Below are 53,339 nucleotides of genomic sequence, written 5' to 3'. Positions count from 1 at the left end.
AGCTTTCTAGGCTTTCGCCTTTCTGGAGTCAAGCGCTTTTTGCAACTTTTTTTCAGAGCGTTTGCTCCGAGACTCCGAAAACCCTTTCGCGTGCAGCGGAGGAGCTTTCTAGGCTTTCGCCTTTTCGGAGTCAAGCGCTTTCTGCACTTTTTTTTCGAAGCATCCGCTCCGAAGACTCCCAAACTCCCCCACTTTTGCGGCGGACGAGCTGTTTAGGCTTCCGTCCGTCCGGAGTCAAGCGCTTTCTGCATCTTTTTTCTCGGAGCTTTCGCTCCAAGGACTCCGTTTCGCTCCGCATCAGCGGCGAGGGGTGTGTCTATGCAATCCGCTCCCGCCGGTCAAGCGGTTTTTGCCGAAGTCTCAAACTTTGACCTTAGAATTTTGAAATAATTGGAACTAATTTTAGCCCGCGCTCAGATCATTTCAGCCTTGGACAGCACCGTGATCAGCCTGCGGAGCAGGTCCGGCGCATAGGCGCCCCGATCCTCCTTGATCCTGCTCAACGCCTGGAAGGCCGTGAGGGACTCGCTTTCCGGTCCGCCGCGCACAAGGTTGTCGTAGGCGTTGCAAAGACCGATGACCCGCGGGTAGAACGGCAGATCCGTTCCCCGGCCACCGGACGGAAAGCCCTTTCCGTCCTCCCGCTCATGATGGAAGAGGATGCACTGGAGGGTCTCCTGTTCCAGCGGCAGACGCGAGCAGATGCTCACGCCCACCGAGGGGTGCGAGCGCCAAAGGCTCAGGGCTTCGGGGTCCAGGGTCTCGGGATCGGCATGGCGAAGCCGTTCGGAAAGGCGCGACTTCCCGATGTCGTGCAGCACGGCGCCCGCGCAGCAGGCCGTCAGCAGCGACGGCGGCAGTCCTTCATAGGTATCCAGAACCGTTGCGGCAAGGACCATGACGCCCAGCCCGTGCTTGTGCGATTCGAACCCGTTGCGCAGAAACCGGGCCATTTCCCGAAGCACGGCAGGGTCGGAGAAGAACTTCAGGGTATTGCGGAGCAGGGAGCGCACCCGGCTGAACCGGGTCAGCAACTGTTCATCCGGGGTATTCAGGTCGAACATCTCCCGGATCATGGTTTCGGACGCGCCGCACCAGGCTTCGGCGCGCTCCTGGACGGGGATGTAGTCGTCCCCCACGAGCGTGGACAAATGGGCGCGCACGTATTCCTCGTACCCGGCCTTGTCTCCGCCCTCCACCCAGATCTTCTTGACGCCCATGTCCATGAGCCGGGAACGGTGCGCGGCGGTGAATTCGTCGCCGCGCGCGGCATAGAGGACCATGCGGCCCTGCTGCTTGAGGTAGATGGAGAACCCCCCAAAGGTGCTGGGGACGATCAGGTGCGGAGACACCTCGAAATAACTCTGCTTTTGACAGGGTTGGGCGGCGTTTGCAGAATTGGCCATGCTGTTCTCTTTCTTGCTGCGGGCGGACGGAGAACGCGCATATATTATGATGCACTATTCGGCGGCTCGGCTGTCTCGGTGAGACCCGTGGCTTTCCGTCCCCACCTCGCGGCGGGTTTGGCTTTATCGATACATCAGTCTAGTCCATGCGGGCAACCCGCGTCAACGCGCTCCGGGTCTATGGGTGCCCGCCCCATGAATAGACCAGGGGGATGACCCAGGCCACCCAGACGGACATCAACACCGCCCCCGCGAGATTGAGGACCAGACCCAGGCCGAGCATGCGCCGCAGGCTTACTCCCCGCATCTCCCCGAAGGCCAGGGCGTTGCACGGCGTGGCCACCGGAGTCATGAACGCGCAGGTGGAAGCCAGGGAGACCGCGAGCATCAGGGCCAGCGGCGAGATGCCGTGCGCCTGGGCCACGGCGTAGGCCACGGGAAAGAACGCGGCGGAAACCACGGTGTTGCTGAGCAGCTCCGTGAGCAGGATCACGGCCAGCACCATGCAGAAAATGACCGCGAAGCGGGGTGCGGCTTGGCTGTCCAGCCCCTTCAGCCAGGCCACGGAAGCCGTATCCAGGTGGAACGCCTTGACCGCCAGGGCCAGCAGGCCGAGCAGGCCGAGAAAGAGCAGGCCGCGCCGGGGCAAGCCGCTGAAGACCTCGCGCAGGCGCAGCAGGGGCGCGCTGGTGCCCTGGCACGGGGTTCCCGCCCGGAAAAAGGCGAGAAACACGAACCAGCAAAAAAATCCGGCGGCCACGGCCGGTTCCAACCGATGCCAGGAGGGCCAGACTTCCGAGGCCACGGAACTGGCCGTCCAGAAGCAGAGAAACAGCACGAAAAGTGCGCCGCCCGAACGCTGCCAGGGGGTCAGCTCCCTTGGTTCGGGAATGTCGCCCGGCGTAAGCCGCACCCCGCGCGGAAGCGCGAAGAGCGCCAGAAGCGTCCAGCCCGCCAACAAAAAAAGCGCCACCAGCGGCAGGGACCAAAAGAACCAGTTGGCGAAGCCGATCTGCTCCCTGCCGGGCACGTTGAAGAAATCCACGGCGCCGATGAAGAGCAGGTTCGCCGGGGAGCCAACCAGCGAGCCCATGCCGCCGATGTTCGCGCCGTAGATGGCGGCCAGGGCCAGGGGGGTGGCCATGTGCGCGCCGGTCTTTTCGCGCAGCTCGCGCTCCAGCTCGGTCAGCGCGGGCAAAAGCGTGAGCATGGTCACGGCGTTGGGGATGAAGAAGGACAGCAGCGCCGCCGCGAGCATGAGCAGCAGCAACAGACCGGGCAGGCCGCCCCGGCCCCTGGGGCCGCCGGCCAGCCAAAGCACCCGGCGAACGAACGCAGTGGTCAGCCCGGTCACGGCCAGAAGCCGGTACGCGAGATAGGCGTTGGCGAAGAGCAGGATCAGGGGCAGTCGGCCCCAGAGGTAGGCGGCCATGTCGGCGAATCGTTCCACGGGGCACTCTCCTGGCCGGGAAGAATTTCATGCCCCGGTGCGCGTGTCAACGCGCCCTCGTTCAATGCAGGGAGCTATGATTCGGAAGGAACCCCGCGCAGCCCGTCCAGCAACCGGCGCAACTCGTCCATGTTCACGGGCTTGGACAGATAGTGGTCCATGCCCTGGGCGAGGAAGCTCTCGCGGTCGCCGTGCATGGCGTGCGCCGTGAGCGCGACCACGGGAGGCAGGCTTGCGTTTTCGGGCAGCGCCTCCCTGGCGAGGCGCACGGCTTCCAGCCCGCTCATGTCCGGCATCTGGATATCCAGCAGGGCGCAATGGTATCCGCCGCGCAGCAATTCCTCGACGGCGCTTCGGCCGCAATCCACCGCGATGCATTCGTGCCCCAGCCGTTCCAGCATCCCCTGCACCGCGATGCGCCCGACGCGGTCGTCCTCGGCCAGAAGCAGACGCATGCGTTCGGGCGGGACAGGAGCGGCAGCCACGCCCGGGCGGGAGGGAAAAGCCCGCGCTTCAGGCCGAACCGCCGCGCCGGCAACGCCGAAGGGCAGCGAAAAGAAAATCTCCGTGCCGCCCCCCTCCTCGCTGTCCATGACCAGGCCGCCGCCCATGAGCTTCACGAGCCGCCGGACGATGGACAGGCCGAGTCCCGCGCCGCTGTAACGCCGCGTATAGGAGCCGTCCACCTGCGTGAACGTCTCGAAAACGTCGCCGATGCGGTTTTCCGGAATGCCGATGCCCGTGTCCCGGACGCTGAAAAGCAGCCGGACCTTGCCGTCCGGGCGGGCGTGGGGAAGCGGGCAGGCCGTCACGCAGACCTCTCCTGTTTCCGTGAATTTCAAGGCGTTGCCCACGAGATTGAAAAGCACCTGGCGCAGACGGCCCTCGTCGCCATGGAGCGCGAGCGGCGTGGCCGGGTCCAGCTCGCAGGTCAGGCTCAGCCCGCGCGAGGCGGCCTGATGCTCAAAAACAGCCAGCACCGAGTCGATGGTCTTGTCCAGCATGAATTCGCGCGGGTGCAACCGGACCACGCCCGCCTCGATCTGCGAAAGGTCGAGGATGTCGTTGATCAGGGCCACGAGTCCGCGCCCGCAGTCCAGGGCCGTGCCGATCATCTCGGCGCTATCCGGGTCCAGCTCGCCGCCTTGCAGGAGCTGGAGCATGCCGAGCATGCCGTTCAGGGGCGTGCGGATCTCATGGCTGACGTTGGCCAGGAATTCGCTCTTGGCCTTGTTCGCGGCTTCGGCGGCCTCCTTGGCCGCCACAAGCTGGCGCTCCATCTGCTTGCGCTCGGCAATGTTGCGTGCGAGGCCCACCAGGCCGAGATTCCGACCCTGGGCATCGCGCAGCCCCTTGGAGATGACCTCGACCCAGACCGTGGAGCCGTCCTTGCGGCACATCTCCAGCTCAATGCGGTTGACCAGGTTATGGTCTCCGGCGGCCTCGGCCAGCCGCCGCCGCTCGCGGGCCTCGGCGACCCTGCCCTGGGACTCCGGCGTCAGGGTTTGATCCAGGCTCTGGGCCAGCACCTCGTCCGGCTCCATGCCCAGCAGCGCGCGCACGCTGGGGCTGACGTAATTGAAGCGAAACTCCGCGTCCGTGCGGAAGATGACGTCTTCCACGTTCTCGGCCAGCAGGCGGTACTTGTGCTCGCTTTCGGCCAGCTCGCGCTCGGCCCGCTTTTGCTCGGTGAGGTCGCGCACGGCCGTGACCCGCGCGGGCCGCCCCTTGTAGCGAAACATCCGTCCCTGGAACTGGGCGGGAAAATGCGTGCCGTCCTTGCGCACGCCCACGGCCTCGTAAGGCTCCTCGTACCCGGAGAGCATGTTCCGAAGCACGATGTGCCGGGTGTCCTCGGAAATCACCTCCGTTCCGAAAATCCCGATGATCTCCTCGTAGGAATACCCGAACATCTCGCTCGCGGCCTCGTTGGTCTCCACGCAGATGCCGTTTTCCGAGATGAAGATGGCCTCGAAGGTTGCCGACGCCAAAGCGTGGTGCTTTTCCTCGCTTTCGCGCAGACGGCTTTCGCTCTCCTCGAGAGCCCGCAGCGAATCGACGTAGGCGGTGATGTCGTGAATGACCCCCAGAACCAGGGGAGCGCCGCTGATGGGATCGCGCCAGAAGGACTTGACCGTGCGCATGCGGTGGGTCACGCCCTTGATGGTCAAGTCCTCCTCCGTGGCGAGGCTTTTCCCGGTGCTCAGGACGTAATTGTCGGCCTCATGAAAAACCGCTGCTTCGTGTTCGGGAAACAGGTCCACATCGGAGTGGTCGAAAAGCTCGGCGGGGCGCATGCCGAGCAGGTCGGCGAAGGCCTGGTTGAAATACACCCAGCGGTGCTGCGCGTCCTTGATGAAGATGGGGTCGGCGAGACTGTCCAGCAGACCGTCGAAGGCAATGGTCCGGGACTGCGCGCCCCTTTCCAGTTCGGCGATGCGCATCCTGGCCGCCCGCAGTTCGCCAAGCAGCTCCTCGCGGGACTTGTCTCTCTCTCCCGACATGTTCCCCTCCCGGCCGTCCCTCGCGGCCCGCCGCCTTTCCCGGATTCACGCATGAAAACAAGGCGACCCGGCAAGATACCACAGCGCGAGCGAAAAACAAAGTTCCACCCTTGCCCCTCAAGGATTTTAGCGCTTGCCGGCTGCCCTTTCCGCAGGGGGCGGACCTCTCCGCCGCCAGCGCGGACCGGTCCGATTTTCCACAGGATTCCAGTCCGGGCGCGCGCTTTCCGGGAAGCTGTTTTCATCGCCCCGCTCTTGGGCTATGACAATCGAATCATGTCCGAGTTCATCCATCTGCACGTCCATACCGAATACAGCCTCCTCGACGGCGCCATCCGCCTCAAGGATCTCTTCCAGCGCGCCAAGGATCTGGGCATGCCCGCCGTGGCCATCACGGACCACGGCAACATGTTCGGAGCCGTGACCTTCTACTCCGAAGCCAAGGCCATGGGCCTCAAGCCCATCATCGGCTGCGAGGTCTACGTCGCCCCGGGCAGCCACACGGTCAAAAACCAGGAAAACAGCGGCTCCTACCATCTCCTGCTGCTGGCCAAGAACCTGCGCGGCTACAAGAACCTCATCAAGCTCGTGTCCACGGCCTGGATGGAGGGCTTCTACTACAAGCCGCGCGTGGACAAAGACCTGCTGCGCGCCCATTCCGAAGGGCTCATCGCCACCTCGGCCTGCCTGGGCGGCGAGGTCTGCCAGGCCCTGCTCAAGCAGGGGCAGGAAGCGGGCGAGGCCGTGGCCCGCGAATATGCGGAAATCTTTCCCGGCGATTTCTATCTGGAGCTTCAGGACAACGGCATCAAGGAGCAGAACAAGGCCAACCGGATGCTCATCAAGGCGGCCAAGAGCACGGGACTGCCCCTGGTGGCCACCAACGACTGCCACTACCTGACCCGCGAGGACGCCGAAGCCCACGACACCCTGCTCTGCATCCAGACCCAGGCCACCATCCATGACGAAAAACGCATGCGCATGGAAACGGACCAGCTCTACTTCAAGACGCCGGAAGAGATGGAGGCCAGCTTCAAGGAAGTGCCGGAGGCCATCGCCAACACCCAGCGCATCGCCGAGAAGTGCAACCTGGAAATCGAGCTGGGCAACTACTCCTTCCCGACCTACGAGCTGCCCGAAGGCGTCTCCATCGACGAGGAATTCGAGCGCATGGCCCGCGAGGGCCTCAAGCGGCGCATCCGCAACGCGGCCTACGACATCGACGAGCCGCGCTATTGGGAACGGCTGGAATACGAACTCGGCGTCATCAAGGAGATGGGCTTCCCGGCCTATTTCCTCATCGTCCAGGACTTCATCAACTGGGCCAAGGACAACCGGATTCCCGTGGGGCCGGGCCGAGGCTCGGCCGCGGGCTCCATCGTGGCCTGGGCCTTGCGCATCACCAACCTGGACCCGATCCCCTACGATCTGCTCTTCGAACGCTTCCTGAACGTGGAACGCGTCTCCATGCCGGATATCGACGTGGACTTCTGCGAGCGCCGCCGCCTGGAGGTGGTCAAATACTGCTCGGAGAAATACGGCCACGACCACGTGGCCCAGATCACCACCTTCGGAACCATGAAGGCCAAGGCCGCCATCCGCGACGTGGCCCGCGCCATGGGCATGACCTTCGCCGAGGGCGACCGCATCGCCAAGCTCATCCCGGACGAGCTGAAGATGACCATCGGCAAGGCCCTGAAGATGGAGCCGGAGCTGCAAAAGCTCGTGGACTCCGAGCCGCAGATCGCCAAGCTCGTGGACATTTCCCGCCGCCTGGAGGGCCTCTGCCGCCACGCCAGCACCCACGCGGCCGGCGTGGTCATCTCCGAAAAGCCCATGACCGAGTACCTCCCGCTCTACAAGGGCAAGAAGGAGGAGCTCGTCACCCAGTACGACATGAAGCGGGTCGAGAAGGTCGGCCTGATCAAGTTCGACTTCCTGGGCCTGCGGACCATGACCGTGGTGGAGGACTGCCTGGACATCATCCGGGAGCAGGGCAAGGACGCGCCCGACCTGGACACCATGTCCCTGGACGACCCGGCCACCTACGACATCTTCTGCCGGGGCGACACGGACGGCATCTTCCAGGTGGAATCCTCGGGCATGCGCAAGTATCTGCGAATGCTGAAGCCTTCCTGCTTCGAGGACATCATCGCCATGCTCGCGCTCTATCGCCCCGGCCCGCTCAACTCCGGCATGGTCGACGAGTTCATCAAGCGCAAGCACGGCGAGATCGAGGTCAGCTACCCGCATCCCTCCCTGGAGGAGACGCTCAAGCCGACCTACGGCGTCATGGTCTACCAGGAGCAGGTCATGGCCACGGCCATGGTCATCGCCAAGTATTCCCTGGGCGAGGGCGACCTGCTGCGCCGGGCCATGGGCAAGAAGATCGAAGCGGAGATGGCCAAGCAGCGCAAGCGCTTCCTGGAAGGCGCGCGCGAAAACCAGATCGCGGACAAGACCGCCAACGAGATCTTCGACCTCATGGAGAAGTTCGCGGCCTACGGCTTCAACAAGTCCCACTCCGCGGCCTACGCGCTGATCTCCTACTACACCGCCTACCTCAAGGCCCACTTCCCCGTGGAGTTCATGGCCGCGCTGATCAGCACGGAACTCTCCAACGCGGACAAGGTATACGCCTACATCAACGCCTGCCGCGACCTGGACATCGAGGTGCTCCCGCCGGACATCCAGATCAGCCGCCGCCGCTTCTCCGTGCAGAACGGCAAGATCGTCTTCGGCCTGGGCGGCGTGAAGAACGTGGGCGACGAAGCCGTGAACGAGATCGTGCGCGAGCGCGAGGAGAACGGACCGTTCAAGGATTTCGCCGACTTCTGCACCCGCGTGAACCTCAAGCGCGTTTCCAAGCGGGTCATCGAATATCTCATCAAGTCCGGAGCCATGGACTGCCTGGGCTGCTCCCGCGCCGGGCTGTATTCCGCCATGGACCGGGCCGTGTCCATGGGCCAGAAAAAGGCCAAGGACAAGGCGTCGGGCATGCTCAACATGCTGGACATGCTCGGCGGCGGCGGGGACAAGGAAGACACCCCGGTCTGCTTCCAGCTGGACGAGGTCAACGCCGAGGAATGGGACGACGCGGAAAAGCAGCGCTTCGAGAAGGAGGCCCTGGGCTTCTTCCTGACCAGCCACCCCCTGCTGCCCTACCGGCCCGAACTGCTGCGCATGCGGCTCTCCACCCTGGAGGACTGCTGCGACCTGCCGGACGGCGCCTCGGTCAGGACAGCCTTGATCGTCCCCGCCCGCAAGGAGTACATCACCAAGAAGGGCGACAAGATGGCCTTCTGCACCGTGGAGGATCTCACGGGGCAGGGCGAGCTGACCATGCTGCCCAACGTCTACGCCGAGGCCAAGGCGCTGCTGGAAATGGACCAGCCGCTCTACGTCGAGGCCAAGGTGGACAAGCGGGGCGCGCCCGGCGACGAGGAAGGCCCCAAGCAGGCCAAGCTGCTGGCGGAAAAGGTCCGGCTGCTGGCCGAGGTCACGGCCCAGAGCGACGCCGCCGTGGTCATCGACGTGCAGGAGCATGCCTGCGCCGACCAGAGCCTGGACGAGCTGAAGAACATCCTCGGCGCGCACAAAGGCCCGGCCCCGGTGCTGCTGCGCATGTATCTGGAAGAATGCCTCTGCACCATGGAGCTGGGCAACGGCTGGCGCGTGCGGCCCGACGCCCGCTTCTGGAAGCGGATCGACGAATGGCGCGAGGACGTGGCCTGAGGCCAAGGGAAAACCGATGGAACAAATGCTTTTTCTTCAATATCTGCTGTTCGGGCTGGGCGCTTTGGCGATCCTGGCCCTGGCCGTGCCGCTGCTGATCTGGCGCAACACCTCGGAAACGGCCAGACTGCTGGCCGATCTGCTGGAAGAGCAGGAGCAGACCAACGCCCTGCTCACCCGCCTCCTGCGCGGCATGAACGCCCTGGAGCAGCACGAGCTGGCCGCTCCCGGCCCGGACGACGACTACGGTCCGGACGAGGAATACTGCCCAGATCCGGAAGACGCGGCCTACGAGCCCTGCGCCCCGGAGGGCGAAAGCCTGACGGACGCCGGGCCGGATGACGAATCCGAAACCAAGGACGGCCCGGAGGGAAAGGGCCGCTTCTGGCTCGAATAAATCGTCAAGACCGCTCATCACCAAGACCGTGCCGCCCCGGCGGCCCCTCAGGAGTCCACATGCCCACCCCCCTCTGGCGGCTGACCGTCAAGCTCGACTTTTCCGCGGCGCACCAGCTCCGCAACTACGGCGGCAAATGCGAACGCATGCACGGGCACAACTTCGCCGTGGAAGTGGTGGTCGAAGGATCGAAACTCGACGAGAAGGTGGAGTACCTCGTGGATTTCAAGGTGCTCAAGAACCTGACCCGCGAGATTCTCGAAGAGCTGGACCACCGCCATCTCAACGAATTGCCGTTCTTCCGGGAGCGCAACCCCTCCAGCGAGAACATCGCGCGGCACGTCTATGGGGAACTGGCCCCGAAGCTGCCGGGCAACGTCCGCCTCGCGGAGGTATCCGTGGCGGAGAAAGACGCCCAGAAAGCAACCTACATGGAGATCTGAACATGACCCGAAACAATGAATCCGGCGGCCTGCGCCTGCCCGGACTGGACATGGAAGCCGAAATCCGGGGCATGCTCGAGGTCATCGAGTCCGACCAGCCCACGGCCCTGGACCGCGAGCTGGAGCGCCTCTCGTCCGAAGAGCGGGAAGGCTACATCGACGCCCAGTGGAACGCCCTCCTGGACGAGGAGTAGAAGCGCCGTGCGCCTTCTGATCCAGCGGGTCTTGCGGGCCTCGGTGCACGTGGTCGAGGCCGGACGCGAACGGCTCGCAGGGGAGATCGGCCCCGGCCTGCTCGTGTTCGCGGGCTTCGGCGCGCAGGACGCCGAAGGCATGCCCGGCTCCCCGGCCTGGAACAAGCTGCTCGACCGCCTGCTCGGCCTGCGCGTCTTCAGCGACGAGGCCGGAAAGATGAACCGCAGCGTGGCGGACGCGGGCGGCGGCCTGCTGGTCGTGTCCCAGTTCACGCTCTACGCGGACTGCCGCAAGGGCATGCGTCCCTCGTTCGCGGGCTTTTCCGCGCCCCCGGCCCTGGCCGAAGCGCTCTACGACCGCCTCGTGGCCGAGCTGCGCGCACGCCACTCCGGCCCCGTGGCCACGGGCCGCTTCGGCGCGGAAATGAACGTGTCCCTGGTCAACCACGGCCCGGTCACGATCCTGCTGGACAGCGACGACTTCGCCCCGCCCCGCCCCTGACGCCGACAAGGCCCGGAACGCGGCCATGCCGACGCTCCGGGCCATTTTTTGCCGCCCGCCCCGCCTCCGGGGCGGAATCCCGCCTACTGAAGCAGGGTCTTTCCCTCTCCGGTCCCCTCGGCCAAGGCCCGCTCGCGCCGCTGCTGCGCCGTGCGGCCGTACGCGCCCTCGCGCAGTCCGAGGAAAAACCGCCGCGCGTTCTGCCCCAGGGAGGGGATGCGGTAGCCGCCCTCCTGCACCACCAGGGTGGGCAGGCCCAGAGAGCCGATCATCTTTCCGTTTTCCTCGAAATCCTGTGCGGTCAGGCTCCAGGTGCCCGTGGGGTCGCCCTTGGCCGGGTCCAGGCCCAGCGCCACCACCAGGAACGTGGGCCGGAAGTGGGCCACGCGGGAAAGCGCCCGGTGCAGGGCCTTGCGGTACTCCTCGCCGTTGACCAGCTCCGGCAGCGGGATGTTCATGTTCGCGCCCCGGCCCGGCCCGGCGCCGTGCTCCGAGCCGAACCCGCTGAAATAGGGATAGGCGAAGCTCGGATGCCCGTGGATGGAAACCGTGAGCACGTCCCCGCGTTCATAGAAGATGTCCTGGGTGCCGTTGCCGTGGTGGTAGTCCACGTCGAGCACGGCCACCCGGCCCAGGGTGGAGAGCCGGTTGGCGGCCACGGCCGCGTTGTTGAAATAGCAGAACCCGCCGAAGGAGCGCCGCTCCGCGTGGTGTCCCGGAGGACGCACCAGGGCGTAGGCCAGCCGGTCCCCGTCGAGAATGCGCTCGGCAGCGGTCAGGGCGCAGTCCACGGCGCGCCGGGCCGCGAGATAGGCGTTGCCGTTCAGGGGCGTGAAGGTGTCGATGCAGTAATATCCGGCCCGCACGGGCAGCTCCTTGGGAGGCCGGGCCGCGTTGCGGATGGGGAAGACGTAGGGGTAGATGGACTTGCCTTCGGGCAGGCCGGCCACGGCCCGCTTGAAATAGCTGACCATGGCGGGATCGTGCACGGCCAGCAGCTCGCGCTCCGGGTGCTTCTTCACCGGGACCACGCCGAACAGCCCGGTCTTCTCCAGCTCGGCGGCGATGCGCCGGACCCGCGCCGGGGATTCCACATACCCCCGCTCGTGCACGTGATGGATGTCGTGCTTGTCGTTCACGGTCAGGGCGATGAGCGGCGCGTTCGCATAGGCGGGCTTGGGCTCGGCCGGGGCCTTCCGCAGCGGGCGCAGCCGCACGGGGTCGTCCCGGAAGGACTCCACGACCATATCCACATAGCCCTCCGGGCAGCGCTTGCCGTACTTGCGCTCCAGGATGGCCCGGATGATCTCCTGCGCTCGCGCGCGCTCCAGGGGGCGGCCCGTGCCGAGGTCGTCGAAGACCATGCACGGCGGGCAGTCGTCGTCATCGGGCTTCAGCGGCGTCTCGTAGGCCGTGTTCACGATGGTCCGCGCGCCGAAGCGTTCGTAGAAGCGCATCCGCGCCCTGTTGGCGGCCATGTGTTCCTTGTCGTCCTTCTGTCCGGGGCAGAGCTTGGGATCGTCCGGCGCGCATTCGAAAAAGATGCCCGAACAGTGCAGGAAGCGGGCTTCCTCGCGCAGGCGGGCGTAGAGGGCCGCGCCCACCCCGCCCCCGGTCACGCCCGGAGCCGCGGAAATGTAGTCCAGATAGCTGAAGGCCAGATCGGGCACGTGCAGCATCAGGGCGAAGCCCATGACCTGCCCGCGCTTCTCGGCGACGTGGAGAATGGTCCGGAAACGGTGCTTGAGCGGATTGCGCAGCTTGGCGGGGATGTCGCGATACTCGGACTCCCGCGCGCCCGGAAACTGCTCGCGCAGTATTTCCTGCACCCGCCGGATGACCTCGCGGTCGCGGGGAAGAAGATCGTCGAAAATGCGCCGAATGCGAAACACGGGCTGCTCCTGGATTGACGGGCGGCGGGGAATCCTTCGCCCTGACGAGCCACAGCTTAGCACAGCCGCGCCGCCAGTAAAGCGTCTTCCCGCGCATTTCGCGCGCCTGGACTTTGCGATCCGCTGCGGCTAGTGTTCCGGCGGCGGCACCTCCGCCCAGGAGCGAACATGACCCAACCGCAAGATCCCCAGCGCAGCTGGCCGCGCTTTCAGACCAGAAAGCCGCGCATATTGCTGCTCACCAGCCAGTTTTTCCTGCTCGGAGAGATCCGGGCCGCGTGCGAGCGCCTCGGCGTGGAACACGTGCTCCTCGACCTCCAGGCCAAGGAGATGGGCCTCGACGACTTCGTGCGCACCATCCTCGGCGCGCTGACCACGTTCCGGCCCGACTTCGTGCTCACGGTCAACCACCTCGGCGTGGACCGCGAGGGCGTGCTGCTCCAGATTCTCGAAGCCCTGGACCTGCCTCTGGCCTCCTGGTTCGTGGACAACCCGCACCTGATCCTGCCCGCCTACCCGCGCACCCACGCGGACAAGACCCTGCTCTTCACCTGGGACGCGGACAACATCGAGCCGCTGCGGGACATGGGCTACCCCAACGCCGAATGGCTGCCCCTGGGCACGGACGTGCACCGCTTCGCCCCCGGCGCGAGCGGCAGGCCCGACTGGGACGCGGACGTCTCCTTCGTGGGCAACTCCATGGTCGCCAAGGTGCTCGGCCGCTACAAGGCCGCCGCGCCCGGCGACGAACTGGCCGCCAAGATCCGGGAAATCGCGGACGCCTTCGGCCCCGCGGACGAGCCTTCGGCCGCGCGGTTCATGCTCGGCCGCTTCCCGGAACTGCGAGACGCCTTTTTGGAGCTGGAAAGCCCGGCCAGGATGCTGGCCTTCGAAACCCTGCTGACCTGGCAGTCCACCCTGGACTATCGGCTGGACTGCGTGAAGCGGCTCCTGCCCTTCCGCCCCATGATCGTGGGCGACAAGGGCTGGAAGGATCTGCTCGCGGAAGAGGAAAACTGGCGGCTGCACCCCGAAGTCTCGTATTACGACGAGCTGCCCGGCCTCTACCCGCGCTCCAAGGTCAACTTCAACTGCACCAGCCTCCAGATGAAGGGCGCGGTGAACCAGCGCGTCTTCGACGTGCCCGCCTGCGGCGCGTTCTTGATCACGGACCGCCGCCGCCAGATGGACCGTCTCTTCGAGCCGGGCAGCGAGGTCGTGACCTATGCCGACCCGGAACAGATTCCGGAGCTGGTGGAGCGCTACCTCGCGGACCCGGCCGCCCGCAAGGCCGTGGCCGAGGCCGCGCAAAAGCGCGTGCTCGCCGAACACACCTACGACCACCGCCTCGAAGCGCTGATGCGCACCATGCGCCTGACCTTCGAGCCCGCCGCGCAAAGCTGACCCGCACGCGGGCAAGGGGCCGCGCAACCGGACAAACCAAGCGCGCCGCCCCTTGCCTCCGGGCGAACCAGCGCGTAACAGAGCGCACATGCCCCAGGATCCGATCCTCATCCTCCAGATGCAGCGCATGGGGGACTTGATTCTCTCCTTTCCGCTGATGCTCTGGCTCCAGCGGCTGCATCCGGGCCGTCCGGTCTGGGTCGCGGCGGAGCGGCTCTTCTACGAGCCCCTGCTCCCGCTCAGCCCCAGCGTGACCTACTTCCCCTGGGAAGGCGCGGACGTGCTCAAGAAGCACCGTTACAGGCTGGTGGTCAACCTCTCCTTCCGCGAGCGCGCCGCCCGGCTCGCCGGAGAACTGGACGCGGACCAGAAGCTCGGCCCGGTCCAGGAGAACGGAGCACGCCGGGTCCACGGCGACTGGCAGCTCTACCGTTCCGCCCTGGTGCGCAACAACCGCCACAACCGCCTGCACTGGGCCGACCTGAACGCCCTGGACTGCGTGCCCCTGGCGCGCATCCGGGCCACCCGCTTCGACCCGCCCCGGCCCCCGGCCGCGGAAAAGCCCCAGATCGGCCTGTTCCTCGGCGCGAGCGACGCGGCAAAGCGCCCCGCGCCCGCGTTCTGGGCCGGGCTGCTGCACGAGCTGGTGCGGCGCGATCTGCGGCCCGTGCTGTTCGGCGGGCCGGGAGAAAAGGAACTCGGCGCGGAAACCCGCCGCCTCTTCGGTCGGCCCGTGGCGGACTTCTGCGGCCGGATGAAGCTCGACGAGCTGGCCCGCGGGCTGAACGCCAGCTCCCTGCTGATCACCCCGGACACCGGCCCCATGCACCTCGCGGCCTGGACGGGCTGCCGGACCCTGAACCTCTCCATGGGCAACGTCAGCCCCTTCGAGACCGGGCCGTACCAGCCCGGACATCTGGTGCTGCGCGCGGGCCTGCCCTGCTCCGAGGGCTGCTGGGAATGCTCCCGCGAGGGCCTAGACTGCCACGACGCCTTCACCCCCGAAGCCGTGGCCTTCATCGCGGGCAAGGCCGTGCGCGGGAAGACTCCCGTGGCCGCGCCCCAGGGGCTGGACCTCTACGCCACGGACCGCGACGACCGGGGGCTTTTCGCCCTGCGCCGCCTCGGCTCCGGTCCGAACCGCGACGATCTGCTCGGCGCGTTCTGGAAGCACTTCTTCGGCTGGCGGCTCGGCCTCTGGAGCGATGCTCCCGCCCGGGAAGCGCTGGCCGCCCTGGCCGCAGCCTTTCCCGAAGAATGCGCCGGGCTGGCAGCGGCCCTGCCCAAGGCCGTGAACGTCTTTCGCGCCGGACTGGCCGGGCGCGGCGCGGGCTCGCTCTGGGAAAGCGGCCCCACTGCCCTCGCGCCCCTTTCCGGGCTGGCCGACCTCGCCCTGCAGAACGCGGACTACGCCCCGGACGCCTGGGCCGGACAGGTGGCCCGGCTGGAAGCCCTGGGCTCGCTGCTCGCGGACTGCTGAACTTCCGGCACGCTTCCTAAGCGCGCCTCTCCCCTCCCGGCTCTCCGATCCCGCCCCCCTGGTCCCCAGGGGAAGTTTTTGTCCCGACCCGGAAAAAAGCTCCTGCCCGCCCGAAAGATCAAGAAACCTAAACCTCCATAATAAAACATAATCCAGTTTGGCACGGCTCTTGATTGTCCCAGCGGCAAAGGAGTCAGCCATGCAAGATGTTCCTCTGATCCAGCAAGCCGCGAGCAGCACCTACGCCACCAACAGGACCGCCCTGTTTGGCGGGGCTTCCACCAGCTCCGATTTCGGATCGGACATATTTCAGACCTTCATGGACCACCAGTCCGCCCTGACCGGAAGCGGCGGCAGCTTTGCCGGCTCCCCGAACCTGGACACGGTCTTCCGCGACGCCCCCAAGGCCGAGGCCCCCCGCCGCACCGAGACCAAGCCCGAGCGCACCGAGACCAAGGAACCCGAACTGAACGACATGAAGGACGTGCCGGTCAGCTCCGAGAGTTTCCAGGCCATGAAGCCTCAGCTCGAAAAGTACGGCCTCTCCAAGGAAGAGATCAAAGAGATCGAAGACCGGGTCGAGAGCAAGGAAGGCCTGACCTGGGGCCAGTTCGTGAGCACTCTTTCCGAAAAGATGAGCGATCTGCGCCGGAGCGTGGAGCTCGACGCGGGCCAGCGCCAGAAGATGATGACCATGCTCCAGAAGCTCGGATTCAGCGCGACCGAATCCAAGGGCATGGTCGCGGAACTTTCCCACGGCAACGTGGACAACGTGCTCCAGGCCATCGGCCGCCAGCTGGAAAGCCTGCCCAAGGACAAGCTCGCCAGCCTGGACAAGGACGAGCTGAAGGCGTTCATGGCCGAGCTGCAGAAGCTCAAGGGCAACCAGGACGGCAAGGAACTGAGCCTCGTGCGCGAAGTGGGCAAGGCCATGCAGGAAGCGCTGGACCAGGCGCGCCAGAAGGCCATGCAGCTCGCCCAGGACAAGAGCGCGGACGGCAAGGCCGACACCCTGGCGGACGCCGCCCGCAACGCCGCCCGGCAGGACGCCTCCAAGGCCGCGGGCCTGAACCAGAACATGACCTCGGACGAGGCCGCCCGCAAGGCCGCCCGAAGCGAGTCCGAACTGAACCGGAACCTCGACCTGGAAGCCCGCCTCAAGACCGGCGCGGAAAAGCTCGCGGACAGCGTCAGCCAGGGTTCGCGGTTCAACGAGGGCAAGGGCGCGGACCAGTTCACCAAGCAGAACGGCAACGGCGAGTCCGGCGCGTGGAACGATTTCATGACCAAGCTGCGCGTGGACCGCTCCGAACTCGGCGGCTCCCTGCGCACGGACAACCAGAGCATCCAGAACGCCATGAGCGACGCCCTGGGCCAGGCGCGCGGCGAAAGCTCCCAGACCGCAAAGGGGCAGAGCGCCACCGCGCCCAAGATGCTCAACCAGGTCCAGGACGCCGTGCTCAAGGGGCTGTCCAACGGCGCCAAGCGCCTGACCATCCAGCTCAATCCGCAGGAACTGGGCACGCTCTCCGTGGCCCTCACGGTCAAGAACAAGGATGTTCAGGCCACGATCCGCACGGACAACGCCGAGACCGCCAAGCTCCTCAGCGGACACCTGGACGCGCTCCGGCAGAGCCTGGAGGCCCAGGGCCTCAAGGTCACCAAGATGGAAGTGCAGACCCAGCTTCCCGGCCAGGACGGCCAGCAGTGGCTGGGCGAGCAGGGCCACAATCAGGCCCAGGACGAACAGGTCCGCCAGCAGGTCCGCCAGCGCATGAACGCCCTGCGCGGGAACTCGCAGGGCATCGGGCTGGATCTGGCCTCGGACGTTCGGCAGGCAATTCTTTCCGGCAACGGGCTGCACATCGTCGCCTAGGCGCGAAAGACAGTCAGGGAGCGAGTCATGGGATACTACGGAGTCAGCAACATCGTGGGCGGGTACGAACAGTACAAGGCCGAGGCCGAGGCCCCTACGCACAAGTCGCAGATGGACAAGGACGACTTCCTCATGCTGCTCGTGGCCCAGCTCAACCACCAGGATCCCCTCGACCCCATGAAGGACACGGACATGACCGGCCAGCTGGCCGAGTATTCCAGCCTGGAACAGCTGACCAACATGAACACCACCCTGGACACCATGCTGGAGCAGTCCCGGTCCGACCAGATGACCACCGCGGTCAGCTTCATCGGCAAGTCCGTCACGGCCAACGGCTACAACGTGACCAAGTCCGACACGCAGGTCAGCACCATTTCCTACAACCTCGGCGAGGCCGTATCCTCGCTCAAGGTCAACATCTACGATTCCGAAGGCGACATCGTGCGCAGCGACCTGCTCGGCAGCCAGGAACCCGGCGTCTTCGAATACGCCTGGGACGGCCGCGACGACAACGGCAACCTCGTGGCCAACGGCACCTACTCCGTGGGCATGCTCGGGGAGGACGTGGACGGCCAGCAGGTCATGGTCCAGACCCAGGTTTCGGGCATCGTCACCGGCGTCGTTTCCGAAGACAGCGGCTACTACCTCCGCCTCGCGGACGGCCGCTACGTGAATTTCAACTTCGTCACCGAGGTCGTCTCCGAAACGCAGATCGACTCCGGCAGCGACACCGGCACCGGCAGCGAGACCGGGACCGGCAGCGATACCACCGGCACGGACACCGGAGACACCTCCGGAGATACGAATACCACGGACGCCGCAGCCTAATGGGAAGCACGGCCCGGCGTCTTCACTGATGAGGAAGTCAAGGAGTCAAGGAGGTCTATCATGAGTCTGCAATCATCGCTCTACTCCGGCATCACCGGCCTTTCGGCCCACGGTGAACGCATGAGCGTCATCGGCAACAACCTGGCCAACGTGAGCACCACGGGGTACAAGGGCGCTCGCATGCACTTCGAGGATCTGATGAGCCAGGATTTCTCGACCGCCAACGGCATCGGACAGGTGGGCCGGGGCGTGCGCGTGGCCGCCATCTTCACGGACTACGGCCAGGGCGCGTTCGAGACGACCAACGAGTCCACGGACATGGCCATCGGCGGCGAAGGCTTCTTCATGGTCTCGCCCAAGGACCAGGAATCGCAGTACTACACCCGCGCCGGCACCTTCCGTTTCGACAAGAACGGATATCTCGTGGACCCGCACGGCTACGTTCTCCAGGGATGGCAGATCGAAAAGTCGCAGCCTTCCGTGGCCACCACGGGCAGCCTCTCGGACCTGAACGACACCAAGGTCAAGGGCGCCATCACCGACATCCGGCTTGAAAATTTCCAGTCGCCCCCGGAAGCGACCAACCAGGTCAGCATCATCACCAACCTGGACCCGTCCGACGCCAGCCGCTCGAACTCCACCACCAACCCGTACTTCGCGCTCTTCTCGGCCTGGGACGGGCAGGACGTGGACAACGACGGCCGCTACCTCGCGGACACCGCCTACTCGTACTCCACGAGCATGAAGGTCTACGACGACATCGGCACCGCGCACACCATGACCACCTACTTCGACCAGGTCACCCTCTCCAACTCGGGCGGCTACTCGGTGTGGGAATACATGGTCACGGTGCCGCCGTCCGAGGACGGACGCTATTTCGACACCACCTCCGGCTTGCAGCGCATGTCCGAGACGTCCAACGGCGGCGTGCTCATGGTCGGCACGCTGACCTTCCGCGCGGGCCAGCTCGTTGGCCAGTCGGCCTACACCTACGAAGGGGCCGCGGACGGCAACGTGGGGGCGCTTTCCAACTGGGGCCTGGCCCGCTTCTCGACGCGCGGCTACCCGCTCTGCACGGCCAACTTCCTGGGCGCGTCCAACGCCTCGCAGTCGAACTCGGCGGACGCACAGCCCATCGAAATCAACTTCGGTCTGCGCAACACCGCCAGCATCACCTCCTCCAACACGGGCGCTGGCTGGTCCGTGGCGGGCGGCGGAGCCCTGCCGAGCAACGCGGGCATGGTCGGCACGAACATCACCGACGTGCAGGCCACCCTGGCCAACGCGGAAATTCCGTCCATCAGCGCCCTGGCCACCCAGAGCTTCGACACGGGCGGCTCCAGCACCCTGTACCAGTCCCAGGACGGCTATCCCGCAGGCATCCTGCAGAACGTCTCGGTCAGCCGCGACGGCGTGCTCACAGGCCGCTACTCCAACGGACAGGTCATCGAGCTGTACAAGATCGCGCTGGGCACCTTCACCAACCAGTGGGGTCTGCGGCGCGAGGGAGGCAACCTCTTCAGCGAGACCCAGGATTCGGGCCAGGCCCTGACGGGCTTCGCCGGGGCGAACGGCAAGGGCACCATCGACGGCAACTCCCTGGAGATGTCCAACGTGGACATGGCCACCGAGTTCGTGCGCATGATCACGGCCCAGCGCGGATTCCAGGCCAACACCAAGGTCATCACCACGGCCGACTCCATGCTCGGCGAAGTCATCGCCATGAAGCGGTAGGCCGTGAACAAGGCCGACGCGACGAAATGAAGTGACGAAATGAAGTGACGAAGCCGCCCAGGCGGTTCGACGATAGACTCCTGACTCATCATCCCCGGTCGCCGGTTCTTCCTCCCGGCGACGGCACACAGGCGGCGCGCCCCCTCCCAGGGCGCGCCGCACCTGTTTGGCCTGCGGCTCGCCTGCCGTGCTCTTCCAGCTCTTCCCGCTGTTTCTGCTGTTTCCGTTGCTCCCGACTCTCCCTCCGCTTCCGTTCTTCCGGCTGTCCCGGCGCTTCCTGTTCCCGGTGTTCCTGTCGTCCCTTCCATCTTCGCCGCCCACGCCGCCCACGCCGCCCACGCCGCCCACGCCGCCCACGCCGCCCACGCCGCCCACGCCGTCATTCCCGCTCCCGGCAGGCGCTGTCCCTCCTCCGATCAGGCCCGGAACCTTTTTCCCCGCCCCTGCCAAGGGGCCGACGCCTGCGGAAGAAAATGCTTGTCCCAGGCGGTTTACCCGATCTCTCTAGACTATATTTAGAACATTAACCAATCGTAATGAAAGGTTAATTTATCTTTGGCACACGCAATGCTTAATGCACTGCGAAAGGGATAACCGCCAAGCGGAAAAGAAGGAACTTTTCGTTTGAACAAGGAGGTTTTGTCATGTCTCTCGTGATCAACCACAACCTGATGGCCATGAACGCCGCGAGGAACCTGGGCGAGCATTATGGCGAGCTCGCGGTTTCCACCCGCCGCCTCTCGTCCGGCCTTCGGGTAGGCAACGCCGCGGACGACGCCGCCGGCCTCGCCATCCGCGAACTCATGCGCTCGGACATCGCGTCCCTGCACCAGGGCGTGCGCAACGCCAACGACGCCATTTCCATGATCCAGACCGCGGACGGCGCGCTCCAGGTCATCGACGAAAAGCTGATCCGCATGAAGGAACTCGCGGTCCAGGCGTCCACGGGTACCTACAACTCGGACCAGCGCATGCTTATCGAGTCGGAGTACCAGGCCATGGCTTCGGAAATCACCCGAATCGCCAACGCCACGGACTTCAACGGCATCCATATGCTCAACGGCTCCCTGGCGGGGCTTGATCCGACCACCCAGCAGTCCATCGCCCACAACGGCAACGGCCTGACTCCCACCGGTCCGATCAAGATCCACTTCGGCACCGGCAACGACTCGGCCGAAGACTACTACTACATTTCAGTCAACAACTCGACGGCTTCGGCCCTCGGCTTGGCCAACTCCCACATCTCGACCCAGCGCCAGGCCCAGCTCGCACTGGCCGCCCTGCAGAACGCGATCATCTCCAAGGACAAGATCCGCGCGAACCTCGGCGCCATGCAGAACCGCCTGGAAAACACCATCACCAACCTGACCATCCAGGCGGAAAACATGTCCTCGGCCGAATCCCGCATCTCGGACGTGGACGTGGCCACCGAGATGACCGAGTTCGTGCGCCAGCAGATCCTGTCGCAGTCCGCCGTGGCCATGCTCGCCCAGGCGAACTCCCTGCCCAGGATGGCCATGCAGCTCATCAGCGGCTAATAGAACAACAGCGCGGACGGACGGTTCGGCCCTTCAGGACGAAAGGCCGTCACTCCCCCCGGAAGCCCGCGACACGCCTCTCCCCAACGTGAACGGGGCCGATCCCATCAAGGATCGGCCCCGTTCACGCGTTCACGTCCCGTGCCCGCGACGGCTATTCCTCCGCCTCCAGCGTCCGGATGGCCGTGGCCGCGGCCACCTGCTCGGCTCTCTTGACGCTGCCGCCCTGGCCGAAGAACACGCGCCCGTCCGAAAGCGCCACCTCCACCCGAAAAACCTTGGCGTGCTCCGGTCCGTCCGTGGATTCCAGACGGTAGACCGGCAGGGTCTTGAAGCGCTGCTGGGTGATTTCCTGGAGACGGCTCTTGTGGTCCTTGGCCGCGCGCACTTCCGGCGTGTCCGGCCAGCTCTCCCCGAAAAGCCGAAGAATCAGCGTCTTGGCGGCCAGGAAACCGCCGTCCAGGAAAACCGCGCCGAAAACGGCCTCCAGCGCGTCGGCCAGGAGCGAGTCGCGCTGCCTGCCGCCCTGGGCCTCCTCGCCCTTGCCGAGCAGCAGGTACTGGTCCAGGCGCAGGGAGCGGGCCGCGTCGGCCAGGCTTTTCTCCTTGACCAGGCCGGAGCGGATCCGGGTCATCTGCCCCTCGGTGGCCTCCGGGAAACGCCGGTAGACCTCCTCGCTGACGCACAGCTCCAGCACGGCGTCGCCGAGGAACTCCAGCCGCTCGTTGTCCTCGCTGGCGTCTTCTCGCTCATTGGCGTAAGAACTATGGATCAGCGCGCTGCGCAAGAGCTTGACTTGCGAAAAGTGATAGTCAATACAATCCTGAACGCCCGACAAATGTTCATCCATGAAGCTGGTCCCCATGCTGCCGATCAAAAACGCCGACGCTTTGTTTGCCCCCCGGTCCGTCATCGTGGCCGGGGCGTCCGCCAATCCTGAGAAGGCGGGCCACAAGGTTCTGGCGAACCTTCTGCGCTCCGGATACAAGGGGCGCATCATCCCCGTCAATCCTTCGGGCGGAGAAATCCTTGGGCTTGAGGCGCTTCCGGCTTCGGAAGTACCGGAAGGCGTCGATCTGGCCGTGCTTTGCGTCCCCCGCGAAAAAACCCCGGACGTGCTCGCCGAGCTGGCCGCCCGCAAAATCCGCGCGGCCGTGGTCATGGCTTCCGGGTTCAAGGAAACGGGCCGGGAAGGCTATTACCTGGAAGAACAGCTCGCGTCCATCGCCCGCCGCCACGACATCGCGCTGGTCGGCCCGAACTCCCTGGGACTGGCCAATCCCGTGGACGGCCTCTACGCGCTGCCCACCCCGAACCTGCCCGGCCCCGGCAACGTGGCCTTTTTTTCCCAGTCCGGCTCGCTCTGCTTCGGCCTGCTCGACTGGGCCGAGGGCATGGACATCGGCTTCTCCAAATTCGTGCCCCTGGGCAACAAGGCCGTGTTCAACGAAGTCCACGCCCTGGAATATTTCCTCCACGACCCGGACACCGCCGTGGTGCTCGGCCACCTCGAAAGCCTGGACTTCGGCCAGGAATTCATGCGCGCCGCCGAGGCGCTGACAGCGGAAAAACCCGTGATCATGCTCAAGGCGGGCGTGTCCCCGGCGGGCGCGCGGGCGGTTTCCAGCCACACCGGAGCCGTCGCGGGCAAACGCGAAGCCTACGAGGCCGCGTTCATCCAGTCCGGCATCATCAGCACCCGCGACGTGCGCTCCCTGTTCACCCTGTCCGAAGCCTTCTCCACCCAGCCCCTGCCAAAGGGGCCGAACCTCGTGGTGGTCACCAACTCCGGCGGGCCCGGCATCCTCACGGCGGACGCCTGCGAGCATTCGCGGCTCAACCTCGTGCGCCCCTCCCAGGCCGCCCTGGAAAAGCTGCGCGAAGCCCTGCCGCCCTATGCCTCGCTCTACAACCCCATCGACATCATCGGCGACGCGGGCGCGGACCGCTACCGCCAGACCCTGGCCGCCGTGCTCGAAGACCCGGCGACGCACGCGGTCCTGGTCCTGCTCACGCCCACGGCCTCGGCCGAGATCGTGCCCACGGCCCAGGCGATCGCGGACGTTGCCAAGGACTGCGGCAAGCCCGTGTTCGCCTGCTTCATGGGCGAAGAGCGCATCGCCCCCGGCCGCGAACTGCTGCGGAAGGCGGGCTTTCCCTGCTACGGCTTCCCGGAGCAGGCGGTCTACGCCCTGGACGCCATGTACGGCCACTGGCTCTGGCGCAACAGGGCCTACCCCGTGGACGTCTGCTTCCGGCGCGACAAGGCGCGCGCCGAACGGCTCATCGACCAGTGCCGGGAAACCGGCATCACCGAGCTGAGCGGATTCAAGGCCCAGGAATTCGGCGCGGCCTACGAGCTGCCCTTCCCGGAAACCAAGCTTTCCCGCACCTCGGACCACGCGGTCAAGCACGCCAAGAAGATCGGCTACCCCGTGGCCATGAAGATCGCCTCCCCGCACATTCCGGACAAGGCCGACGTGGACGGCGTGATCCTCGGCATCGAAACCCCGCGCGAGGTGCGCCGCGCCTTTCTGGAACTGACGGCCCGCGCGGCCCGGCGCAGGCCCGACGCCTACATCGTGGGCTGCCAGGTGCAGTCCATGGCCCCCAAGGGCTCGCGCGACGTGCGCGTGGGCTTTGTGCGCGACTCCCAGTTCGGCGCGCTGATCACCTTCTCCATGGGCGGGGTCCACAGCGAAGTGCTGGGCGACGTGGCCTTCCGGCTCGCGCCCCTGTCCCTGGGCGACACCCAGAACATCGTCAAGGAGATCAAAGCCTTTCCCCTGCTGCGCGGGGTGCGCGGCCAGGAGAGCGTGGACATCGGAGCCATCGAGGACATCCTGCTCACGGTCTCGCAAATGGCTGTCGATTTTCCGGAAATCGAAGAGGCCGACATCGGCCCGATTCTCGTGTACAACAAAGGCGCGCTTGTCGTGGACATGCGGCTGACCCTCTCGGCGGCCCGCAAGAACGGCAGATGACCTTTCAAGAAGGACGGAGGAGCTTATGCCTGGACTGTATATCGGCGCCACATCCGGCTACTCGGGCAAAAACATGGTCGTCATCGGCCTGGGCCTGAAATTCAAGGAAATGGGCCTGAACATCGGCTACATGAAGCCTGTGGGCGCCCTGCCCCTGGAAAGGGACGGCAAGCTCGGCGACGAGGACGCCTATTTCGTGCAGGACGTGCTCGGCCTCTCCGGCGACCCCGAACAGGTCACTCCCGTGGTCGTGACCCACGACTTCAAGGTCCAGGCCTTCACGGGCAAGTGCGAACCCTTCATCCCCAGGATCAAGGAAGCCTACGAGGCCATCTCCGCCGGGCGCGACGTGACCCTCGTGGCCGGGTCCGGGTCCATGTATTCCGGCAAATACTGCGACGTGGACGGCTCCACCCTCTGCAAGGAGCTGGGCCTCAAGTGCGTGGTCATCGACCGCTTCCAGAAAGACCTCAAATACGACTACCTGGCGATCATGAAGGAAACCCTGGGCGACCAGCTCGCCGGAGTCATCCTCAACGACATCCCCCCGACCTTCATGGACGAGGTCAACGACCTGATCAAACCTTTCCTGGAGCGCATCGGCATCCGCGTGCTCGGCGTCATCCCCACGGACACGATCATGGGCACCATCACCGTGGCCGACCTGGCCGACCGCCTCGGCGGCAAGGTCGTCTCGGCCCACTCCAGCGCGGACCGCGTAGTGGAGCGCTTCCTCATCGGCACCATGCAGGTCGAAAACTTCATGACCCACTTCCGCAAGCACCAGAACGCGGCCATCATCGTGGGCGGCGACCGCTCGGACGTGCAGCTCGTGGCTCTGGAGGGCGACGCGCCCTGCCTGATCCTCACGGGCAACCTCTACCCCAACGACATCATCCTGACCCGCTCGGAAGTGCTCAAGACCCCGATCATCATCGCCCGCGAAGACACCTTCACCGTGGCCAAGAAGATGGAGTCCATCCTCTCGCGCCACAAGCTGCGCGACAAGATCAAGATCGAACAGGGTGCCAAGCTCATCGCCGAACACATCGACATCGATTTCATCAAGAAAGAGCTGGGCCTCTAGACCCGCTTCCCGCCATCTTCCAACGAGCCAAAGGGGAGCCCTTCGGAGCTCCCCTTTTTTGGAGTGCTCTCCTCCCCATTCCGCGCGCCGCCTCCCTCTCCCTCCCCGACTCTCCTCCCCCCGCCGCGCGCAGCGCGTGCGGTAAATGGGGTTCTCAGGGGCCGCGGGCCCCTGAGCCGCCGGAGGCATTGCCTTCCCGTCCCCCCTCGCCCCATCACACCCAAAACATCTCCCCCGTCCCGCCGATCCCTCCCGGCGACTTCCCGGGTTGCCCCTCGCCCCCTGTCAACAGGGCAAACCCGTCCTTTTGCTTTCCATTCCCTTTTCTGTTTCATCCCACCCGGAAAACCGGGGTTAGCCTTGCGGGAATTCCGGCGCATCGGCGTCGGACAACCCCAAAAAGGAGAACGGGGATGGACGTGAAGTACTCACTGCAACTGAAACGGGGCGGGCAGGGCCGCATCCGCACCCGGCTTGAAAGCGTGAACGGCAGCCCGGTGCGCTGGGAATACCGCTACGACAACGCCGGGCGACTGGCCGAGGTGCGTCGGGACGGCTCGGGCGTGGAACGCTACCTCTACGACGGCCAGGGTCGTCGGGCCGAGGATTACTTGCCTCTGCGCGGTTCGGGCGGGCGCGTGTTTCGCTACGGCCCGGACAACCGCCTGCTCCAGGCCGGAGACGCGCGCTACGAACACGACGCACGCGGCTTCCGCAGCCGCAGGGTCGGGGTGCAGGGCGAGACGCGCTATCACTACGCGCCCGACTATCGGCTCCTGGCCGTGGAGCTGCCGGACGGCCGCACCGTGGAATACGGGCACGACGACCAGGGCTTGCGCAACGCCAAATACGTGGACGGCAGGCTGACGGAGCGCTTTCACTGGCATGATCGTACGCATCTGGCGGCCTGGTTGCACGTGGACATGGCGGACGGGCAGTGGTGGCAGGTGGTTTATGCTCAGGACGGTCGGCCCGTGGGGCTGGTTGCGCAGGGCCAAGTCCAGGGACAGGACCAGCGCCAGTCAGGCGAAATTCTTCTGCATACCGACCAGATTGGCAGCGTGCGCGTGGTTGAGTTTCCGACCGAAGGCATGGTAAAGGAAATCCTGTACGACGCCTTCGGCAACGTGGTGAAGGACGGCAACCCGTATCTGCGTTCGCCCCTGGGATTTGCGGGCGGCCTGCACGACGGGGATACGGGCCTCGTCCGCTTCGGCTGGCGGGACTATGATCCCGATACGGGAAGATTCACCGCCCAGGATCCCATCGGAAACGCGGGCGGCGACCCGGACTGGTACGGGTATTGTCTGGATGATCCGGTCAATGGGCGGGACCCGGAGGGGTTGGATACGCGAGGACTCGGAGGAGGAGTCTCCCTTTCCGGTTTTGGCGGGAGTGTTGGTGGAAGCGTCATGGTTTCCGAGGATGATGAGGGCCAACGAGTTCTTGAAGGAAGTTTCGACTATGGGGCGTCCTCGGACTGGGGGGTATCCGCAACAACGACATACCAGCACAGCAACGCAAACAGCGTCCAACAGCATGATGGATACTCGACAAAAACCGGTGCGAGTGTTTCTATTCCAGGAACGCCCCTCTCCATTGGCGCGGAGCACATCGATGGCGGAAGCTACACAGGGACAAATTGCAATGGATCTTATTCGTTTAAAGTTGGGAGCGGTATGCCACAACCGCAATTACCAAAGAGCGCTTCCGTCAAGAGAGAAAGAACTTTTACGTTTAAAATCCCACAAAGGGATGACCGAGACGACATTGACCTTTGGTAAATCCCGTTGGGGGGGAATCCTGTGCGCTCGCGTTTGAGGGCTGAAATTCATTTTTACGCGATTCGAGTCTTACTTTCTTTTATGCTCCTGTTCGGAGTCATCGGAATTTTACATGCGATGTCATCATCTTCCGTGCCTTGGGTCTGCACAGGTGGTTTTTTGCTGCTCATTGTTCACATGGATCGTTTTGCCCTTCCTCTGGAAACATCCGGAACCATGCTGCGGCTAAACCATTTTTGGCATTACAGTCAGGTTGATATGCATTCTGTACGAAAAGCCGTGATTGTTCCTTCTTATGTTCTCAGTTTTTACTTTCATGGAGATGGAGCAGTTGCACTTTTCTTGAAGGAAAAAACGATTCCAGTTTTGGTGGCAACGGACGCAAGAAATAACCTGCTTACTTTTTTGAAAGACAATGGGGTAAATGTACAGTAGTTATCCTGTTGTCATAATCTCTGAACAGCCGCCCCGCATGGAAAATGCGAATCGGCTCTCCTGTCTCACGAAACTGGCTTCCGGCGCTGTTGGGGACGATTAAGGGGAACTCCCGTGGAGTTCCCCTTATTTGCTCTATATCTCCGATGCGGGTTAGCGCTGTACTGAATCCTCGGTTGCTCTCACCTCTCCACGTACATAGCCCAGGCATTGTCGTCAGAACGACCTACCCAAGTTTCGGAATACCAAGATGTTAGCCAAAGAAAATGAAAGTAAAAGCTGTGCATTCGCTGTCCATAGCCACCCCTCAGGCAGACATTGGGAAAAGACAGGAGTTGGCCAATGTCCTGTACTGCTGGACCGTTGGGTTGGTCGCGCGTTACCAGATACAAGGCGTTGAAATCCTACTGCATACGGTCCAGATTGGCAGCGCGCGCGTGGTTGAGTTTCCGACCGAAGGCAAGGCAAAGGAAATCCTGTACGACGCTTTCGGCAACGTGGTGAAGGACGGCAACCCGTATCTGCGTTCGCCCTTGGGATTTGCGGGCGGCCTGCACGATTGGGATACGGGCCCCACTCGGACATAGGGGCGCTTCGGCTGGCGGGACTCCCACATCTGAAATCAGAGCCCGACACCGGACGTTTCACCGCCCAGGATCCCATCGGAAACACGGGCGGCGACCCGGACTGGTACGGGTATTGCCTGGATGATTTGATCTGTTCGTGCGGACGAGTCGCAAGACGGCCCTGCGGGCCTTCTGTCCAGAAACGGCACTCTTCCGCCCAATCTTTCCGTGCGGGCCGAAGCTTTTCGCCACAGCGAACAATTACGGGGAACCCTCTCGGATTCCCCGTCTTCTTTCCATCCATCGGCGCTTGCCGATTCCTTACTGATTCAGCCGCTTGATGGCGCAGAACTCCCCGCACATGGTGCAGACGTCGTCCGTGCCGATCTCGCTCTGCTCGCGGTAGGCGCGGGCCTTGGCCGGGTCGATGCACAGCCCGATCTGCGCTTCCCAGTCCAGATTCTTGCGCGCCACGGACATGGCCCGGTCGCGCGCCATGGAGCTTTTGCGGCCGCGCGCCAGATCCCCGGCGTGGGCCGCGATCTTGGAGGCCACGGTGCCCTCGCGCACGTCCTCGGCCGTGGGCAGGCGCAGGTGCTCCGCCGGGGTCACGTAGCAGAGGAAGTCCGCGCCGTGCATGGCTGCGAAAGCCCCGCCGATGGCCCCGGCGATGTGGTCGTATCCGGCGGCCACGTCCGTGACCAGCGGGCCGAGAATATAGAACGGCGCGCCCCCGCAGAGGCTTTTTTGCAGGCGCATCTGCTCGGCGATCTTGTCCAGGGTCACGTGGCCCGGCCCCTCGATGATCACCTGCACGCCCTTGGCCCAGGCCCGGCGGGTCAGCTCGGCCAGGGTCAGCAGCTCGGCGGTCTGGGCGCAGTCGCCCGCGTCCGCGCCCGCGCCGGGGCGCATGCCGTCGCCCAGGGACAGGGTCACGTCGTACTCGGCGAGGATGTCCAGGATGTCGTCGAACTGCTCATAGAGCGGGGACTCGCGGTCGTTTTTGCGCATCCAGTCCACCAGGAAGGAGCCGCCCCGGCTGACCACGCCGAGCACGCGGCCCTGGGCGTTCATGGCGGCCACGGACGAGCGGGTCACGCCGCTGTGGATGGTCATGAAGTCCACGCCTTCCTCGGCCTGGCGGCGCACCGTGGCCAGGAAGTCGTCCGCGGTCATCTCGGCCATGTCCCGCCTGCTCGCGGAAAGCTCGAACGCGGTCTGATACAGGGGCACGGTGCCGACCATCACGGGCGAGCGTTCCAGCACGGCCCTGCGGATGCGGATCTGGTCCGGTCCCAGGGAAAGATCCATGACGGAGTCCGCCCCGGCGGCCACGGCGGCGTCGAGCTTGGCCAGTTCCTCGTCCAGGCTGGAACGGTAGGGCGAGGCCCCGATGTTGGCGTTGACCTTCACGGACGCGCCCAGGCCCACGGCGCGGGGCTGGGCCAGTTTGCGGCGGCTGTTGCCGGGGATGACGAGGGTTCCCTCGGCCAGGGCCGCGCGCACGGCTTCGGGTTCCAGCCCTTCCTGCGCGGCCGCCAGGGCCGTTTCCTCGGTGATCAGGCCGTCTTCGGCCATCTGCTTGCGGGTCTTTTGCGTGTGGATCATCAGCCCACCTCCATGCGGTTGCGGTTGGTGGGGCGGCTCGCGCACGGCCGCAAAAAAGCCGCTTCCTTTCAGGGAAACGGCAGCGGCGCGCACGCTCGGATATCAGCTCCCTTCGCCGGTATGACCCGGATCAGGTTCTAAGGGTATCCTCTCAGGCTCTCCAGCCACCCCTGCCTGCCCGATCCCTACTGCGCTGGCGGCGGGGCGTCAACCCGACCCGACAAAACCGGAAGCCTTTGCCGCTCAGCGCTCGCCGCAGAGCTTCATCCACCAGCAGGCCGCGAGGCCCCAGGCCGCGTTGGCTCCGGGGACCACGGCCAGGACCAGTTCGCCCTCGGCGATGGACGCGGGCGCGGTGTGCGGCTGGGGAATCAATCCGGCGAGCATGGCCGCCGTGGGAATCAGGGAGAGCAGCAGGCCTTTGAAGGTGGCACTCTGGCGCAGCCAGGGCGGCAGCAGCAGGAGCCCGCCGACCGCGCCCCAGGCGCAGGCTTGCCCCGCCCATTCCCAGCCCGGCCAGAACGCGGCGTCCACGCCGGTCTGGCGTTGCAGGATCAGACGGCACAGCCCGTAGGCCGCGCCGGACGCGGCCAGACCGCCCAGCGCCCCCCCGGCCAGGGCCGTGGAAAAACGCAGCGCCCAGCGCCGCACGAGCTGATGCAGAGACTGGAGCGGGGCCAGAAAGCCCTTGGCGTTCATGGGCGCGGCTCGACAAGGCCCAGAACCAGGCGCAGGCCCAGCACGGCGAAGATCGCGGGCAGCACGAGCATGGCCAGGGCCGTGACCAGGCTGACCATGTCCGTGGTTTCCCCTTCCAGGAGCAGCAGCGGCACTACGATCAGGATGGGCAGTTGCAGGGCCAGCCCGAGCCCGCCCAGCAGACGGGTCCGCAGGGGCGGGCCGGAACGTGGAGCTTCGTCCGCCTTTTCGGCGTCCGTGGCGAAATTTCGGTCCGCGTCCGGCGCGGCCAGCTTCCAGAGCAGCAACGCCCCGGCCATGGAAAGCATCAAGAGGATAGCCATGGGCGGGACGTTAGCGGCCCTGGGCCTCCTGGTCAACGATCCAGATGGTTTCCCGCGCGGCAACGCGCCCGGCGGGCAGCGGAGAGGCAGCGCCCTCCGTGCGCAGTGCTTCGGCCAGGGCTGCGGACTTGGCCGCGCCCGTGACCAGCAGCACGGCGCACGCCGAGGCGTTCAACGCGGCGAGGCTCAGACTGACGCGGTCCAGGCCCGCGGCCGCACCCGAATCGTGCGGCGAGCCGGGGTCCGGGACCATGGGAAGCTCCTCCACGGCCACGGCCCAGGCGTCCGGCGGATCGGGCCGCTCCAGGGCGGCGTGGCCGGGAAAAAGCGACGCCGTATGCCCGTCCGCGCCCATGCCCAGCAGGACCATGTCCAGGCCCTCGGCTTCGGGAAGAGCGCCGAACCGCTCCGCCATCAGCTCGTCGTAGATGGCCGCAGCCTGGGCCGCGCCCCGCTGGGCGGGAATGCGCAGAACATGCCGCCGGGGTATCTCCAGAGGCGCGAAGAGCAGTTCCTCGGCCTGCCGGAAATTGGAGAGCGGGCTGTCCGGGGGCGCGGCGCGCTCGTCCGCGAACCAGAAACGCAGGTCGCCCCAGGGCATCTGCGAGCGGAACGGCTCCCCGGCCAGGAGTTCGAAAAGGCGCCTCGGAGTCGAGCCGCCCGAAAGCCCCAGGTGGAATTCCATGGCCGGGTGCGCGGCCACCCTGTCGAGCAGCAGCTGGGCCGCGGCCATGCTCGCGTCTTCGTGGTCCTTGTGGACGATGACCTTGCGCATGACGTCCTCCGCTCGGATGCGTGCATCCGGTTTCAGGAATCCGGCTCCATGAGCCGCTGGGCCTCGCGCGGTCCCCAGGTTCCCGCCTTGTAGAGCAGCAGGCGCTCGGCCTGCTCCGGGCAGTCGCAGCCCATGAGGATGGGCGTGAGAAATCCCCAGCAGAGTTCCACGCCGTCCTGCCGCCAAAAGAGCGTCTGGTCGCCGAGCATGACGTCGAGGAGCACCTTTTCGTAGGCTTCCAGGGCGGGCGCGTCGAACCCCGCCGCATAATCGAATTCCATGGTTACGGGCCGCAGGCACATCCGCGAGCCCGGAGCCTTGGCCTGGAAGGTCAGGGTCACGGCCTCGCCCGGCTGGATGCCGAGCACGAGACGGTTGGAGGCGATGTGTTCGCCGAAGACGCTGCGAAACATGGAATGCGGCACTTCGTGGAAATGGATGACGATTTCCGTGCGCTTGGCCGCGAGGCGCTTGCCGGATACGAGGCAGAAGGGCACGCCCTGCCAGCGCCAGTTGTCCACATACACGCGCATGGCCGCGAAGGTGGGCGTGAGCGATTCCGGGTCCACTCCTTCCTCGTCCAGGTAGCCGGGCACCAGCTCGCCGTCCAGGGTTCCGGGCGCGTACTGGCCGAGCACGAGGTGCTGCTCGATGCGCTCCGTGGGGAACGGCCGCAAGGCCCGGTAGACCTTGTTCTTCTCGTCGCGGATGCGGTCCGCCTCGTAGAGCGAGGGCGGCTCCATGGCGCAGAGCGCCAGCAGCTGCATCATGTGGTTCTGAAACATGTCGCGCAGCACGCCGAAACGGTCGTAATATCCGGCCCGGTGGCCCACGCCGATGCTCTCCGCCGCCGTGACCGTGACCGAACGGATGTAGCGACGGTTCCAGACCGGCTCGAAGAGCGCATTGGCGAACCGCAGGGAAAGCACGTTCTGCACGGTTTCCTTGGCCAGGTAGTGGTCGATGCGGAAAATCTGGTCCTCTCCGAAATGCTCGTGCAGGGCCGCGTCCAGCGCGCGGGCCGAGGCCAGGTCGTGGCCGAAGGGCTTTTCCACCACCAGCCGGGACCAGCCTTCGCTGTCGCCGGTCTGGGCGGCCAGTCCGGCCCGGCCCAGGCTTGCGGCAAGGTCCGCATAGGCCGTGGGCGGCACGGCCAGATAGAAAATGCGGTTGCCGCCGAGCCGCTGCTCCCGGTCCAGGGTGTCCAGCGCATCCGCCAGGGCCTTGAAGTCCCCATCGTTGTCGTTGTCCACGCGGCGGTAAAGCACGCGCGGCGCCAGCTCGTCCCAATGCTTGAGGGCGTCGGGCTTGTGCTCGGCCACGGCCTCGCGCAGGTGCTCCCGGAAGGACTCCGCCGAGTGTTCGCTTCTGCCCACGCCCATGAGCACGAAGGGCTCGGGCAGGCCGCCGTGGCCCAGGAGATCGCAGAGGGACGGGACGACCTTGCGCCCGGCCAGATCGCCCGTGGCCCCGAAGAGAACCAGGACGCAGGGATCACGGGGGGGCTCCAGCCCGCAGGCCTCGGCGCGGGTCCGGGTTTCCGCCGTGATCGTCGCTTTGCTGTTCGCCGCGCTCATTCCCCCTCCTCCCTGCGCCGGACGGAATGGCCGCCGAACTCGTTGCGCAGCGCGGCCAGCAGCCTGTCCGCAAAGCTGTTTTCCGTGCGCGAACGGAACCGCTCCATGAGCGCCAGGGTCAGCACGGGCGCGGGCGTGCCCGATTCCAGGGCCTGCTCCACGGTCCAGCGCCCCTCGCCGGAATCGTCCACCCAGGGCCGCAATTCCTCCAGACGCGGGCTTTGCTCGAAGGCGCGCCCGGCCAGCTCCAGGAGCCAGGAGCGGATCACGCTGCCCCGGTTCCAGAGCCGGGCCAGCTCGGCATAGTCCAGCCCCTCGGCATACGCCGAGCCTTCCAGCAGCGCGAAGCCCTCGGCGTACGCCTGCATCATGCCGTATTCGATGCCGTTGTGGATCATCTTCACGAAATGGCCCGCGCCGCTCGGCCCGCAGTGCATGACCCCGCCTGCCGGGGCCAGGGCGAGCAGAAACGGCTCGAGAAGGTTGTATCCCTGCTCGGAGCCGCCCACCATGCAGCAATAGCCCTCGGTGAGCCCCCAGACGCCGCCGGAAACGCCCACGTCCATATAATGAATGCCCTGCCCCCCGAACCGCTCGGCCCGGACGGGGTCGTCCGTGTGGCGGGAATTCCCGCCGTCCACGAGCACGTCTCCGGGGGAGAGCAGCGCGGCCAGTTCGTCCAGGCGCTCCTCGGTGGCCGCCCCGGCGGGCAGCATGCACCAGACCACGCGCGGCGCGGGCAGCAGCCCCACCAGCTCCGAAAGATTCCCGGCGGGCAGCGCCCCCTCCCGCGCCAGTTCCTGCACGCGGCTCGGAGTGCGGTTCCAGGCCGCGACCTCGATATCGGTCCGCAACAGCCTGCGGACCATGTTTCCGCCCATGCGGCCCAGGCCGACCATTCCCATTCGCATCGCGACTCTCCTTGCCTGTCTTTTCCGGAGACGGCGCGAAAAGGCCCCTCCGGAGTTCGCACCGAGCATACCTCTTCCGGGGAAGAATGTCTGCCCCGCCCCATCCGGACGGGAAAAGACATGGAAAAAGGCGGAGGAACATGCTCCCCCGCCCTGTGTCGCCGCAAATCCGAAAGCCGTCGCCGCAGCGGCGCGCCTCAGCCCATGTAGCCCCGGCCGATGCTGAACCCCTTGCCCAGGAAGGGACCGCTTCGGAAATAGGACTTGCTCCCGGTGCCGTAGAGCAGCGGCAAGACCTTGTCCAGGGCGGGCTTGCCGCCCACGAGCACGTTTTCGTCCGCCTTCACGTCCATGATTTCGCCAACGAACTGGGTATGCAGGCCGATCTCCACGGTCTGGAGCAGTCGGCATTCCAGGACCAGCGGAAACTCGCCCACATAGGGCGCGTCCACGACCTCGCTGCGCACCGGGGTCAGGCCCGTGGCCGCGAATTTGTCCACGTCGCGGCCGGAGGCCATGCCGAAGTAGTCGGCCTCCTTGGCGTTGCTTTCGGAAGGAATGCTCACGGTGAATGCCTTGCGCGCCAGGATGCAGTCGTAGGTGTAGGTGGCCTTGCGCAGGGACACGCCCACGCAGGGCGGCTTGGAGCAGCAGACTCCGCCCCAGGCAATGGTCATGGCGTTGGGCTTGTCCTCGGCGTCGTAGCTGCCCACGATCCAGACCGGGGTCGGCATGGCCAGGATTTCGGCTCCCAAGGATACTTTCATTTTTCCTCCGTGCGCGTTTTGGTCAGGTCAAAGGGTTCCCACTCCAGAATCTCCGGCGCAGCGGCGAGCAGCCCTCCGGCTCCGGCCTGGAAGCGGAGGACGTGCTCCTGCGCGAGGTGCGCGTCCAGCAGGTCGCGGGCGCTCCAATTCTCCAGCAACAGCACATCGTCCTCGCCTCGGCGGAAGAGGTCGTAGCGCCGGCAGCCCGCGTCCTTGCGGCTGGCCAAGGCCAGCTCGGCCAATGCGGTTCGCAAGTCTTCCGCTCTGCCGGGAAGAGCCCGAAACCGCACGGTCAAGGTCACTCCGTCATCGAATCTCATCATCGATCCTTTTATTTCAACATCTTGACAGCATTGCGAAGGACTCTACAACAGTCCCCGCACACAGGACAACAACTATCCACAAAAAGAATTCATATTTCTCCGCAGATACGACAGGCCGACCACACGTCGGCCCGAGGACGACGCGACGCGGCCGACGCGGCGGCAAGGCGCAAGAACGGACCGGATCCGAAGCGTATTGCTCATACGCGAGGAGTCGGCCCGTGCGCGGCAACGCAGCCCACGCGGGATTTTCAGCCAGGGCCGGGCGGCTCAAAAACCGTGGGGGCAAGGCGCAAGAACGGACCGGATCCGAAGCGTATTCCTCATACGCGAGGAGTCGGTCCGTGCGCGGCAACGCAGCCCACGCGGGATTTTCAGCCGCCCTACCAGGGGGAGCCGAAGCTGTCCAAGTGCACCCGCTCGGGCTTGTAGCGGTCTTCCCGGCGGGGCTTCTGGTCGGGAACGCCGATGACGAGGAAGGCGAGGGGGATGACGTTTTCCGGAAGCTTGCAGAGCTTGCGGAAGCCTTCCATGCGTTCTTCCTTGGGATGGACTCCGGTCCAGACCGCGCCGAGGCCCTTGGCGTGGACCGCGAGGAGGAGGTTCTGGACCGCGGCGGAGCAATCCTGGACCCAGTAGTCGGGGTATTTTTCCAGGCTGCGGTCGCCGCAGACGAGGATGCCCAGGGGGGCCTGGGCGGCCATGCCCGCATAGGGGCTGAAGGACTTGACGCTTTCCAGGGCCTTGCGGTCGCGGATGACCACGAACTGCCAGGGCTGGGCGTTGCCCGCGCTGGGCGCCATCATGGCCGCGCCGAGCAGCTCGCGGACGGTTTCGTCGGAAACGGGCTCGTCGGTATATTTCCGAACGCTTCTGCGCTCGTAGATCGCCTGCATCACATCCATGCCGATACTCCTTGCTTGAGAATTGCTTGAAATCGAAGTACGGTTCTTGTCACCCATTACAGCGAAACATTCAAGTACGCACTTTTGAGTTGAATAGTTCCCATTTTGATACCACTGGAGAAGCCATGGCCGAATGCACCTCGAACCAATGCGTCGTCAAGGAACTGGGCGGCAAGCGCTACCACTGCACCTTCGAGCTGACCTTGCAGCTCATCGGCGGCAAATGGAAGCCGATCATCCTCTACAAGCTCGGCGGGGAAGAAGTTTTGCGCTTCAGCGAGCTGCGCCGGACCATGCCGAGCATCACCCAGAAGATGCTCACCCAGCAGCTGCGCGAACTGGAGGCGGACGGAATGGTGCACCGCGAGGTCTATCCGCAGGTGCCGCCCAAGGTGGAATATTCGCTCACGGAACTGGGCAGGAGCATCATGCCGGTGCTCAACCAGCTCTGCGAGTGGGGCCGCCGTTACGAGCAGCGCATGGCGGAACTGGACGCGGAAGCGGCTTTGGCGTCCTAGGCTGTTGCGGGAATCCCCTTGCTGGGGTATAGCTTGTTCAATGGCGAACCAAGCGACTACCACAAGTGCAACATCCCAGAATTCCGAAAAATTCATTTTTCCCTGGGCAATCGCCGGCGCAGGTCTGGCAGCACTGTTCGTCGTCAGCCGATACAACTATCTCCTTTTCCATACCCTTGCGGAGCTGTTCAGCATAGCCGTGGCCTGGGCCGCCTTTGTCGTGGCCTGGAACTCGCGCGAACGGCTCCAGCGCGGCTACCTCCTGATCCTGGGGGTGGCCCTGCTGTGCGTGGGCTTCGTGGACCTGCTGCACACCGTGGCCTACAAGGGCATGGGCGTTTTCGGCAAGGACCAGGCCAATCTTCCGACCCAGCTCTGGATCGCCGGGCGCTACCTCAAGAGCTTCTCCTTCCTGCTGGCCACGGCCTACCTGACCCGGCCGGCCCGGCCCGCCCCCCTTCTGAGCGGCTTCGCCCTGGCGACCTCGGCGCTGCTGCTGCTCATCTTCCTGGGCTGGTTTCCGGATTGCTTCGTGGAAGGCTCCGGCCTGACGCCCTTCAAGATCTACAGCGAATACGCCGTCTGCGTGCTGATGCTCCTGAGCGGCTGGATTTTCCACCGGCACCGTTCCAGCCTCGACCCCGTGCTTCTGCGCCTGCTGCTGGGTTCCATCGCCCTGACCGTGGTCCAGGAGCTGTTCTTCACCTTCTACGTCAGCGTATACGGGCTTTCCAACCTCTTGGGACATTTCTCCAAGATCGGCGCATATTTTTTGATATATCTCGGCGTGGTGCGCACGGGAGTGGCCGAACCGCAGCGGCTGCTCTACCGCAGCCTCCAGGAGAGCCGCGAACATCTGGCCCGCAGCGAAGCCCGGCTGAACGACGCCCAGCGCATCGCAGGGGCGGGCAGTTGGGAGTGGAGCGCGGACAACGGCAAGATCATCTGGTCTGCGCAGATGTACGCGCTGTTCGGCCTGCACCCCGCCAATTTTACGCCGAACTCGGAAAATCTCCGCGCCCTGCTCGGAGCCGAGGCCTGGACCGACTACATGCGCGGCCTGGCCAGATGCCTCAAGATCGACGACGCCTGCGAGTTCGAGACGGCGGTGCGCCTGCCCGAATCGGGCGAGGTGCGCCACATGGAGATATCCTGCCGGGCGGAGCGCAACGGCGGAAAGCGCCCGGTGCGGATTCTCGGCATGGTCCGCGACATCACCCGGCGCAAGCGCATGGAGTCCATGCGCGAGGACGTGGAACGCATTCTCCACCACGACCTCAAGTCGCCCGTGGCTTCCCTGGTTTCCAGCCTGCAACTGCTCAACACCTCGAAGGACATTCCGTCCGAATACCGCGAGATGCTCGCGGCCATGGAACGCTCGGCGGAACGGGTTCTGGCGCTGGTGGATCGTTCGCTGACGCTGCGCAAGATCGAGGAAGGCAACTTCACGCCGGGAGAGGAGCCCGTCAATCTGGTGAGTCTGCTCGGACAGATCCGCAGGGAGACGCAAAGATTTCAGGACCGCAAGGGAATCCTCTTCGCGCTGCACGTCGCCGGCGCGGCAGAAGGCGGAAAACGCCCGGACACGCGGGGCGACTCGGCCCTGCTCCTGTCCATGCTCTCCAACCTCGTGAACAACGCCCTGGAGGCCGCGCCCGAAGGCAGCACGGTCACCGTGACCGTGACCAACCCGGAAGCGCCGACCATCACCATCCACAACCTCGGCACGGTTCCGGAGGAAGTCCGGCAGCGCTTCTTCGAGAAATACGCCACCTTCGGAAAGCATTCGGGCACGGGCCTTGGAACCTACTCCGCGAAGCTCATCGCCGAGGCCCACGGCGGAAGCGTGCAGATGCGCACCTCGGACGAGAACGGAACCACGCTGACGGTGCGGCTGCCCGGCCTCAACAGTTGACCATGCTCACGGCCAGCCCGCCGCGGGACGTTTCCTTGTATTTCGTATTCATGTCCCTGCCTGTCTCGGCCATGGCGTGCACGGCCCTGTCCAGGTCCACCACGTGGTGGGCGGGCAGCTCTGCCGCCGCGATGAGATAGGCGTTGTAGGCCTTGACCGCGCCCATGGCGTTGCGCTCGATGCAGGGAATCTGCACCAGCCCGTCCACCGGGTCGCAGGTCAGGCCGAGATGGTGCTCCAGCGCTATCTCGGCGGCGTTTTCCGCAACCCGGAAATCATGCCCGAATCCGTAGGCGAGCATGGCCGCTGCCATGCTGGAGGCCACGCCGACCTCGCCCTGGCAGCCCACCTCGGCTCCGGCGATGCTCGCGTTGTGCTTGCAGAGAAAGCCCACGGCCGCGGCGGCCATGAGCCCGCGCCGCACGGCCATGCGCGGCAGCTTGAACCCGTCGAGCATGACCTTGATCACCGCGGGCAGCACGCCCGAAGCCCCGGCCGTGGGCGCGGTGACCACGCAATGCCCGGCGGCGTTCTCCTCGGCGGCGGCCACGGCGTAGGAATTCAGCTCCAGCAGGAACCGGTCGCGGATGCCCTTTTCGCAGGAGCGCAGCAGCAGGGTCGGAGCCTTGCGGTTCAGCCCGATGCTGCCCGGCAGGACTCCCTCCGTGTTCAGGCCGTTGTCCACGGCGGAAAGCATGACCTCCACCAACTGATCCAGACCCTCGACGATCTCCCGCTCCCCTCTCCCGGTGACGGCCTGCTCGTTGCGCATTATCAGGTCGTGCAGCCGCAGCCCGCTTCCGGCCAGGGACGCGCGCAGCTCCAGCATGGTCGAGTAGGGGTGGAGCGGGCTGCCGGTTTCCGGTTCGGCCCAGCCCTTCCACTGCAGGAAGCCGCCCCCCACGGAGTAATACTCCTGCTCCAGGAGCACCCGCCCGCCGCCGTGCAGGCGGAAGAGCATGGTGTTGGAGTAGGGATGCTTGTGGTGAATGGCGCCGAAGACCACGTCCGTTCGGCTGAGGGGTATCGTGACCGCGCCCAGGTCGATGCGGTACGGCTCCGCTGGTTCGGCCAGCCTGTCGAGCAGGTCCGCCGGGCAGCTCTCCGGAACATGGCCGAGCAGCCCGCCCAGGGCGGCGCGGTCAGAGCCGTGCCCTTTTCCCGTTGCCGAGAGGGAGCCGAGCAGGCGCACCTGGATGCGCTCGGCAAGGCGCAAATCCTCGGTCGGCAGAGCCTTGCAGCGCGCGAGGAAATCGTTTCCGGCGCGCATGGGCGCGATGGTGTGGGAGCTGGAAGGACCGGGACCGATCTTGAACAGCTCGAAAAGGGAAGTCTTGACGGGTTGCATCGTGATTCGTATCCTCCATTGGAGCGCACGATACCCGCTCCCTGCCGGGGGCACAACAGCATCTCGCCGACATGGCCGGAATTCCGCATCGGCGTGCTCCAAAAAAATCGTTTCGGCGCCCAGCAGCGGCGATTCGACCGGACAACCAGCCCGAAACGGCCTGTCCGCCGACACCCGGACAAAAAGCACACCCGAAAAGCATGCCCCCCACCCATCTTCCCTTTCGCGGCCTTGCCGGATCGAGACGCCGCAAAGGCACGGCCTTCTTCCTTTCCCTGTCCGGGCGTGGTAGGATATCCAAATGAGTAATCCTCCGACCAATATTCAGATGCGCCCGGCCGCAGCCGAAGAGCCGGAAGCCCTGCGCGGGCGGATCGCCGAGCTTGAAAAACGAACACAGGAGCTGTCCCGGGAGCTGAAACGCGCGCGCGAAAGGGAAGAGCGCCTCCGCTGCATGGCGGACTTCTCCTTCGACTGGGAATATTGGATCGGCCAGGACGGCAAGTTCATCTACATCTCGCCCTCGTGCGAACGGCTCACAGGCTACCGCGCCGAGGAGTTCGTCGCCGCCCCGGACCTCCTGCGCCGCATCGTGCATCCCGACGATCTCGCCGTCTGGGAAAGCCACGCCAGCCTTGAAGACGCGGGCCAGGATTCCCCGGTGAACCTTGAATTCCGCATCATCACCAAGGGGGGAGAGACGCGCTGGGTCGGGCACAACTGCATGGCCGTGCTCGGCGCGGACGGCGCTCCCCAAGGCCGCAGGGGCAGCAACCGGGACATCACCGACATCAAGGTACGCGAGGAAAAGCTGCTCTCGCTGACCCGCGCCGTGGAGCAAAGCCCGCTTTCCATCGTCATCACCGACCCCAAGGGCGACATAGAATACGTCAACCCCCATTTCACCCTGCTCACCGGCTACTCGTCGGCCGAAGTCCTGGGGCAGAACCCCCGCGTGCTCAAATCCGGCAGGCAGCCCGCCGCCTTCTACCGCGAGATGTGGGAGACGATCTGTTCCGGCAAGGAATGGTACGGCGAATTCTGCAACCGCAAGAAAGACGGTGCGGAATACTGGGAACGGGCCTCCATCTCGCCCATCAAATCGCCCACGGGCGAAATCATCCACTTCCTTGCGGTCAAGGAGGACGTGACGGAGCGCCGCTCGGCCCGCGAGCGCCTGAAGGAAAGCGAGGAACGCTACCGCGAGGTGGTCGAGAACACGAGCAACATAGTCACCCGCGTGGACGGACAGGGCAGGTACACCTTCCTGAACAAGGCGGCCCGGCGGATCTTCGGCCCGGAAACCGACCTCGGCCGTCCCGCCTTCGACAACCTCCATCCCGAAGACGGTCCCTCGACCATGCGCGCCTACGCCAGCTGGCTCCAGGACCGCCCCGAAAAGACCGAATTCGAGAACCGCGTCCTGGATGCGGACGGCAACGTCCATCACATCCGCTGGTCCATCTCCTTCCACTTCGACGAGCACGGCGGACTTGTCTCGGCCACCTCCATCGGCCACGACGTCAGCGAAATGCACAAGCTCCAGCAGCTCCGGGAAGACGTGGACCGCATCACGCGGCACGACCTCAAAAGCCCGCTCTTGAGCATGATTTCCGTGCCGCAGCTGCTGCTGGCCGCCCCGAACCTGAACGCCGAGCAGCGCGAACTCATCCAGGCCATCGAGGATTCGGGCTACCGCATGCTCCGCCTGATCAACCTTTCCCTGGACCTCTACAAGATCGAAACGGGCGTGTACCGCCTGCGGCCGAGGCGGGTGGACCTGCGCGTGGTCCTGCGCCGGGTTCTGGAGGAAACGTCCCGCTCCTTCCTGTACCGCCGGGCCGAGGTGCTCCGGGACGACGAACCCGACGAGGCGCCTTTCCCGGTCTTCGGCGAGGAACTGCTCTGCCACTCGCTGCTCTCCAACCTGATCCGCAACGCCCTGGAATCCACGCCGGAAAATGAAACCACGCAGATACGACTGCTGCGCGGCGACCCCGCGCGCATCGAAATCCGCAATCCCCTGCCCGTGCCCGAAGCCGTGCGGGCGACCTTCTTCGACAAATACTCCACTTCCGGAAAGCTCAACGGCACGGGCCTCGGAACCTACTCCGCAAAACTCATGGCCGAGGTGCAGGAAGGGAGCATCTCCATGCGCACCTCCAGCGAGGAAGGCACGCTGATCACGGTCGTCCTGCCCCGTCCCCCGGCCTGGGCCCGCTGACTCCATCCTTCGGCGACCGCCCTCCCCTCATCCCGCCGGGATGGTCATCATGGGAGTTTGGTGCTATCCTCCGTCAGGTCATCCCGTATTTTCATCCCAAACGGGTCTGAAACGACATGCGCATCATTTCCTGCGTCCTGGCCGCCATGCTGATGGCCGCCGCAACATATTGGCTGCTCGTCCCCCCGGAACCGCGACGCGAAGTGGTCGTGGGCGTGCTGCAATACACGAACACCAACCTCACGACCCTGGAAGGCTTCAAGGACGGCCTGGCCGAACTGGGCTACCACGAGGGCGACAACCTCAAGATCCTTTTCGACGGTCCGGCCCAGTCCAAGGAAGAACTGGCGGCGAGGCTCCGCCTCCTGCTCGCAAAACATCCGGACCTGCTTTTCGTCTCGCCCACACCGGCTGCCCTGGTGGCGGCGGAGATGACCAGGGGAACCGATTTGCCCGTGGTCTTCGCCCCGGTCAACGACCCCGTGGCTTCCGGCGTGGTCAACAACCTTCGCCGCCCCGAAGCCAACCTCACGGGCGTGCGTCTGGCCCCCAGCGAAGGACGCCGCCTCCAGTCCCTGCTCGAAGTGGTTCCGGCGGTCCGCCGCGTCTTCGTGCCCTATAATCCCCTCGACTCCAGCGCGCTGGCCAGCCTGAACCAGCTGCGGCGGGCCGCGCCCTCGCTGAACGTGGAGCTGCTGCCCAAGCCCTTCACGCCGAAAACCGATCTCTTCGCTCCTGGATACGCGCCCGAAGGCATCGACGCCGTGTTTCTGCCGCGCGAAGGGCTGGTCCTGTCGCGCATCAAGGATTTCGTCTCCCTCAGCGCGCGGCGAAAACTGGCGCTCTCCACTCCCCGCTTCGACCAGGTCGAACAGGGGGCCCTGACAGGGCTCGGATTCATCGGCTACGAAGTGGGCAAGCAGGCCGCACGCCTGGCCCACCTCCTGCTTTCCGGCACGCCCGTGGCCAGCCTGCCCGTGGAAACCGCGGAGGACTACCTCTTCATCAACCTGGCCGCCGCAGAACGCCTCGGAATCCACGTCCCGGAAACGGTCCTGCGCCGGGCGGACCGCCTGATCCGGGTCACAGGAGCTCTGACGGTCCCATGATTCGACTCGACACCCTGCTGCGCCGCATCTTCATGACCCTGGCCGTGGGCCCGCTGCTCGTGGCGGGAGCCCTTTTGGGCTGGCACGCCTATTCGGTCCAGGTGGACACCGCCTTCCAGTACGAGAACGCCAGAGCAGGCCAGATCGTCCAGCAAATCCAGGATCTGTTCGACGAAATCGAACGCGACGTGCGCTCGGTCGGCCGTTTCGACGACTTCGCCGCCCTGCCGAAAGCCCGGCAAAGGGAAATGCTCCAGAAGATCATTTCCGATCGGCACATGATCCGGGACATCTCCGTGATCTCCCCGGAGGGCCGCGAACTGCTCGAAGTCTCCAGCGTGCAGGTGCCGGAGGCGACCCCCGCCCGGGACTGGAACACCAGCGCGGTCTTCTTCGCGAGCGGCATTTCCCGCGACTCCAGCCTCGGCCCCATCCGCATCGACCCCGCGACCGGGGAACCCCTGGCGCGCATCAGCGTGCCCTTCGAGGATCTGCGCTCCGGCGACCTTCGCCTCATTCTCGTGGCCACGCTGCGCATCAAGTACCTCTGGGACATCATCGCGGCCCACAACGCCGCGCAAGCCTCGCGCGTCTTCGTCACGGACGCGGACGGCCGCATCGTGGCCCATTCGAATCCCTCCCTGGTGCTTTCCGGAGCCGTTGCCGATCTCCGTTCCGAACCCGCTCTGCAATCCAACAGCGCGGGCAGGACCGTGATCGCCGCGAAGCGCTCCCTTTTCGTGGGCCGCCGGGAGCTGGTGGTCGTGGCGGAACGCGACGCGCTGGACGCCCTGAAGCCCGGAATCCGGAGCGGAGTGATCTACTTCGCGCTGACCATGCTGACCCTGGCCGCCGCGGTGTTCCTGGCCGAGGCCGCCAACCGAAGGATCGTGCGACCCATCCGCGGACTGGCGGACACGGCCGCGGCCATCCGCGACGGCGACCTGGGAAGGCAGGCGGAAAGCGGATCCATCAGGGAACTGAACATGCTGGCCGCCAGCTTCAACTCCATGACCGCCCGCCTCCAGGCCTCCCTGCTCAACCTCGCCGAGGAGGTCCGCGTGCGCGAGCAGGCCGAGTCCGCGCTGAAGGCCAGCGAGGAACGGCTGCTGCTGGCTCTGGAGGCCACGAGCGACGGCCTCTGGGACTGGGAGATCGCCGAGGACAAGCTGTATTTCAGCGCGCGCTACTACACCATGCTCGGCTATGAGCCCGGAGAGTTTCCGCCCAGCTTCGAGAGCTGGCACGAAAAGCTGCACCCCGACGACAGGGACGCCGTCATCGCCAAGCTGGAGCACCATTTCAAACACGGCGGGATCTACGAGGTGGAGTTCCGCATGATGGACAAGAATTCAGAATGGCACTGGATTCTCGGCCGGGGCAAGGTCGTGCGGCGCGGCCCGGACAAAGAGCCCCTGCGCATGGTCGGCACCCATGTGGACATCACGGAACGCAAGCATTCCGAACAGGTCGTCCGCCAGGCCAAGGAAGCCGCCGAAGCCGCCAACCTGGCCAAGTCGGAATTCCTGACCAACATGAGCCACGAAATCCGCACGCCCATGAACGGGGTGCTCGGCCTGCTCCAGTTGCTGGAAACCACCCCCCTCGATGAAGAACAGCACAACTACATCGACGGAGCCATCGAATCGGCCAAGCGACTGGTGGCGCTGCTCAGCGACATTCTCGACCTCTCCAGGGTGGAGGCCGGAAAGCTGGAAATCGTCGAGGAGGACGTGGAAATCGAACCGCTGGTGCGCAACGTCCTGGAGACCTTCCGCCATGTGACCGCGAACAAGGGACTGACGGTGGACTACCGGATCGGGCCGGGCGTGCCCCCGGTCTTTCGCACCGACGGCGGCAGGCTCCGGCAGGTGCTCTTCAATCTCGTGGGCAACTCCGTGAAGTTCACGGACCAGGGACACGTGCGCGTGGAGGTTTACCCCCTGGACGATCTCCCGGACGGAGGAAAACGGCTGCTCTTTTCAGTTGAGGACACGGGCTGCGGCATACCGGACGAAAAAATCGGCGTGATCTTCAATCCGTTCACCCAGGCCAACGCGGCCCTGGCGCGCAAGCACCAGGGGGCGGGCCTCGGCCTCTCCATCGTGCGCAAGCTGGTCCAGCTCCTGGGCGGGACCATCGCCCTGGAAAGCGAGGTCGATGCGGGCACGACCATTCATTTCACCATCGCGGCCCAGGCGGCTTCGGAAGCCTCCGCGCAGCGGCCGCGCTCCGCAGCCAGGCCCGCCCTGCGCGCCCCAAGGCCGAAACCGGCGACGCAGAACGATTCTCCCGGGGAGCGAAAGCGCATCCTCGTGGTCGAGGACGACCGCATCAACACCCTGAGCATCGTGAACATGCTCAAGAAGCTGGGCTACGATTCCCACGCCGTGGCGGACGGCAGCGACGTTCTCCCGTTCCTGAAAAAGCAGGCGGTGGACGCCGTGCTCATGGACATCCAGCTTCCGACCATGGACGGCACCGAAGCGACGCGCACCGTCCGCGAGGCCGACCCCGCAGAGCTGAACACGGCCGTGCCCATCATCGCCATGACCGCCTACGCCATGCCCGACGACCGCCGCAGGTTCATGGATGCGGGCATGGACGCCTACCTTTCCAAACCCGTGGACATGAACGAGCTGGCCCGCACGCTGGCGGAGGTACTGGGCGAGGTCGAGACGGCCAGCAAGCCGCAGGCGCCCCAGGACCAAACAGACTGACCGCAGCCGGGGCTCAATCCGGGGGATACTCGTGGTCGCGGTTGCGGACGTCCCCGCGCCAGGAAGAGAACCTGTTGCAGCAGCCCTGTCCCACGAACAGCGCCTTCCGGGCCTCGTCCTCGCTCTCCGGAGCAAGCACCAGGGCGCAGAGATAGCGGCCCCGCTCCTCGTCCCAGCGAATATCCGGACAGCGGCGCATGTAGCCGTGGCGTCTTTGCGAAAGCTCGCACTGGTCCTGAAGGCAGCACCAGCCGCAACCTATGCATTCAAGGGACTTCAGGAAGAAAGCCGGCCCATGTGAGCGCGGCGAAAAACGGCAGACGGAGGAATCACGTTGTCTCCAGGATGCTTTGCGGCCGAAATGACCTTTTGGGCAGCCTACACGCTTGGCCGCGAAGGGGACAGGGGCAATATCGGGCCGCGCGAATCGAAGGCCTGCGCGGCGGAACCGGAACCGTCCGCATTGACTGCAAGTGAAGAAATTGTTAATAATCAACATACTGGATATTCTCGTAAACACGGGAAGCGCGAATCGTTTCGATATGCGCATGGAACAATGCGCCATCAATCGCATTTTCCGCTGACGACCGGGAGCCGCGGCTCGCAACCCCCTCTGGAGGGCGTTCATGGATGGCAAAAAACGATCCGGATCCTCGGTTCCCCATGCCCGCGCCTCTTCCGAAAGGCACGAGAGTCCCGGGGCTTCGGGCTTTCCCATCGTGGGCATCGGCGCTTCCGCCGGAGGCCTGGAGGCGCTGGAGGAATTCCTGGAAAACCTCGAACCGACGCCCGGCTACGCCCTGGTCGTGGTCACTCACATGGACCCGCTGCAAAAGAGCCTGCTCGGCGAGCTGCTCTCGCGAAAAACCCCGGTTCCCGTGCACGAGGCCGAGGACGGCCAGAGCGTCGAGCCGAACAACATCTACGTCACCCCGCCGAACCACGACATAGAGATCCGGGACGGAATCCTGCGCCTGCTCTCGCCCCGCAGCGAGCGCGGCCTGCGCCACCCCATCGATTCCTTTTTCCGCTCCCTGGCCCAGGACCAGAAGGGCAACGCCCTCTGCATCGTGCTTTCGGGCTCGGGCAGCGACGGCAGCCTGGGGCTTGCGGAAATCAAGGGCGCGGGAGGCACGGTCCTGGTCCAGGCCCCAGCCTCGGCCAAGTTCGACGGCATGCCCAAAAACGCCGAAGCAACCGGCCATGCGGATTTCGTGCTTCCCCCCGGAGAAATGGCCGGACAGCTGCGGGAAATGCTGCGCCGCTCCCGGCGTCAGTCCGCGGGCGAACGCTTTTCCGACCAGCTGGCCTCCTCGCCCGACCTCCTGCGCGAAATCCTGGAGGTCATCCGCCAGCGCATGGGCCACGACTTTTCCCACTACAAGAACAGCACCCTCGTGCGCCGCATCGAAAAACGCATGCTGGTCTGCGGGGCGGAAAGCCTGGAGCGTTACCTCCGGCAACTGAGCACCGAACCGGAAGAGGTCAAGGCGCTGTTCAAGGATCTGCTCATCGGCGTGACCAGCTTCTTTCGCGACAAGGAGGCCTTCGAGGCGCTGCGCGAAGAGGTCGTGGCCCCCCTGGTCGCCGCGAGCGTCCCGAACCGGCCCATCCGCGTCTGGATAGCGGGCTGCTCCACGGGAGAGGAGGCCTACAGCGTGGCCATGCTCTTCCAGGAAGAGCGGGAGCGGTCCGGCCGATTCCCGGACATCCAGATCTTCGCCACGGACATCGCGCGCGAGGCCATCGACATAGCCAGGTCCGGCTCCTACCCGGCGAACATCGCGGGGATGGTTCCCCCGGAGCTGCTCGCCCGGTACTTCAAACGCCGCGGCGAACGCTACCACGTCGTCCCCGCCATCAGGGACATGGTCGTCTTCGCCACCCACGACGTGCTGCGCGACCCGCCTTTCTTCAAGCTCGACCTGATCTGCTGCCGCAACCTGCTCATCTACATGGGCCAGGACATCCAGAAAAAGCTTCTGCCGCTGTTCTTCTCCTCACTGCGGCCCGAAGCCTGCCTGCTTCTCGGCCCCTCCGAGACCCTGGGACAAAACGCGGACCTCTTCACCGTACTGAGCAAGAAGTGGAAGATGTATCGGCGCAAAGCCCTTTCCCCCCGGCCCCAGAGCGGCATCCCCCTGCCCCGCCAGCGCAGCCTGCCGAGCTTTGAAAGGGATGTCCGCTCCCGTGATCCGGAAAGCCTGAGCCCTTCCAGGGTGCTCGAACGAACCCTGCTGCACCAATATGCGCCGGCCTCCCTGCTGATCAACGGCAGCATGGAGGTCATCTACTACTTCGGCGACACCCGCCCCTACCTCTCCGACCCGGAAGGCGAGCCCACCAACAATCTGATCAAGAAGGCCAAGCCGGGGCTCAAGGTCCGGCTGCGCACCGCGGTGCAGAAGGCGATCAAGGCCGGGAAGCCGGTGCTGGCCCAGGGGCTGGCCCTGCCGGACGACGAAGACGCGCTCTTCGACCTGCACGTCGCTCCCTGCGAAGACCCCGCCGAGGCCCAGGGCTTTTTCGTGGTCTCCTTCGAACGGCCGCGCCGCGCGGAAAACAGCGAGGCCCGGCAAAACGCGGACCTGACCGAAAGCGCCGTGGTCCGCCACATGGAAGAAGAGCTGCGCCACACCGGCGAGGAGCTGCAGAACACCATCGAGGATCTGGAAGCGGCCAACGAGGAGCTCAAGGCCTCCAACGAAGAGCTGATGTCCATGAACGAGGAGCTGCAATCCTCCAACGAGGAGCTGGAAACCTCGCGGGAAGAGCTTCAGGCCCTCAACGAGGAACTGATCACGGTCAACGCCGAGCTGGGCAGCAAGGTCGAGGAGCTGCAACGCGCCTACGACGACATCGACAACCTTTTCTCCTGCACCAGCGTGGCCACCATATTCGTGGACCGCGACCTGGTCATCCGCCGCTTTACCCCGGCGGCGACCGACGTCTTCCACCTGATCCACACGGACAAGGGCCGCCCCCTGGGCCACATCAACAGCCGCCTCGACTACCCCGCTCTGGAGCAGGACTGCGCCGAGGCCCTCGCCTCCGGCACGCTCCGCGAACGCGAAGTCTCCTCGAGCGGCGGTCGGCACTACATCGCGCGCATCTTCCCCTACCGGACCCTGGACGGGGCCACGGAAGGGCTCGTGCTGACCTTCGTGGACGTAACCGAACTCCAGCGCGCCCGCGAGGAATTGCGCGCACATCAGGCCAACCTGGAACTTCTGGTGGAGGAACGCACGCGGACGATCTCCGAGCGCGAGTGCATGCTTTCGGAAATCCTGCGCAACTACCCCGGCGGGTCCATCAGCGTGTTCGACCGCGAACTGCGCTGCGTTTTCGCGGACGGACTCGGCCTGGCCGAGGCCGGGCTGGACAGGGAGACCCTCCCGGGCAAGTCCATCGACGAGATCTACCCTTCCGAGCTGGTCAGGCAGGTCCGGCCCCAATACGAACAGGCCTTTTCCGGCACCCTTTCGGAGTTCGACTTCCGGTTCGCCGACAAGGAATTCCGCGTCACCGCCTCCCCCGTCCTGAACGGCGGCAAACCGGACCGGATCGTGGTGATCGTCCGGGACGTCACCGAGGGCAAGCGCGCCGAGCTGGCCCTCCGGGAAAGCGAGCAGCGCTTCCGGGCCGTGGTCGAAAACCTCGGCGAAGGCTTCTGGCTGCGCGCCTTCCCCGCGGACAGCGTCATCTACGTCAGCCCTTCCCTGGGCAAGGTCTTCGGCCTGCCGGACAATGCCTTCCTGGGCAAGGCCGAGGGATTCATCGCCGCGCTCCACGAAGACGACAAGCCCGCCGTCCAGAAAGCCATGCGCCTGCTCCGCAGCGATTTCGTGCCCATGGACGAGGAGTTCCGCTCCCTCGACGCCGAAGGCCGCTGGCGCTGGATCCAGTCCAAGGCCTACCCCGTGCGCAACGAGGACGGAAGCTTGAAATGGATCGTGGGCCTAGCCTCGGAAATCACGGACCGCAAAGAAGCCGAACAAGCCCTGCGCGAATCCCGCGAGCACATCTACCGGGTGCTCGACAGCACCACGGACGCCTATTTCGAGCTGAACGCCGACCTGGAATTCGTGGAAGTCAACTCCAAGGCCGAAGTCGCCATCCAGCGCAGCCGCGAAGACCTGCTGGGCCGCAACATCTGGGACGCCTTTCCCGAAGCCAGGGGCACGATCTTCGAGGACGGATACACGCGGGCCATGCGGGAGCAGCAGAGCGTGGATTTCGAAGCCTATTTCCCGCCGCTCGATTCCTGGTTCGAGGTCCACGCCTACCCCACCCCGAAAAGCCTTTCCGTCTATTTCAGGATGATCACCGACCGCAAGCGCGCCGAGCTGGAACTGCTGCGCACCAAGGAGGCGGCCGACGCGGCCAACCGCGCCAAGAGCGAATTCCTGGCCAACATGAGCCACGAAATCCGCACCCCGCTCAACGGCGTGCTCGGCATGCTCCAGCTGCTCCAGTTCACCCCGGTGGATGCGGAACAGCGCGATTATCTCGAAATAGCGCTGACCTCCGGGCGCGGTCTGCTGGCCATCATCAACGACATCCTCGACCTTTCCAAGATCGAGGCGGAAAAAATGGACGTCTCGCGCTGCGAGTTCCCGCTCCAGCCGTTCCTGGACGACATCATGGCCGTGTTCCGGCCCCAGTGCCAGGAACACGGCCTCGAACTGCACCTGGAAACCGAACACCTGCCCGAATTCGTGACCACGGACCAGACCAGGCTGCGCCAGATCTTGTCCAACCTGCTGGGCAACGCGGTCAAGTACACGGAGCAGGGACAGATCCGCCTTATCGCCCGCGGCGGCAAGGAACACGGCCGCAAGCTGCCGCTGTCCTTCGAGGTCCGCGACACGGGCATCGGCATTCCCGCCCGGGAGCTGGAAAATGTCTTCGCACCCTTTTTCCAGGCCACGCATTCGCAGGACAAGCCGCGCAAGGGCACGGGTCTGGGCCTGTGCATCGTCAAAAAGCTCGTCAGCCTGCTCGGCGGGGACATCGACATCGAAAGCGAGGAAGGCCGGGGAACCAGCGTCAGCTTCAGCCTGCCCGTGCTGCGCGAGGACAAGCGCCGCGCCGCGAGCGAAGCCTGCGAAGAAAACGCGCTCCGTCGCGCGAAGCAGCAGCGCAAGCTCAAGGTGCTCTACGCCGAGGACGACGAGGTCAGCCGCATGAGCACGCGGCTCTTCCTGGAAAGCCTGGGCCACAAGGTGACCTGCGTCGAGGACGGGACCGAGGTGCTCGAACGGCTCGCGCGCAGCGCCTACGACGTGGTGCTCATGGACGTCTGGATGCCCGAGCTGGACGGAGTGGAAGCCACGCGGCGCATCCGCAGCGGAACGCTGACCGGGGTCGATCCGGACGTGCCCATCGTGGCGCTGACGGCGTTCGCCATGAGCGGAGACAAGGAACGCTTCCTCCAGGCGGGCATGGACGACTATCTCTCCAAGCCGCTGGAATTCGAGGATCTCATTCGGGTTGTCTGCACCGCTGCGGACGGCTGCGGCGAGCGCCGGAAAAGCTGACCGAACTCAGCCCCGTTCGCCGGGGCGGCGCGGGCCGAGCAGACGGAACAGCACCGGGCCGAGCAGGCAGCTGACCAGGGCCAGCAGCACGATGGAGTCCTTGGTCTCCACGCTGAGGTAGCCCTCCTGGAGGCCGATGGCCGCGGCCGCGATGATCAGGCTGAGGCGCGAGGAGAGCAGCGCCCCGGCGCGAACGCCCTCGGAGAGCCGCATCCCGAAGAAGGGAAAGAGCAGGCTGGGGACCAGCTTGACCAGCAGGGCCGCCACGAGCAGCTTGCCCGTGAAGGCCAGCCGCTCCGGGGTCAGGATGTTGGCCACGTCGAAGCCCATGCCCACGTGGATGAAGAAGAGCGGGATCAGAAAGCCGAAGCCGAGAACCGAAATCTTCGATTCCAGGCTCTCCTTCTTGCGCAGGACAAAGGAAAGGATGCAGCCGCCCATGAAGGCGCCCAGCACGGGCTCCAGGTGGGCCAGCTCCGACAGGCTGACGAAAAGAAAGAGCAGCGCCAGGGACATGCGCACGCCCTGCTCCTGCATGCTGCTGCCCAGGAGCAGGGACTCGGCCCGCTCCGGGTTCCACCAGGCCCAGAGCCGCGCCGCCCACAGCGCCAGCCCGAACCCCGCGAAAAGCGGCACCGGGGCCACAAAGGCCCAGGAAAGCCCGCTCTGCCGCCAGAGCACCACCAGCGTTATTCCCAGCAACGTCAGGAAATCCGCCACCGTGGCCGCGATGAGCACGGTCTGGCCGAAGGGCGTGCCCTGTTCCCCGGCCTCCCGCAGGGTGGGCATGACCAGTCCGAGGGACGTGGTGGAGAGCACCAGGGCGATGAAGGCGTCCTGGTTCACGGCTCCGGCGCAGAAGGCGGCCAGGGTCAGGGTCGCGCCGAAGAGCAGCAGCTGGAAGACCATGCCGCGCAGGCCCCGGCCCTTGAGCAGCCGGAAGTCGATTTCCATGCCCGCCTGGAACATGAGCACCAGGAATCCCAGCTCGGCCAGGAACGGCAGCCAGTATTCGCCCATGTGCAGGTCGAGCACGCTCTTGCCCAGGACCACGCCGAAGAGGATCTCGGCCACGGGCGAAGGAATCCGCAGACGGCGGCTCAGGCCGGGCAGCAGCGCCGCGGCCAGCGTCACGATGAGCAGCGAGAATCCCTGGCTGATCTGCATGGCCGCCTAGAACGCCGCCAGCAGCACGGAGCAGGACGCTCCGCCCGCCAGCCGTTCGCCGATGTTGGGGGTCAGCAGGCCGCGATCCCGGTTGGTGCTGCCGAGAACCAGCAAGTCGAAGTCCTCGGCGGCGGCAAGAATCTCGCGCACGGGATTTCCCCGGCGTTCCAAAATCTCGATCTCGGCCTTGTGGATGTGGCGCAGCTCGTTGAGCCGGGCCACGGCCTTGTCCCGCCAGGCTCCTTCCTCGTCGCCCGTCAGGAAGTCCGGCTGCTCCACGACCACGGCGCTGAGCGACGCGCCGAGCTGGGCCGCGGCGTCCACGGCGATTTCCAGGGCCAGCTCGGACATGGCCGTACCGCTGAAGGGCACGAGCACGCGCTCGTAGGGCACGCTGCCGCGCGCCACGAGCAGCGGCCGCTCCAGCTCGCGGGCCAGGGTCACGTAGGCGGGCCGGGCCAGGGCCTTGAGCATGCCTCCCTCCAGCGGAGGGATGAGCACCAGCCCGAAATTGCCCTCGCGGCAGGCCGCGCGAACCCCCTCCTCCAGCTCCTCGCCCAGGGGCCGGATCTCCGTGGCCAGGTTCTGGGGCCAGGACTGGAGATGTTCGGTCGAGAGGCTTTCCGGATCCGCGCCGAGCACGGTCACGTTCTTGATCTGAAGGTTCTGGG

At 65.4% G+C, this 53,339-nt stretch carries 40 protein-coding genes and 2 riboswitches (1 of these 42 cut by a window edge); of the genes, 22 read left to right on the top strand and 18 right to left on the bottom strand.

Annotated features, from left to right (window positions below; genetic code table 11):
- Window positions 1-413: 413 nt before the first annotated feature.
- The 3 genes from G452_RS20135 to G452_RS20125 all read right to left on the bottom strand — a co-directional run bounded on the left by G452_RS20135 (window position 414) and on the right by G452_RS20125 (window position 5,360).
- Window positions 414-1,406 carry an HD-GYP domain-containing protein gene (locus G452_RS20135; RefSeq protein WP_022663392.1) on the bottom strand — a complete coding sequence of 331 codons (993 nt, stop codon included), beginning with the start codon at window positions 1,404-1,406 and terminating at the stop codon, window positions 414-416.
- A 57-nt stretch (window positions 1,407-1,463) separates the two neighbouring features.
- Window positions 1,464-1,538: riboswitch (cyclic di-GMP riboswitch) on the bottom strand.
- Window positions 1,539-1,584: 46 nt separating this feature from the next.
- Window positions 1,585-2,856, bottom strand: a complete 1,272-nt coding sequence (locus G452_RS20130; RefSeq protein ID WP_022663391.1) for an SLC13 family permease — start codon at window positions 2,854-2,856, stop codon at window positions 1,585-1,587.
- A gap of 74 nt (window positions 2,857-2,930) precedes the next feature.
- Window positions 2,931-5,360, bottom strand: coding sequence for a PAS domain-containing hybrid sensor histidine kinase/response regulator (locus G452_RS20125; RefSeq protein WP_022663390.1), 2,430 nt, complete (start codon window positions 5,358-5,360; stop codon window positions 2,931-2,933).
- A 276-nt stretch (window positions 5,361-5,636) separates the two neighbouring features.
- Between G452_RS20125 and dnaE the strand changes: the two genes are divergently transcribed.
- The 5 genes from dnaE to dtd are packed head-to-tail and all read left to right on the top strand — an operon-like array spanning window position 5,637 to window position 10,631.
- Window positions 5,637-9,095, top strand: a complete 3,459-nt coding sequence (gene dnaE / locus G452_RS0116565; RefSeq protein WP_027189351.1) for a DNA polymerase III subunit alpha — start codon at window positions 5,637-5,639, stop codon at window positions 9,093-9,095.
- A gap of 16 nt (window positions 9,096-9,111) precedes the next feature.
- Window positions 9,112-9,492, top strand: coding sequence for a YebO family protein (locus tag G452_RS0116560; RefSeq protein WP_022663388.1), 381 nt, complete (start codon window positions 9,112-9,114; stop codon window positions 9,490-9,492).
- Window positions 9,493-9,551: 59 nt separating this feature from the next.
- A complete protein-coding gene (gene queD / locus G452_RS0116555) occupies window positions 9,552-9,935 on the top strand; it encodes a 6-carboxytetrahydropterin synthase QueD (protein ID WP_022663387.1) in 384 nt (127 codons plus the stop codon).
- Window positions 9,936-9,937: 2 nt separating this feature from the next.
- Complete coding sequence (locus tag G452_RS0116550) at window positions 9,938-10,129, top strand: hypothetical protein (RefSeq protein WP_022663386.1); 192 nt, start codon at window positions 9,938-9,940, stop codon at window positions 10,127-10,129.
- A 7-nt stretch (window positions 10,130-10,136) separates the two neighbouring features.
- Entirely contained in the window at window positions 10,137-10,631 is a 495-nt protein-coding gene (dtd, locus tag G452_RS0116545; protein WP_022663385.1) for a D-aminoacyl-tRNA deacylase, read from the top strand.
- An 83-nt stretch (window positions 10,632-10,714) separates the two neighbouring features.
- Here dtd and G452_RS20120 read toward each other — a convergent pair whose 3' ends face one another.
- The gene (locus tag G452_RS20120) at window positions 10,715-12,523 is read right to left on the bottom strand and encodes a histone deacetylase family protein (protein WP_022663384.1); all 1,809 of its coding nucleotides are present in this window, start codon (window positions 12,521-12,523) and stop codon (window positions 10,715-10,717) included.
- 168 nt (window positions 12,524-12,691) lie between these two features.
- Between G452_RS20120 and G452_RS20115 the strand changes: the two genes are divergently transcribed.
- From G452_RS20115 to G452_RS0116510, 6 genes are all read left to right on the top strand, one after another.
- Window positions 12,692-13,927, top strand: coding sequence for a CgeB family protein (locus G452_RS20115; RefSeq protein WP_022663383.1), 1,236 nt, complete (start codon window positions 12,692-12,694; stop codon window positions 13,925-13,927).
- 88 nt (window positions 13,928-14,015) lie between these two features.
- The gene (locus G452_RS0116530; protein WP_022663382.1) at window positions 14,016-15,407 is read left to right on the top strand and encodes a glycosyltransferase family 9 protein; all 1,392 of its coding nucleotides are present in this window, start codon (window positions 14,016-14,018) and stop codon (window positions 15,405-15,407) included.
- A 199-nt stretch (window positions 15,408-15,606) separates the two neighbouring features.
- The gene (locus tag G452_RS0116525) at window positions 15,607-17,283 is read left to right on the top strand and encodes a flagellar hook-length control protein FliK (RefSeq protein WP_022663381.1); all 1,677 of its coding nucleotides are present in this window, start codon (window positions 15,607-15,609) and stop codon (window positions 17,281-17,283) included.
- Between the two features lie 27 nt (window positions 17,284-17,310).
- Window positions 17,311-18,111 carry a flagellar hook assembly protein FlgD gene (locus tag G452_RS0116520; RefSeq protein ID WP_022663380.1) on the top strand — a complete coding sequence of 267 codons (801 nt, stop codon included), beginning with the start codon at window positions 17,311-17,313 and terminating at the stop codon, window positions 18,109-18,111.
- Window positions 18,112-18,171: 60 nt separating this feature from the next.
- A complete protein-coding gene (locus G452_RS0116515) occupies window positions 18,172-19,845 on the top strand; it encodes a flagellar hook protein FlgE (protein ID WP_022663379.1) in 1,674 nt (557 codons plus the stop codon).
- A gap of 644 nt (window positions 19,846-20,489) precedes the next feature.
- Complete coding sequence (locus tag G452_RS0116510) at window positions 20,490-21,383, top strand: flagellin N-terminal helical domain-containing protein (protein WP_022663378.1); 894 nt, start codon at window positions 20,490-20,492, stop codon at window positions 21,381-21,383.
- 154 nt (window positions 21,384-21,537) lie between these two features.
- On the opposite strand, the gene rnc is transcribed toward G452_RS0116510, so the two are convergent.
- Window positions 21,538-22,233 carry a ribonuclease III gene (rnc, locus tag G452_RS0116505; RefSeq protein WP_027189350.1) on the bottom strand — a complete coding sequence of 232 codons (696 nt, stop codon included), beginning with the start codon at window positions 22,231-22,233 and terminating at the stop codon, window positions 21,538-21,540.
- 13 nt (window positions 22,234-22,246) lie between these two features.
- Here rnc and G452_RS0116500 point away from each other — a divergent pair, with 13 nt between their 5' ends.
- The 5 genes from G452_RS0116500 to G452_RS0116485 all read left to right on the top strand — a co-directional run bounded on the left by G452_RS0116500 (window position 22,247) and on the right by G452_RS0116485 (window position 28,260).
- Window positions 22,247-24,367: an acetate--CoA ligase family protein gene (locus G452_RS0116500; protein WP_211213503.1), complete on the top strand. Its 2,121-nt coding sequence runs from the start codon at window positions 22,247-22,249 to the stop codon at window positions 24,365-24,367.
- 25 nt (window positions 24,368-24,392) lie between these two features.
- A complete protein-coding gene (locus tag G452_RS0116495; protein ID WP_022663375.1) occupies window positions 24,393-25,454 on the top strand; it encodes a phosphotransacetylase family protein in 1,062 nt (353 codons plus the stop codon).
- Window positions 25,455-25,867: 413 nt separating this feature from the next.
- A complete protein-coding gene (locus G452_RS20110) occupies window positions 25,868-27,238 on the top strand; it encodes an RHS repeat-associated core domain-containing protein (RefSeq protein ID WP_022663374.1) in 1,371 nt (456 codons plus the stop codon).
- Window positions 27,239-27,259: 21 nt separating this feature from the next.
- A complete protein-coding gene (locus G452_RS21610; RefSeq protein ID WP_162141319.1) occupies window positions 27,260-27,673 on the top strand; it encodes a hypothetical protein in 414 nt (137 codons plus the stop codon).
- Window positions 27,674-27,939: 266 nt separating this feature from the next.
- Window positions 27,940-28,260: an RHS repeat-associated core domain-containing protein gene (locus G452_RS0116485; RefSeq protein WP_027189348.1), complete on the top strand. Its 321-nt coding sequence runs from the start codon at window positions 27,940-27,942 to the stop codon at window positions 28,258-28,260.
- A 300-nt stretch (window positions 28,261-28,560) separates the two neighbouring features.
- Here G452_RS0116485 and thiC read toward each other — a convergent pair whose 3' ends face one another.
- The 9 genes from thiC to G452_RS0116440 all read right to left on the bottom strand — a co-directional run bounded on the left by thiC (window position 28,561) and on the right by G452_RS0116440 (window position 36,127).
- Window positions 28,561-29,847, bottom strand: coding sequence for a phosphomethylpyrimidine synthase ThiC (gene thiC / locus G452_RS0116480; RefSeq protein WP_022663373.1), 1,287 nt, complete (start codon window positions 29,845-29,847; stop codon window positions 28,561-28,563).
- Between the two features lie 90 nt (window positions 29,848-29,937).
- Window positions 29,938-30,029: riboswitch (TPP riboswitch) on the bottom strand.
- Between the two features lie 61 nt (window positions 30,030-30,090).
- A complete protein-coding gene (locus G452_RS20900; protein WP_022663372.1) occupies window positions 30,091-30,546 on the bottom strand; it encodes a hypothetical protein in 456 nt (151 codons plus the stop codon).
- Window positions 30,543-30,869, bottom strand: coding sequence for a hypothetical protein (locus tag G452_RS0116470; protein WP_022663371.1), 327 nt, complete (start codon window positions 30,867-30,869; stop codon window positions 30,543-30,545). Before G452_RS0116470 ends, G452_RS20900 begins: the two co-directional genes overlap by 4 nt.
- 10 nt (window positions 30,870-30,879) lie before the next feature.
- On the bottom strand, window positions 30,880-31,644 hold the full coding sequence (gene pgl, locus G452_RS0116465) for a 6-phosphogluconolactonase (protein WP_022663370.1): 765 nt from the start codon (window positions 31,642-31,644) through the stop codon (window positions 30,880-30,882).
- A gap of 32 nt (window positions 31,645-31,676) precedes the next feature.
- On the bottom strand, window positions 31,677-33,221 hold the full coding sequence (gene zwf, locus G452_RS0116460) for a glucose-6-phosphate dehydrogenase (RefSeq protein ID WP_022663369.1): 1,545 nt from the start codon (window positions 33,219-33,221) through the stop codon (window positions 31,677-31,679).
- Window positions 33,218-34,201: a phosphogluconate dehydrogenase (NAD(+)-dependent, decarboxylating) gene (gene gnd / locus G452_RS0116455; RefSeq protein ID WP_327077719.1), complete on the bottom strand. Its 984-nt coding sequence runs from the start codon at window positions 34,199-34,201 to the stop codon at window positions 33,218-33,220. Before gnd ends, zwf begins: the two co-directional genes overlap by 4 nt.
- 128 nt (window positions 34,202-34,329) lie before the next feature.
- A complete protein-coding gene (locus G452_RS0116450; protein ID WP_022663367.1) occupies window positions 34,330-34,899 on the bottom strand; it encodes a flavin reductase family protein in 570 nt (189 codons plus the stop codon).
- Window positions 34,896-35,219: a putative quinol monooxygenase gene (locus G452_RS20895; RefSeq protein ID WP_022663366.1), complete on the bottom strand. Its 324-nt coding sequence runs from the start codon at window positions 35,217-35,219 to the stop codon at window positions 34,896-34,898. Before G452_RS20895 ends, G452_RS0116450 begins: the two co-directional genes overlap by 4 nt.
- Before the next feature lie 386 nt (window positions 35,220-35,605).
- Complete coding sequence (locus G452_RS0116440; RefSeq protein ID WP_022663365.1) at window positions 35,606-36,127, bottom strand: nitroreductase family protein; 522 nt, start codon at window positions 36,125-36,127, stop codon at window positions 35,606-35,608.
- A gap of 125 nt (window positions 36,128-36,252) precedes the next feature.
- On the opposite strand from G452_RS0116440, the gene G452_RS0116435 reads away from it, so the two are divergent.
- On the top strand, window positions 36,253-36,645 hold the full coding sequence (locus tag G452_RS0116435; RefSeq protein ID WP_022663364.1) for a winged helix-turn-helix transcriptional regulator: 393 nt from the start codon (window positions 36,253-36,255) through the stop codon (window positions 36,643-36,645).
- A gap of 40 nt (window positions 36,646-36,685) precedes the next feature.
- Window positions 36,686-38,560: a sensor histidine kinase gene (locus tag G452_RS20890; RefSeq protein ID WP_022663363.1), complete on the top strand. Its 1,875-nt coding sequence runs from the start codon at window positions 36,686-36,688 to the stop codon at window positions 38,558-38,560.
- Here G452_RS20890 and G452_RS0116425 read toward each other — a convergent pair.
- On the bottom strand, window positions 38,550-39,908 hold the full coding sequence (locus G452_RS0116425) for an L-serine ammonia-lyase (RefSeq protein WP_022663362.1): 1,359 nt from the start codon (window positions 39,906-39,908) through the stop codon (window positions 38,550-38,552). The two genes, G452_RS20890 and G452_RS0116425, sit on opposite strands and share 11 nt — an antisense overlap.
- 301 nt (window positions 39,909-40,209) lie before the next feature.
- On the opposite strand from G452_RS0116425, the gene G452_RS0116420 reads away from it, so the two are divergent.
- From G452_RS0116420 to G452_RS20885, 3 genes are all read left to right on the top strand, one after another.
- A complete protein-coding gene (locus G452_RS0116420; protein ID WP_081650663.1) occupies window positions 40,210-42,132 on the top strand; it encodes a sensor histidine kinase in 1,923 nt (640 codons plus the stop codon).
- Window positions 42,133-42,248: 116 nt separating this feature from the next.
- Complete coding sequence (locus G452_RS0116415; RefSeq protein ID WP_022663360.1) at window positions 42,249-43,241, top strand: ABC transporter substrate-binding protein; 993 nt, start codon at window positions 42,249-42,251, stop codon at window positions 43,239-43,241.
- Complete coding sequence (locus G452_RS20885) at window positions 43,238-45,961, top strand: ATP-binding protein (RefSeq protein ID WP_022663359.1); 2,724 nt, start codon at window positions 43,238-43,240, stop codon at window positions 45,959-45,961. The genes G452_RS0116415 and G452_RS20885 overlap by 4 nt, the downstream gene beginning before the upstream one ends.
- Window positions 45,962-45,974: 13 nt before the next feature.
- Here G452_RS20885 and G452_RS0116405 read toward each other — a convergent pair whose 3' ends face one another.
- Window positions 45,975-46,160, bottom strand: a complete 186-nt coding sequence (locus G452_RS0116405; RefSeq protein ID WP_327077718.1) for a hypothetical protein — start codon at window positions 46,158-46,160, stop codon at window positions 45,975-45,977.
- A 427-nt stretch (window positions 46,161-46,587) separates the two neighbouring features.
- On the opposite strand from G452_RS0116405, the gene G452_RS20880 reads away from it, so the two are divergent.
- Window positions 46,588-51,501 (top strand): chemotaxis protein CheB, encoded by a 4,914-nt coding sequence (locus tag G452_RS20880; protein WP_022663357.1) that lies wholly within the window; start codon window positions 46,588-46,590, stop codon window positions 51,499-51,501.
- A 6-nt stretch (window positions 51,502-51,507) separates the two neighbouring features.
- Here G452_RS20880 and G452_RS0116395 read toward each other — a convergent pair whose 3' ends face one another.
- Window positions 51,508-52,668, bottom strand: coding sequence for a cation:proton antiporter (locus tag G452_RS0116395; RefSeq protein WP_022663356.1), 1,161 nt, complete (start codon window positions 52,666-52,668; stop codon window positions 51,508-51,510).
- A 6-nt stretch (window positions 52,669-52,674) separates the two neighbouring features.
- Window positions 52,675-53,339: the end of an NAD-binding protein gene (locus tag G452_RS0116390; RefSeq protein ID WP_162141318.1), read on the bottom strand. It continues 745 nt past the right edge of the window; 665 of the gene's 1,410 nt are visible here — the last part of the coding sequence; the start codon falls outside the window, past its right edge — the gene reads right to left on this strand; it ends in the stop codon at window positions 52,675-52,677.

The sequence above is a fragment of the Paucidesulfovibrio longus DSM 6739 genome (assembly GCF_000420485.1).
GTDB lineage: Bacteria > Desulfobacterota > Desulfovibrionia > Desulfovibrionales > Desulfovibrionaceae > Paucidesulfovibrio > Paucidesulfovibrio longus.
Note: the sequence above shows the minus strand (reverse complement) of the source record. Positions and strands in the feature narration are given on the sequence as shown.

What these genes read in the sequence shown, in the direction of transcription:
- G452_RS20135 (WP_022663392.1), bottom strand. Translation starts at nt 1,406, where the DNA reads ATGGCCAATTCTGCAAACGCCGCCCAACCCTGTCAAAAGCAGAGTTAT.
- G452_RS20125 (WP_022663390.1), bottom strand. Translation starts at nt 5,360, where the DNA reads ATGTCGGGAGAGAGAGACAAGTCCCGCGAGGAGCTGCTTGGCGAACTG.
- dnaE (WP_027189351.1), top strand. Translation starts at nt 5,637, where the DNA reads ATGTCCGAGTTCATCCATCTGCACGTCCATACCGAATACAGCCTCCTC.
- G452_RS0116560 (WP_022663388.1), top strand. Translation starts at nt 9,112, where the DNA reads ATGGAACAAATGCTTTTTCTTCAATATCTGCTGTTCGGGCTGGGCGCT.
- queD (WP_022663387.1), top strand. Translation starts at nt 9,552, where the DNA reads ATGCCCACCCCCCTCTGGCGGCTGACCGTCAAGCTCGACTTTTCCGCG.
- G452_RS0116550 (WP_022663386.1), top strand. Translation starts at nt 9,938, where the DNA reads ATGACCCGAAACAATGAATCCGGCGGCCTGCGCCTGCCCGGACTGGAC.
- G452_RS20115 (WP_022663383.1), top strand. Translation starts at nt 12,692, where the DNA reads ATGACCCAACCGCAAGATCCCCAGCGCAGCTGGCCGCGCTTTCAGACC.
- G452_RS0116530 (WP_022663382.1), top strand. Translation starts at nt 14,016, where the DNA reads ATGCCCCAGGATCCGATCCTCATCCTCCAGATGCAGCGCATGGGGGAC.
- G452_RS0116525 (WP_022663381.1), top strand. Translation starts at nt 15,607, where the DNA reads ATGCAAGATGTTCCTCTGATCCAGCAAGCCGCGAGCAGCACCTACGCC.
- G452_RS0116520 (WP_022663380.1), top strand. Translation starts at nt 17,311, where the DNA reads ATGGGATACTACGGAGTCAGCAACATCGTGGGCGGGTACGAACAGTAC.
- G452_RS0116515 (WP_022663379.1), top strand. Translation starts at nt 18,172, where the DNA reads ATGAGTCTGCAATCATCGCTCTACTCCGGCATCACCGGCCTTTCGGCC.
- G452_RS0116510 (WP_022663378.1), top strand. Translation starts at nt 20,490, where the DNA reads ATGTCTCTCGTGATCAACCACAACCTGATGGCCATGAACGCCGCGAGG.
- rnc (WP_027189350.1), bottom strand. Translation starts at nt 22,233, where the DNA reads ATGGATGAACATTTGTCGGGCGTTCAGGATTGTATTGACTATCACTTT.
- G452_RS0116500 (WP_211213503.1), top strand. Translation starts at nt 22,247, where the DNA reads ATGCTGCCGATCAAAAACGCCGACGCTTTGTTTGCCCCCCGGTCCGTC.
- G452_RS0116495 (WP_022663375.1), top strand. Translation starts at nt 24,393, where the DNA reads ATGCCTGGACTGTATATCGGCGCCACATCCGGCTACTCGGGCAAAAAC.
- G452_RS20110 (WP_022663374.1), top strand. Translation starts at nt 25,868, where the DNA reads ATGGACGTGAAGTACTCACTGCAACTGAAACGGGGCGGGCAGGGCCGC.
- G452_RS0116485 (WP_027189348.1), top strand. Translation starts at nt 27,940, where the DNA reads ATGAAAGTAAAAGCTGTGCATTCGCTGTCCATAGCCACCCCTCAGGCA.
- thiC (WP_022663373.1), bottom strand. Translation starts at nt 29,847, where the DNA reads ATGATCCACACGCAAAAGACCCGCAAGCAGATGGCCGAAGACGGCCTG.
- G452_RS20900 (WP_022663372.1), bottom strand. Translation starts at nt 30,546, where the DNA reads ATGAACGCCAAGGGCTTTCTGGCCCCGCTCCAGTCTCTGCATCAGCTC.
- G452_RS0116470 (WP_022663371.1), bottom strand. Translation starts at nt 30,869, where the DNA reads ATGGCTATCCTCTTGATGCTTTCCATGGCCGGGGCGTTGCTGCTCTGG.
- pgl (WP_022663370.1), bottom strand. Translation starts at nt 31,644, where the DNA reads ATGCGCAAGGTCATCGTCCACAAGGACCACGAAGACGCGAGCATGGCC.
- zwf (WP_022663369.1), bottom strand. Translation starts at nt 33,221, where the DNA reads ATGAGCGCGGCGAACAGCAAAGCGACGATCACGGCGGAAACCCGGACC.
- gnd (WP_327077719.1), bottom strand. Translation starts at nt 34,201, where the DNA reads ATGCTCGGTGCGAACTCCGGAGGGGCCTTTTCGCGCCGTCTCCGGAAA.
- G452_RS0116450 (WP_022663367.1), bottom strand. Translation starts at nt 34,899, where the DNA reads ATGAAAGTATCCTTGGGAGCCGAAATCCTGGCCATGCCGACCCCGGTC.
- G452_RS20895 (WP_022663366.1), bottom strand. Translation starts at nt 35,219, where the DNA reads ATGAGATTCGATGACGGAGTGACCTTGACCGTGCGGTTTCGGGCTCTT.
- G452_RS0116440 (WP_022663365.1), bottom strand. Translation starts at nt 36,127, where the DNA reads ATGGATGTGATGCAGGCGATCTACGAGCGCAGAAGCGTTCGGAAATAT.
- G452_RS0116435 (WP_022663364.1), top strand. Translation starts at nt 36,253, where the DNA reads ATGGCCGAATGCACCTCGAACCAATGCGTCGTCAAGGAACTGGGCGGC.
- G452_RS20890 (WP_022663363.1), top strand. Translation starts at nt 36,686, where the DNA reads ATGGCGAACCAAGCGACTACCACAAGTGCAACATCCCAGAATTCCGAA.
- G452_RS0116425 (WP_022663362.1), bottom strand. Translation starts at nt 39,908, where the DNA reads ATGCAACCCGTCAAGACTTCCCTTTTCGAGCTGTTCAAGATCGGTCCC.
- G452_RS0116420 (WP_081650663.1), top strand. Translation starts at nt 40,210, where the DNA reads ATGAGTAATCCTCCGACCAATATTCAGATGCGCCCGGCCGCAGCCGAA.
- G452_RS0116415 (WP_022663360.1), top strand. Translation starts at nt 42,249, where the DNA reads ATGCGCATCATTTCCTGCGTCCTGGCCGCCATGCTGATGGCCGCCGCA.
- G452_RS20885 (WP_022663359.1), top strand. Translation starts at nt 43,238, where the DNA reads ATGATTCGACTCGACACCCTGCTGCGCCGCATCTTCATGACCCTGGCC.
- G452_RS0116405 (WP_327077718.1), bottom strand. Translation starts at nt 46,160, where the DNA reads ATGCGCCGCTGTCCGGATATTCGCTGGGACGAGGAGCGGGGCCGCTAT.
- G452_RS20880 (WP_022663357.1), top strand. Translation starts at nt 46,588, where the DNA reads ATGGATGGCAAAAAACGATCCGGATCCTCGGTTCCCCATGCCCGCGCC.
- G452_RS0116395 (WP_022663356.1), bottom strand. Translation starts at nt 52,668, where the DNA reads ATGCAGATCAGCCAGGGATTCTCGCTGCTCATCGTGACGCTGGCCGCG.